The 56,726-nt window shown below is 73.1% G+C and carries 49 protein-coding genes, 2 rRNA genes, 1 pseudogene and 2 riboswitches (1 of these 54 running past the window's edge); of the genes and pseudogenes, 30 read left to right on the forward strand and 22 right to left on the reverse strand.

The annotated features are described in order from the left end of the window. From ACFV1W_RS06585 to ACFV1W_RS06645, 13 genes are all read left to right on the forward strand, one after another. Positions 1-93 (forward strand): 23S ribosomal RNA (locus ACFV1W_RS06585); the annotation flags it as partial. 71 nt (positions 94-164) lie between these two features. Further along, positions 165-281, forward strand: a 5S ribosomal RNA gene (gene rrf / locus ACFV1W_RS06590). A gap of 98 nt (positions 282-379) precedes the next feature. Further along, positions 380-1,000 (forward strand): CDP-alcohol phosphatidyltransferase family protein, encoded by a 621-nt coding sequence (locus ACFV1W_RS06595; RefSeq protein ID WP_380413717.1) that lies wholly within the window; start codon positions 380-382, stop codon positions 998-1,000. Positions 1,001-1,124: 124 nt separating this feature from the next. Beyond that, a complete protein-coding gene (locus tag ACFV1W_RS06600) occupies positions 1,125-3,620 on the forward strand; it encodes a sugar phosphate nucleotidyltransferase (RefSeq protein WP_380413718.1) in 2,496 nt (831 codons plus the stop codon). Between the two features lie 189 nt (positions 3,621-3,809). Further along, entirely contained in the window at positions 3,810-4,871 is a 1,062-nt protein-coding gene (locus tag ACFV1W_RS06605; RefSeq protein WP_380413719.1) for a DUF881 domain-containing protein, read from the forward strand. Next, complete coding sequence (locus ACFV1W_RS06610) at positions 4,868-5,200, forward strand: small basic family protein (RefSeq protein WP_030062488.1); 333 nt, start codon at positions 4,868-4,870, stop codon at positions 5,198-5,200. Before ACFV1W_RS06605 ends, ACFV1W_RS06610 begins: the two co-directional genes overlap by 4 nt. Beyond that, entirely contained in the window at positions 5,184-6,287 is a 1,104-nt protein-coding gene (locus ACFV1W_RS06615) for a DUF881 domain-containing protein (RefSeq protein ID WP_380413721.1), read from the forward strand. Before ACFV1W_RS06610 ends, ACFV1W_RS06615 begins: the two co-directional genes overlap by 17 nt. A 226-nt stretch (positions 6,288-6,513) precedes the next feature. After that, positions 6,514-7,395: an FHA domain-containing protein gene (locus ACFV1W_RS06620; RefSeq protein ID WP_380413722.1), complete on the forward strand. Its 882-nt coding sequence runs from the start codon at positions 6,514-6,516 to the stop codon at positions 7,393-7,395. Positions 7,396-7,574: 179 nt separating this feature from the next. Further along, positions 7,575-8,273, forward strand: a complete 699-nt coding sequence (locus ACFV1W_RS06625) for a MerR family transcriptional regulator (protein WP_380413962.1) — start codon at positions 7,575-7,577, stop codon at positions 8,271-8,273. 122 nt (positions 8,274-8,395) lie between these two features. Beyond that, on the forward strand, positions 8,396-8,872 hold the full coding sequence (locus ACFV1W_RS06630) for a bifunctional nuclease family protein (protein ID WP_030062493.1): 477 nt from the start codon (positions 8,396-8,398) through the stop codon (positions 8,870-8,872). 224 nt (positions 8,873-9,096) lie between these two features. Beyond that, the gene (locus ACFV1W_RS06635) at positions 9,097-9,741 is read left to right on the forward strand and encodes a MerR family transcriptional regulator (RefSeq protein WP_380413724.1); all 645 of its coding nucleotides are present in this window, start codon (positions 9,097-9,099) and stop codon (positions 9,739-9,741) included. Between the two features lie 97 nt (positions 9,742-9,838). After that, positions 9,839-10,561 (forward strand): vancomycin high temperature exclusion protein, encoded by a 723-nt coding sequence (locus ACFV1W_RS06640; RefSeq protein WP_380413726.1) that lies wholly within the window; start codon positions 9,839-9,841, stop codon positions 10,559-10,561. A gap of 58 nt (positions 10,562-10,619) precedes the next feature. Next, complete coding sequence (locus tag ACFV1W_RS06645) at positions 10,620-12,008, forward strand: DNA polymerase IV (protein ID WP_380413728.1); 1,389 nt, start codon at positions 10,620-10,622, stop codon at positions 12,006-12,008. Positions 12,009-12,154: 146 nt separating this feature from the next. Here the strand turns inward: ACFV1W_RS06645 and ACFV1W_RS06650 are convergent, their stop codons facing one another. From ACFV1W_RS06650 to ACFV1W_RS06660, 3 genes and pseudogenes are all read right to left on the reverse strand, one after another. Beyond that, on the reverse strand, positions 12,155-13,645 hold the full coding sequence (locus ACFV1W_RS06650; RefSeq protein ID WP_380413730.1) for an MFS transporter: 1,491 nt from the start codon (positions 13,643-13,645) through the stop codon (positions 12,155-12,157). Between the two features lie 194 nt (positions 13,646-13,839). Further along, positions 13,840-14,547, reverse strand: coding sequence for a YsnF/AvaK domain-containing protein (locus ACFV1W_RS06655; protein ID WP_380413964.1), 708 nt, complete (start codon positions 14,545-14,547; stop codon positions 13,840-13,842). A gap of 171 nt (positions 14,548-14,718) precedes the next feature. Beyond that, positions 14,719-15,093 (reverse strand): annotated as a pseudogene (locus ACFV1W_RS06660) (PRC-barrel domain-containing protein); the annotation flags it as partial. Between the two features lie 223 nt (positions 15,094-15,316). Next, positions 15,317-15,420: riboswitch (glycine riboswitch) on the forward strand. A gap of 236 nt (positions 15,421-15,656) precedes the next feature. On the opposite strand from ACFV1W_RS06660, the gene gcvP reads away from it, so the two are divergent. Beyond that, positions 15,657-18,557 (forward strand): aminomethyl-transferring glycine dehydrogenase, encoded by a 2,901-nt coding sequence (gcvP, locus tag ACFV1W_RS06665; protein WP_380413731.1) that lies wholly within the window; start codon positions 15,657-15,659, stop codon positions 18,555-18,557. 168 nt (positions 18,558-18,725) lie between these two features. Here gcvP and ACFV1W_RS06670 read toward each other — a convergent pair whose 3' ends face one another. Next, positions 18,726-18,917: a DUF5999 family protein gene (locus ACFV1W_RS06670; protein WP_030288352.1), complete on the reverse strand. Its 192-nt coding sequence runs from the start codon at positions 18,915-18,917 to the stop codon at positions 18,726-18,728. A 423-nt stretch (positions 18,918-19,340) separates the two neighbouring features. After that, complete coding sequence (locus ACFV1W_RS06675; protein WP_380413732.1) at positions 19,341-19,919, reverse strand: hypothetical protein; 579 nt, start codon at positions 19,917-19,919, stop codon at positions 19,341-19,343. Positions 19,920-20,296: 377 nt separating this feature from the next. Here ACFV1W_RS06675 and ACFV1W_RS06680 point away from each other — a divergent pair, with 377 nt between their 5' ends. After that, entirely contained in the window at positions 20,297-21,802 is a 1,506-nt protein-coding gene (locus ACFV1W_RS06680) for a glutamate--cysteine ligase (RefSeq protein WP_380413734.1), read from the forward strand. 80 nt (positions 21,803-21,882) lie between these two features. Continuing rightward, a complete protein-coding gene (locus tag ACFV1W_RS06685) occupies positions 21,883-22,671 on the forward strand; it encodes a CPBP family intramembrane glutamic endopeptidase (RefSeq protein ID WP_380413735.1) in 789 nt (262 codons plus the stop codon). Here ACFV1W_RS06685 and ACFV1W_RS06690 read toward each other — a convergent pair. The 6 genes from ACFV1W_RS06690 to ACFV1W_RS06715 all read right to left on the reverse strand — a co-directional run bounded on the left by ACFV1W_RS06690 (position 22,649) and on the right by ACFV1W_RS06715 (position 28,308). Further along, the gene (locus tag ACFV1W_RS06690; RefSeq protein WP_380413736.1) at positions 22,649-23,185 is read right to left on the reverse strand and encodes an HAD domain-containing protein; all 537 of its coding nucleotides are present in this window, start codon (positions 23,183-23,185) and stop codon (positions 22,649-22,651) included. The two genes, ACFV1W_RS06685 and ACFV1W_RS06690, sit on opposite strands and share 23 nt — an antisense overlap. 99 nt (positions 23,186-23,284) lie before the next feature. After that, complete coding sequence (locus ACFV1W_RS06695; protein WP_380413738.1) at positions 23,285-24,559, reverse strand: MFS transporter; 1,275 nt, start codon at positions 24,557-24,559, stop codon at positions 23,285-23,287. 70 nt (positions 24,560-24,629) lie between these two features. Then, positions 24,630-25,331: a dienelactone hydrolase family protein gene (locus tag ACFV1W_RS06700; RefSeq protein ID WP_380413740.1), complete on the reverse strand. Its 702-nt coding sequence runs from the start codon at positions 25,329-25,331 to the stop codon at positions 24,630-24,632. 55 nt (positions 25,332-25,386) lie between these two features. Then, the gene (locus ACFV1W_RS06705) at positions 25,387-26,799 is read right to left on the reverse strand and encodes a sugar porter family MFS transporter (protein ID WP_380413742.1); all 1,413 of its coding nucleotides are present in this window, start codon (positions 26,797-26,799) and stop codon (positions 25,387-25,389) included. A 115-nt stretch (positions 26,800-26,914) separates the two neighbouring features. After that, complete coding sequence (locus ACFV1W_RS06710) at positions 26,915-27,619, reverse strand: FMN-binding negative transcriptional regulator (protein WP_380413744.1); 705 nt, start codon at positions 27,617-27,619, stop codon at positions 26,915-26,917. 14 nt (positions 27,620-27,633) lie between these two features. Further along, on the reverse strand, positions 27,634-28,308 hold the full coding sequence (locus ACFV1W_RS06715) for a pyridoxamine 5'-phosphate oxidase family protein (protein WP_380413746.1): 675 nt from the start codon (positions 28,306-28,308) through the stop codon (positions 27,634-27,636). 34 nt (positions 28,309-28,342) lie between these two features. On the opposite strand from ACFV1W_RS06715, the gene ACFV1W_RS06720 reads away from it, so the two are divergent. Continuing rightward, on the forward strand, positions 28,343-29,677 hold the full coding sequence (locus tag ACFV1W_RS06720) for an aminotransferase class I/II-fold pyridoxal phosphate-dependent enzyme (RefSeq protein WP_380413748.1): 1,335 nt from the start codon (positions 28,343-28,345) through the stop codon (positions 29,675-29,677). A gap of 179 nt (positions 29,678-29,856) precedes the next feature. On the opposite strand, the gene ACFV1W_RS06725 is transcribed toward ACFV1W_RS06720, so the two are convergent. Beyond that, the gene (locus ACFV1W_RS06725; protein ID WP_380413750.1) at positions 29,857-31,215 is read right to left on the reverse strand and encodes an NAD(P)/FAD-dependent oxidoreductase; all 1,359 of its coding nucleotides are present in this window, start codon (positions 31,213-31,215) and stop codon (positions 29,857-29,859) included. A 239-nt stretch (positions 31,216-31,454) separates the two neighbouring features. On the opposite strand from ACFV1W_RS06725, the gene ACFV1W_RS06730 reads away from it, so the two are divergent. The 3 genes from ACFV1W_RS06730 to ACFV1W_RS06740 all read left to right on the forward strand — a co-directional run bounded on the left by ACFV1W_RS06730 (position 31,455) and on the right by ACFV1W_RS06740 (position 33,221). Continuing rightward, positions 31,455-32,210, forward strand: a complete 756-nt coding sequence (locus ACFV1W_RS06730) for a HipA family kinase (RefSeq protein WP_380413751.1) — start codon at positions 31,455-31,457, stop codon at positions 32,208-32,210. Next, on the forward strand, positions 32,207-32,635 hold the full coding sequence (locus tag ACFV1W_RS06735) for a DUF3037 domain-containing protein (protein WP_380413753.1): 429 nt from the start codon (positions 32,207-32,209) through the stop codon (positions 32,633-32,635). The genes ACFV1W_RS06730 and ACFV1W_RS06735 overlap by 4 nt, the downstream gene beginning before the upstream one ends. A 127-nt stretch (positions 32,636-32,762) precedes the next feature. Next, positions 32,763-33,221: a MarR family winged helix-turn-helix transcriptional regulator gene (locus ACFV1W_RS06740; protein WP_030288381.1), complete on the forward strand. Its 459-nt coding sequence runs from the start codon at positions 32,763-32,765 to the stop codon at positions 33,219-33,221. 21 nt (positions 33,222-33,242) lie between these two features. Here the strand turns inward: ACFV1W_RS06740 and ACFV1W_RS06745 are convergent, their stop codons facing one another. Then, positions 33,243-35,426 (reverse strand): HelD family protein, encoded by a 2,184-nt coding sequence (locus tag ACFV1W_RS06745; protein WP_380413755.1) that lies wholly within the window; start codon positions 35,424-35,426, stop codon positions 33,243-33,245. 109 nt (positions 35,427-35,535) lie between these two features. On the opposite strand from ACFV1W_RS06745, the gene purB reads away from it, so the two are divergent. Next, complete coding sequence (gene purB, locus ACFV1W_RS06750; RefSeq protein WP_380413757.1) at positions 35,536-36,975, forward strand: adenylosuccinate lyase; 1,440 nt, start codon at positions 35,536-35,538, stop codon at positions 36,973-36,975. A gap of 26 nt (positions 36,976-37,001) precedes the next feature. Here purB and ACFV1W_RS06755 read toward each other — a convergent pair whose 3' ends face one another. Beyond that, a complete protein-coding gene (locus ACFV1W_RS06755; protein WP_380413966.1) occupies positions 37,002-38,456 on the reverse strand; it encodes an MFS transporter in 1,455 nt (484 codons plus the stop codon). A gap of 401 nt (positions 38,457-38,857) precedes the next feature. Continuing rightward, positions 38,858-39,033: riboswitch (cyclic di-AMP (ydaO/yuaA leader) on the forward strand. A gap of 3 nt (positions 39,034-39,036) precedes the next feature. Here ACFV1W_RS06755 and ACFV1W_RS06760 point away from each other — a divergent pair. Next, complete coding sequence (locus tag ACFV1W_RS06760; RefSeq protein WP_380413758.1) at positions 39,037-39,624, forward strand: M23 family metallopeptidase; 588 nt, start codon at positions 39,037-39,039, stop codon at positions 39,622-39,624. Positions 39,625-39,992: 368 nt separating this feature from the next. Here ACFV1W_RS06760 and ACFV1W_RS06765 read toward each other — a convergent pair whose 3' ends face one another. From ACFV1W_RS06765 to ACFV1W_RS06780, 4 genes are all read right to left on the reverse strand, one after another. Continuing rightward, positions 39,993-40,712 (reverse strand): DUF2470 domain-containing protein, encoded by a 720-nt coding sequence (locus tag ACFV1W_RS06765; protein ID WP_380413760.1) that lies wholly within the window; start codon positions 40,710-40,712, stop codon positions 39,993-39,995. A gap of 116 nt (positions 40,713-40,828) precedes the next feature. Beyond that, complete coding sequence (locus ACFV1W_RS06770; protein WP_380413762.1) at positions 40,829-41,248, reverse strand: RidA family protein; 420 nt, start codon at positions 41,246-41,248, stop codon at positions 40,829-40,831. 29 nt (positions 41,249-41,277) lie between these two features. Next, a complete protein-coding gene (locus tag ACFV1W_RS06775; RefSeq protein WP_380413764.1) occupies positions 41,278-42,027 on the reverse strand; it encodes an IclR family transcriptional regulator in 750 nt (249 codons plus the stop codon). A gap of 37 nt (positions 42,028-42,064) precedes the next feature. Further along, a complete protein-coding gene (locus tag ACFV1W_RS06780; protein WP_380413766.1) occupies positions 42,065-43,201 on the reverse strand; it encodes a sugar kinase in 1,137 nt (378 codons plus the stop codon). A 116-nt stretch (positions 43,202-43,317) separates the two neighbouring features. Here ACFV1W_RS06780 and ACFV1W_RS06785 point away from each other — a divergent pair, with 116 nt between their 5' ends. The 5 genes from ACFV1W_RS06785 (at position 43,318) to ACFV1W_RS06805 (ending at position 49,928) form a co-directional block, all read left to right on the forward strand. Further along, positions 43,318-44,658 carry an amino acid deaminase gene (locus ACFV1W_RS06785; protein ID WP_380413768.1) on the forward strand — a complete coding sequence of 447 codons (1,341 nt, stop codon included), beginning with the start codon at positions 43,318-43,320 and terminating at the stop codon, positions 44,656-44,658. After that, positions 44,658-46,310, forward strand: a complete 1,653-nt coding sequence (locus ACFV1W_RS06790) for an amidohydrolase family protein (RefSeq protein WP_380413770.1) — start codon at positions 44,658-44,660, stop codon at positions 46,308-46,310. Before ACFV1W_RS06785 ends, ACFV1W_RS06790 begins: the two co-directional genes overlap by 1 nt. Further along, complete coding sequence (locus ACFV1W_RS06795) at positions 46,307-46,930, forward strand: bifunctional 4-hydroxy-2-oxoglutarate aldolase/2-dehydro-3-deoxy-phosphogluconate aldolase (protein ID WP_380413772.1); 624 nt, start codon at positions 46,307-46,309, stop codon at positions 46,928-46,930. The genes ACFV1W_RS06790 and ACFV1W_RS06795 overlap by 4 nt, the downstream gene beginning before the upstream one ends. Positions 46,931-47,116: 186 nt before the next feature. After that, complete coding sequence (locus ACFV1W_RS06800) at positions 47,117-48,721, forward strand: alpha-amylase family glycosyl hydrolase (protein WP_380413774.1); 1,605 nt, start codon at positions 47,117-47,119, stop codon at positions 48,719-48,721. A 130-nt stretch (positions 48,722-48,851) separates the two neighbouring features. After that, positions 48,852-49,928, forward strand: a complete 1,077-nt coding sequence (locus ACFV1W_RS06805) for a hypothetical protein (protein WP_380413775.1) — start codon at positions 48,852-48,854, stop codon at positions 49,926-49,928. A gap of 151 nt (positions 49,929-50,079) precedes the next feature. On the opposite strand, the gene ACFV1W_RS06810 is transcribed toward ACFV1W_RS06805, so the two are convergent. Both ACFV1W_RS06810 and ACFV1W_RS06815 read right to left on the reverse strand, forming a co-directional pair. Next, a complete protein-coding gene (locus ACFV1W_RS06810) occupies positions 50,080-50,841 on the reverse strand; it encodes a (2Fe-2S)-binding protein (RefSeq protein ID WP_380413777.1) in 762 nt (253 codons plus the stop codon). A gap of 171 nt (positions 50,842-51,012) precedes the next feature. Then, positions 51,013-51,495, reverse strand: coding sequence for a hypothetical protein (locus ACFV1W_RS06815; protein WP_380413778.1), 483 nt, complete (start codon positions 51,493-51,495; stop codon positions 51,013-51,015). 284 nt (positions 51,496-51,779) lie between these two features. Here ACFV1W_RS06815 and ACFV1W_RS06820 point away from each other — a divergent pair, with 284 nt between their 5' ends. After that, positions 51,780-52,964, forward strand: coding sequence for a sensor histidine kinase (locus ACFV1W_RS06820; RefSeq protein WP_380413780.1), 1,185 nt, complete (start codon positions 51,780-51,782; stop codon positions 52,962-52,964). 98 nt (positions 52,965-53,062) lie between these two features. Next, positions 53,063-53,545: a hypothetical protein gene (locus ACFV1W_RS06825; RefSeq protein ID WP_380413782.1), complete on the forward strand. Its 483-nt coding sequence runs from the start codon at positions 53,063-53,065 to the stop codon at positions 53,543-53,545. A gap of 3 nt (positions 53,546-53,548) precedes the next feature. Here ACFV1W_RS06825 and ACFV1W_RS06830 read toward each other — a convergent pair whose 3' ends face one another. Further along, on the reverse strand, positions 53,549-54,103 hold the full coding sequence (locus ACFV1W_RS06830) for a fibronectin type III domain-containing protein (RefSeq protein WP_380413784.1): 555 nt from the start codon (positions 54,101-54,103) through the stop codon (positions 53,549-53,551). 120 nt (positions 54,104-54,223) lie between these two features. On the opposite strand from ACFV1W_RS06830, the gene ACFV1W_RS06835 reads away from it, so the two are divergent. After that, positions 54,224-54,865 (forward strand): response regulator, encoded by a 642-nt coding sequence (locus ACFV1W_RS06835; protein ID WP_380413786.1) that lies wholly within the window; start codon positions 54,224-54,226, stop codon positions 54,863-54,865. A 404-nt stretch (positions 54,866-55,269) separates the two neighbouring features. Here the strand turns inward: ACFV1W_RS06835 and ACFV1W_RS06840 are convergent, their stop codons facing one another. Then, positions 55,270-56,726, reverse strand: partial view of a peptide-N4-asparagine amidase gene (locus ACFV1W_RS06840; protein WP_380413788.1) — the 3' portion only. It continues 223 nt past the right edge of the window; 1,457 of the gene's 1,680 nt are visible here — the last part of the coding sequence; its start codon lies beyond the right edge, outside the window — the gene reads right to left on this strand; it ends in the stop codon at positions 55,270-55,272.

The following is a 56,726-nucleotide window of genomic DNA, read 5'->3' on the forward strand; positions in this document are numbered from 1 at the left end:
GGCTCCCAGTAGACGACTGGGTTGATAGGCCGGATATGGAAGCCCTGTGAGGGGTGGAGTTGACCGGTACTAATAGGCCGAGGGCTTGTCCTCAGTTGCTCGCGTCCACTGTGTTGTTCTGAAACAACGACTGCCTTGTCGGCGGGTCGACAGTTTCATAGTGTTTCGGTGGTCATAGCGTGAGGGAAACGCCCGGTTACATTCCGAACCCGGAAGCTAAGCCTCACAGCGCCGATGGTACTGCAGGGGGGACCCTGTGGGAGAGTAGGACGCCGCCGAACAATTCTTCGAGAGAAGCCCCCGCCGGGTGAACCGGACGGGGGCTTCTCTGTTGTAGGGTCAACGTGCATTGTCGTGACACAGGACAGGAGGGCCCCGGGTGGAGGTCCAGGAGACGCGGGTCCAGACCGATCGCGTCCTCACCATCCCCAACCTGCTGAGCATGGGCCGGCTGGTCGGCGTTCCGCTCTTTCTCTGGCTCATCCTGTGGCCCGCGTTCGGCGGGCCCAAGAACGACGGCTGGGCGCTGCTGATCCTCGCGCTCAGCGGGGTCAGTGACTACCTGGACGGAAAGCTCGCCAGGCGGTGGGGGCAGATCAGCCGGGTGGGGCAGTTGCTGGACCCGCTGGCCGACCGGCTCTATGTGCTGTCCACGCTGGTCGGATTGACGTGGCGTGAGTTCCTGCCGTGGTGGGTGACGGCGATTCTGCTGGCTCGCGAGGTCTTTATCGCGTCCCTGCTGCCGATGCTGAACCGGCACGGTTACGGGCCGCTGCAGACGAGTTTCCTCGGGAAGGCGGCGACCTTCAATCTGATGTACGCGTTTCCGCTTCTGTTGCTCGGCGGTATCGACAGCTGGATCGCGCGGCCGGCCGAGGTGGTGAGCTGGGCCTTCATCTGGTGGGGTACCACGCTGTACTGGTGGTCGGCCATCCTTTACGCGGTTCAGGCACGGCAGATCGTCAAGGGCGCAGCCGCGGGCTCGACGTCCACGCTCTGAGACGCGATCTGAGAGAAGTCCCACGCTGCCCCGGTGCGTCGGACGAGACCTTCCGGGTAGAGAACCCTCTGGAACGGTTTGATGGACCTGTAGGTCCACCACCGCGAAGGAGGACGCACCCGTAATGAAAGCCGTAGTCATGGCAGGGGGCGAGGGCACCCGACTCCGCCCGATGACCTCCAGCATGCCGAAGCCGCTGCTTCCGGTCGCCAATATGCCGATCATGGAGCACGTGCTTCGGCTGCTGAAGCGACACGGCCTCTCCGACACCGTCGTCACCGTCCAGTTCCTGGCGTCACTCGTCAAGAACTACTTCGGTGACGGTGAGGAACTGGGCATGCACCTGACCTATGCCCATGAAGAGACGCCACTAGGCACTGCGGGGAGTGTCAAGAACGCCGAGGACGCGCTCAAGGACGATTCCTTCCTGGTGATCTCCGGTGACGCGCTGACGGATTTCGATCTCTCTGAATTGATCGACTTTCACCGTAGTAAGAACGCACTGGTCACGGTCTGTCTCACCAGGGTGCCTAATCCCCTGGAGTTCGGTATCACGATCACTGACGAGGAAGGGCGCGTCGAGCGCTTCCTGGAGAAGCCGACCTGGGGGCAGGTCTTCTCCGACACCGTGAACACCGGTATCTACGTGATGGAGCCCGAGGTCTTCGACTACGTCGCGGCGGGTGAGTCCGTCGACTGGTCGAGCGACGTCTTCCCCCAGCTCCTGAAGGAGGGCAAGCGGGTCTACGGCTACGTTGCCGAGGGCTACTGGGAGGACGTGGGCACCCACGAGAGCTACGGCAAGGCCCAGGCGGACGTCCTCGAGGGCAAGGTCGACGTCGAGCTGGAGGGCTTCGAGATCTCGCCGGGCGTCTGGGTCGCCGAGGGCGCGGAGGTGGATCCGGAGGCGGTGCTGCGCGGGCCGCTGTACATCGGGGACTACGCCAAGGTCGAGGCCGGCGTGGAGATCCGCGAGCACACCGTGCTGGGCAGCAACGTGGTGGTCAAGCGCGGTGCGTTCCTGCACAAGGCGGTGGTGCACGACAACGTCTACGTCGGGCCGCAGAGCAATCTGCGCGGCTGCGTGGTGGGCAAGAACACCGACGTGATGCGGGCCGCGCGGATCGAGGACGGAGCGGTGATCGGGGACGAGTGCCTGGTCGGCGAGGAGTCGATCATCGGGGCCAACGTCCGGGTCTACCCGTTCAAGACCATCGAGGCCGGCGCGGTGGTCAACACCTCGGTGATCTGGGAGTCGCGCGGCCAGGAGCACCTCTTCGGCGTCCGCGGGGTCTCCGGCGTCCTGAACGTCGAGATCACCCCGGAGCTGGCCGTCCGGCTGGCCGGCGCGTACGCCACGACGTTGAAGAAGGGCGCCACCGTCACCATTGCGCGTGACCACTCGCGTGGTGCGCGTGCGCTCAAACGGGCGATGATTTCGGCGCTGCAGACCTCCGCGATCGACGTCCGCGACCTGGAGAACGTGCCGATGCCGGTGGCCCGGCAGCACACCGCGCGGGGGAGCGCGGGCGGGATCTTCCTGCGGACCACGCCGGGGGTGCCCGACTCGCTGGACATCCTCTTCTTCGACGAGCGCGGAGCGGACCTCTCCCAGGCCGGGCAGCGCAAGCTCGACCGGGTCTACGCGCGCCAGGAGTACCGACGGGCCTTCCCGGGCGAGATCGGGGACCTCACCTTCCCCTCCAGCGTGTTCGACTCCTACGCGGGCAACCTGCTGCGGGCGGTGGACACCACCGGGGTCAGGGAGGCCGGGCTGAAGGTGGTGGTCGACACCGCGCACGGCAGCGCCGGACTGGTCCTGCCGAGCATCCTCGGCCGACTCGGCGTGGAGGCGCTCACCGTCTCCACCGGGCTGGACGAGGCGCGGCCGACCGAGGACGCGGAGACCCGGCGGGCCGGGCTGGCCAGGCTCGGCGAGCTGGTGGCCTCCTCGCGGGCGGCCTTCGGCGTGCGGTTCGACCCGGTCGGCGAGCGGGTCGCGTTCGTGGACGAGCTCGGCCGGGTGATCGACGACGACCGGGCGCTGCTGGTGCTGCTGGACCTGGTCGCTGCCGAGCGGCGCAGCGGTCAGGTGGCGCTGCCGGTGACCACGACCCGGATCGCCGAGCAGGTAGCCGCCTACCACGGCACTCAGGTTATCTGGACCACGACGACGCCGGACGACCTCGCGAAGGCGGCCTCCGCCGAGGGCACGGTGTTCGGCGGGGACGGGCGCGGCGGCTTCGTGGTGCCCGAGTTCAGCGGGGTGCTTGACGGCGCCGCGGCCTTCGTCCGCCTGGTCGGCCTGGTGGCCCGGACCCAGCTCACGCTGAGCCAGATCGACGCGCGGATCCCGCAGGCGCACATCCGGCGCCGGGACATCGCGACACCCTGGGCGGCGAAGGGCATGGTGATGCGCTCGGTGGTGGAGGCGGCCGGCAGCCGACGGCTGGACACCACGGACGGCGTGCGGGTGGTCGAGGCGGACGGGCGCTGGACGCTGGTGCTGCCGGACCCGGCCGAGGCGGTCACCCACCTGTGGGCCGAGGGTCCGGACGACGAGGCGACCGACGCGCTGCTGGACGAGTGGGCGGCCGTGGTCGAGGGCGCGGGGCGGTGACGGCCTGAGCGGACGGGTCTTCTGATCAGAGGAATCCCGAACGGCGGGGCGTGCGGCTTGGCCCGCGCGCCCCGTTGTCCGTTTTCGCATCATTCGGAAGGGTCCATCACCTTCCGTCGATGTGTGCGGCGTGTGTGCAGCTCAGGGGCCGTGCGCGGGCCCCTCGGCCGTCATGGGACGATGGTCCGCATGCCAGCGACGCCGACGCCGAGTGCCCCGAACGGACGGTACAACCGCCCGGACGCCTCGATGTCCCTGCTGACCAACGTGATGGACCACAGCCTGGACGAGGGTTACGCCGAGGCGGCCGCGGCCCGGGGCGGTGAGCACGACAGCCGGATACCCCGGACCCTGCGGGGTCTGCTGACGCTGGGCGCCGGACTGGCGCTGGTCGGTGCGGTGGTGACGGTCGGCGCGGTGAACGCGCACAAGGCGGAGCCGACGCTGGCCAAGGAGCGGGACGCGTTGATCCACCGGATCAACGACAGCAACGGATCGGCGGACCACCTCCAGAAGGAGGTCCAGGACCTGCGGCGCAAGGTCGACGACACCCAGCAGCAGGCGTTGCCCTCGGGCGATGGCGGGGCGGCCGGTCTGACCGATCAGGTGGGGCTGGGAGAGGTCACCGGGCCCGGGGTGAAGCTGGTCCTGGAGGACGCCGCAGGCACGGGGAGCGGGGGCAACGTCGACCCGCGGGCCGGGCAGGGCTTCTCCAACAGCGGCCGGCTGCGCGACCGCGACCTGCAGCTGGTGGTGAACGGACTGTGGGGATCCGGCGCGGAGGCCGTCTCGATCAACGGGCAGCGGCTGACCGCCCTGTCGGCGATCCGGGCCGCGGGCGAGGCGGTGCTGGTGGACAACCGGCCACTGGTGCCGCCGTACAACATCCAGGCGATCGGGGACGGGCCGAAGCTCCTCACCGCCTTCGAGAAGGACATGGCCGGGCAGTACCTGCGGTTGCTGGAGGAGAAGTACGGCATCAAGTCGACGCTCTCCGCGCAGAAGAGCCTGACGCTGCCGGCGGCGGTGGGCGTGACGCTGCGGACCGCCCAGCCCGTCACACCGGAGCCCTCGCCCACGCCGACGCCCTCGGCGACCTCGTCGGCCGGCTCCACGCCCGGGCCGGGAACCTCGGAGAGCCCGGAAGCGTCCGTCTCACCATCCGCGACCCGCAGTGCACCGACCGCGAAGCGGCGTCCGACCGGCGGATCCGCCAAGACCACCACAGGGACAGGAGCAGCTAGACCGTGATTGCCGTACTGGGTCTCGTGATCGGGGTGGTCGTCGGCCTCTTCGTCCAACCCGAGGTGCCCGACGCCGTCGTGCCCTACCTGCCGATCGCGGTGGTGGCGGCGCTGGACGCGGTGTTCGGCGGCGTCCGGGCGATGCTGGACGGGATCTTCAACGACAAGGTCTTCATCGTCTCGTTCCTGTCGAACGTGGTGGTCGCGGCCCTGATCGTCTTCCTGGGTGACCAGTTGGGCGTCGGCTCGCAGCTGTCCACCGGTGTGGTCGTCGTCCTCGGCATCCGCATCTTCTCCAACGCTGCCGCGATCAGGCGCCATGTCTTCCGGGCCTGAGCCGGGCCGCGAGACGGCGGCGACGGAGGAGAAGAAGGCGGAGGCGCCGGCGGTCGAGGAGTCCGTCGGGGAGCCCGTTGAGGAGCCGGCCGGGAAGGCGCCCGAGGAGTCCGTTCCGGAGGGGTCGGAGGCGGCGGCTGAGCCGGCCGAGGCGGCGGCCGTGGCCGAGGCTGAGCGTGCGCAGTCTGACGCTACGGCTGAGCTTGAGGGCGGGGCGGAGGAGTCGCAGCCGTCGGTACGGCTGGTGAAGGAGCCAGAGCCAGAGCCAGAGCCAGAGGTCGAGGCGGTCGAGGCGGTCGAGGCCGAGGCGGAAGCCGTCGAACCGTCGGAGGCCGCCGAGGCGCCGCCGGCCGTGGACCGTAACGCCGGACGGCGTCGGCTGCAGGCCGCGCTGTGGCCGCCGCGGCTGTCGCGCGGGCAGCTGGTGGTGGCGCTGCTGCTGTTCTCGCTCGGCCTGGGGCTGGCGATCCAGGTGCGCTCGACCAACGACCACCACAACCAGCTGCGCGGGGCCCGGCAGGAGGACCTGGTCCGGATCCTCGACGAACTGGACAGCCGTCAGCAGCGTCTCCAGCAGGAGAAGGCGGAGCTGGAGCAGTCCCTGGCCAAGTTGGAGAACAGCTCCAACCAGGCCAAGGAGGCCCAGGAGCAGACCAGGAAGAAGATGACGGAACTGGGTGTGCTGGCCGGTACGGTCAAAGCCACAGGTCCGGGCATCGTGCTCACGGTCGACGATCCCCAAGGGCTGGTGAAGGCAGATATGCTGCTGGACACCCTGCAGGAACTTCGAGCGGCGGGGGCGGAGGCGATTCAGATCAACGATGTGCGCGTGGTGGTCAACACCTACTTCACCGACCTGTCGGGTGGTGGGGTGCAGATCGACGGGAAGAAGGTCTCGCAGCCCTATCGGTTCACCGTCGTGGGGAACCCGCAGGACCTGACGCCCGCGCTGAACATCCCGGGAGGCGTCGTCCGGACCCTTGAGAGCCACCAGGCTCGGGCGACGATCACCCAGCAGCAGAAGGTGGTCGTCGACGCCCTCGTCGACCAGAAGACGCCGCAGTACGCCAAGCCGGCTTCGAAGTGACGGGGCGCTCGACGAACGGCCCGTCAAGGGCGGGCGGCACCCGGTGCGGGGCGCCGCCGTCGCGTGGGAGAGACTGGTTCGCACCAGTACGCTCCGTAGCACCAACCGCAGCAACAACCGTCGGAGTACCACTCCAGCAGGCCCGGGCCGCGACCGGGCCCGCAGCCTGTCCGAGGTTCTCACCCTGCCCCGCGGGCGGGTCTGTCACACGCAAGGGGATTCGCCCGTGAGTTTCTTCTCGAAGTTGTTCGGCCGCAACAAGGGCCGTGACGCCGCCGCCGTCGAGGCGCCGACCGCGCGGCACCGCCGGGCGGAGGACGAGCCCGCGGTGCCGGGCATGCGTTCCGCTCCCGAGGCCGGGACGTACGCCGGACAGCAGCTGTACCGGGACGGCGCCGCCGCCCAGTACGCGGGGAATCCGGCGAGCTACGGCGCGTCGGTTGACCCTTCAGGCGACCCGCGCATAGGTTTCCCGTCAGCACCCTCAAGCTCTGGTGGAGGGTTTGCACCGGACCCGTACGCCGGGCACAACCCGTCGGGTGTGCCGCGCCAGGAGGCTGTGAACATGGCTGGCCCCACTCCGTGCCCCAGGTGCGGCAACCAGAACCCGGCCGCGGCCCGCTTCTGTTCCAACTGCGGCACCGCGCTGCGCGGCGGCCTGCTGCCCGAGGGGGCGGCGGAGACCACGTCGACCATCTCGATCTCCGGCCTGGAGTCCTACGACCCCTCCGCCACGACCGGCACCGGTACCACGCCGGCGCTGTCGGCCGAGGTGCTGTCGGCGATCGACGCGCTGCCGCCGGGTTCGGCCCTGCTGATCGTCCAGCGCGGCCCGAACTCGGGCAGCCGGTTCCTGCTGGACTCGGACATCACCACGGCGGGGCGTCACCCGCAGGGTGACATCTTCCTGGACGACGTCACGGTCTCCCGGCGCCATGTGGAGTTCCGCCGCACCCCGGCCGGCTTCAGCGTCGCCGACGTGGGCAGCCTGAACGGCACCTACGTCAACCGGGAGCGGATCGACGAGGTGCCACTGAACAACGGCGACGAGGTGCAGATCGGGAAGTACCGGCTGGTGTTCTTCGCCGGCCACCACCGGGGGTACTGAAACCAACGTCGGCAGGAGCCCGAGTGAATACGAATACTCCTTCCTCTTCTCTCGGGGCGGCCAACCCTGCGTCGTCGTCCGGTCCGCAGGCGGACCGGGGCGGGCGCGGGGTGGTCGCGGGCCCCAGGCAGCCGGTCCGGCCGGACCGGCCCGCCGGGCGGCGGCGCGGTGGTGACGAGCTGCTGAGCATCGGTGCGGTGCTGGCCTTCCTGCGGGACGACTTCCCCGAGGTGACCATCTCCAAGATCCGCTTCCTGGAGGCGGAGGGGCTGGTCGAGCCGCAGCGCACCCCGTCGGGCTACCGGAAGTTCAGCCCCTCCGACGTCGAGCGGCTGGCCTATGTGCTGCGGATGCAGCGGGACCACTACCTGCCGCTGCGGGTGATCCGCGAGCACCTGGACGCGATCGAGCGCGGCGAGGCCCCGCCCGCGCTGCCGTCCGCGGCCGACAGCCGGCCCGGTCCGGTGGAGGAGGCCGACCGCGAACTGGTGGCCTCGGCCGAGGTCTCCTCCGGGGTCCGGCTGGGGCGCGCCGAGCTGCTGGCGGCGGCCGAGGCCGGCGAGCACGAGCTGGCCGAGTGGGAGTCGTACGGGCTGGTCGCGCCGGGCCCGGACGGCGGGTACGACGGGGAGGCGCTGCAGGTGGCCCGGCTGGTCGCCGAGCTCGGCCGGTACGGACTGGAGCCGCGGCACCTGAGGGCCATGAAGGCGGCCGCGGACCGCGAGATCGCGCTGGTGGAGCAGGTGGTGGCGCCGTTGCGGCGCCACCGGAACCCGCAGACCCGGGCGCACGCGGAGGCCACCGCGCGGGAGCTGGCCACGCTGTCCGTGCGGCTGCACGCGGCCATGGTCCAGGCCGGTCTGCGCGCCCGCGGTTAGGGCGAGCCCCCGGGCCCGGCAGTGGGCCCGGAAGCGTCGTCGGCGTCACCGGTGCACCGCGCTGACCAGCGGCGTCGGCCCTGCGCTTTCATATCCGGGACCGGAGCCATAGGGTTGCCTGTGTGAATGAGCTCGACGTCGTGGGTGTCCGAGTGGAGATGCCTTCCAACCAGCCGATCGTGCTGCTTAGGGAGGTCGGGGGAGATCGGTACCTGCCGATCTGGATCGGCCCCGGCGAGGCGACCGCGATCGCCTTCGCCCAGCAGGGCATGACTCCGGTGCGCCCGCTGACGCACGACCTGTTCAAGGACGTCCTGGAAGCGCTCGGCCAGCAGCTCACCGAGGTCCGGATCACCGACCTGCGGGAGGGCGTGTTCTACGCCGAGCTGGTGTTCGCGGGCGGGGTCGAGGTGAGTGCCCGGCCGTCCGACGCCATAGCGCTGGCCCTGCGCACCGGCACGCCGATCTACGGGAGCGAGGAGGTGCTCGCCGAGGCGGGCATCGCGATCCCGGACGAGCAGGAGGACGAGGTCGAGAAGTTCCGCGAGTTCCTCGACCAGGTGTCGCCCGAGGACTTCGGCGGTGGCGGTCCGCAGTAGTGCGGACGGTTCGGGTCGGCTCTTGAGCGTGCCGTTTTGCCAAAATCCGTCCATCTACCCACACTAGGGGCACGAAAAACCACTCTCCTGAGTGATGTGGTTTGTCTGGCCCGGCGTGGCGATCGTTGACGGGTCATAGGGGACTGCCTACCGTCAGGAGTGGCTGTCCGGGTGGCCGATGCCCGCAGTCGGGTTGCCCGCAGCACGAGCGGACGGAGGTAGGCATGAGAAGCACCGGCGATGACGCGGCCGTGGGAGGCCTGTGCGCCGTGCACATGCCGCGCACCGCTCGTACCGTGTCGGACCTGCCCAGGATGAGCAGGTTCCCGGCCGTGCAGCCGGGCCAGCCCGCGATCGAGCGACTGGCCCCGACGTCCGAACTGCTCGGCTTCCGCGGTCCGACGGCCTGTGCGGCGGCCGGCATCACCTACCGCCAGTTGGACTACTGGGCCCGCACCGGACTCCTGGAGCCCAGCGTCCGGACCGCGTACCCGGCGACCAGTCAGCGGCTCTACAGCTTCCGTGACGTGCTGCTGCTCAAGATCGTGAAGCGGCTGCTCGACGTGGGCGTTTCGCTGCAGAACATCCGGGTGGCCGTCGCCCATCTGCAGTCCGCCGAGCAGGCCGACCTGACCGGGCTGACGCTGATGTGTGACGGGGCGACGGTGTACGAGTGCACCACGCCGCAGCAGGTGGTCGATCTGCTGAAGGGCGGTCAGGGGGTCTTCGGCATCGCGGTGGGAGCGGTCTGGCAGGAGCTGGAGCTGACCCTCGGTCGGCTGCACGCGGAGCGGACCGACACCGGCGAGACGCTGGTGGGCGACGATCCGGCGGACGAGCTGGCGCAGCGGCGCAACCGGGCGGTCTGACGCGCGATCGTGTCGACGGGGCCGTGGCCCGGAGCGGGGAACCGTTCCGGGCCACGGCCTCGTCGTGTTGCTGGTGGAGCGACCGAGGGAGGGGCACGTGGAGGCCGGTACCGGGATATCGGGGTTGCTGCGGCGTCGGGCCGGAGGGCTGCGGGCGCGGCTGCGGGAGCGCCGGACACAGCGCAGGGCCTTCCAGGTGACGACGCTGCTGTGCGCGCTGGCGCTGGCGCCGAGCGCCTGGCTGTGGTTCGCGGCGGGGGACCGGGTGGGCACGGTGGAGGGCGCGCCGTCGGCGCCGGTGGCGGTGGTCTTCGGTGCCGGGCTGGACCAGGGCAAGCCGTCGCCGTACCTGGAGCACCGACTGGTGGCGGCGCTGGACCTGTACCGGGAGGGCAAGGTGAAGGCCGTCCTGGTCACCGGGGACAACGGGCGGGTCGAGTACGACGAGCCGGACGCGATGTACCGGTACCTCACCGAGCACGGCGTCCCGGGGGACCGGGTGGTCCGGGACTACGCGGGCTTCGACACCTGGAACTCCTGCACCCGGGCGCACCGGATCTTCGGGGTGGACCGCGCGGTGCTGGTCAGCCAGGACTTCCACGTCCGGCGGGCGCTGGCGCTGTGCGAGGCGGCGGGCATCCGCTCCTACGCCGTCGGCGTGCCGGAGCCGCACGACACCACCTGGCTGTACGGCGGGCTGCGGGAGGTCGCCGGAGCGGGGAAGGCGGCCGTGAACGTCTGGCTGCGGCCGGACCCGGTGTTCCTCGGCCCCAGGGAGGACGGCATCACGAAGGCGCTGGCGGAGGCCGGGAAGCAGTAGGGCGCGGGGGTCGGCCGGGTTCGTACGCACTGTCGGACCCGTGCGCGATGATCGGCGGGTGCGATCTCTGCCGAGCATCATCCACCTCGACATGGACGCCTTCTTCGCGGCGGTGGAGCAGGCGGCCAAGCCCAGCCTGCGCGGGAAGCCGGTGATCGTCGGCGGGCTCGGCGGGCGCGGGGTGGTCTCGACGGCCTCGTACGAGGCGCGGAGGTTCGGGGTGCACTCGGCCATGCCGATGGCGCAGGCGCGCCGGCTGTGCCCGAACGCGGCCTTCCTGAGCGGGCGCTTCGAGGCGTACCGGCAGAACAGCGAGATCGTGATGGGGTTGCTGCGCGAGCTGTCGCCGCTGGTGCAGCCGCTGAGCCTGGACGAGGCCTTCGTCGACCTGGAGGCCGGTCCGTACGGGCCGGTGCTGGTGGAGGCGGACCACGAGACCGGGGAGCGGCTGGTCCTCGCCCTGGCGGAGGACCTGCGGGCGGACATCCAGAGGCTCACCGGGCTGACCGGTTCGGTCGGGGCGGCGGGTTCCAAGCTGATGGCGAAGATCGCCTCGGAGCAGGCCAAGCCGGACGGGCTGGTGCTGATCGAGCCGGGGCAGGAGCGGGCGGTGCTGGGCCCGATGCCGGTCCGGGCGCTGCCGGGGATCGGGCCGGCCACCGAGCAGGTGCTGCGGCGGGCCGGGCTGAGCACGGTGGCCGACCTGGCGGAGGCGGGGGAGGCGGAGCTGGTCCAGTTGCTCGGACGGGCGCACGGCGCCGGGATCTTCCAGATGTCGATAGGGCTGGACGAGCGGCCGGTGGTGGCTGACCAGGACGCCAAGTCGGTCTCGGTGGAGGACACCTATGAGGTGGACCTGGCTGACCGGGACCGGGTGCTGCGCGAGGTGGAGGCGCTGGCCGGCCGGTGCGTTCGGCGGCTGCGGTCGGCCGGGCGCTCGGGGCGGACGGTGGTGCTCAAGGTCCGGCGGTTCGACTTCTCGACGCTGACCCGCTCGGAGACCCTGGGCGGGCCGACCGATGACGAGGCGGTGATCACCTCGACGGCGCGGCGCCTCGCCGAGCAGGTGGACATCACCGGCGGGGTCCGGCTGCTCGGGGTGGGCGTGGCCCAGCTGGCCGACTACACCCAGGAGGACCTGTTCGCGCAGGCACTGCGGGAGGAGGCGGCGGAGCACGCTGCGGAGGCGGCCGAGGTGGTGGAGGCCGAGGAGGAGCCGGAGGAGGCGGTGGTGCGGCGCTGGATGCCCGGACAGGACGTCCACCACGCCGAGTTCGGGCCGGGTTGGGTGCAGGGCAGCGGGGTCGGGCGGGTGACCGTGCGGTTCGAGACGCCGTGGAGCGGGCCGGGGCGGGTGCGGACCTTCGCGGTGGACGATCCGGCGCTGGAGCCGGCCCGGCCGCTGCCGCTGCGGCAGGTCGAGGGGCCCCGCGCCGAGGGGGAGTGAGGGGGAGACGCGGAACGGCCCCACCCGGTGGAAGTACGGGTGGGGCCGCATACCGTGCCGGACTCCGGACGGTCGTGATGCCCTCGCGACCGAGCGGAGGCCGGGCCCGCGCGTCCTGTCCCTGAGCGCGCGGGCCGGACGCCTCGTCAGGCGTCGGTCTTGGCCAGCTCGGGGCTGGAGTCCTGCCGGGCCGAGCCGTCGGCGACGGCCGTGGCCGGCTTGGCGGTGCGGATCAGGAAGGGGACGGCGCCGGCGATGATGCAGACGACGGCCGTGGTCCAGAACGCGTGCTTGTAGGCGTCCAGGGTGGGCAGCAGCACCTGGATCTTGATCGGGAGCTTCATGGTGTCGCCGGTCAGGATGGCGGTCATCACGGCGGTGCCTATCGCGCCGCCGACGGTGCGCAGCACGGAGTTCATGCCGTTGGCGATGCCGCTCTGCTCGACCGGGACGGCGCCGTTGATGAAGGCCGGCATCGCGGCGAAGGCGAGGCCGATGCCGAGGCCGAAGATGGCGGAGGCGGTGTAGATGTCGCCCTCGTGGCTGTGCCGCAGAGCCAGGTAGGCCATCGCGACCGCGCCCAGGACGCCACCGAGGACCAGGGGCAGGCGCGGGCCGCGGCGGGCGATCAGCAGGGCGCCGACCGGGGCGGCCACCATCGAGCCGATGGCGGACGGCAGCAGCATCACGCCGGCGTGCAGGACGGTCGCGGTGAAGCCGTAGTGGGCCAGCTTCTCCGGGGTCTGGGAGAAGTTGCTGATGACCATGAACGAGCCGTACATGCCGAAGCCGATGAGCAGGCCGGCCAGGTTGGTGAAGGCGACGGCCGGGCGGGACATCATCTTCAGGTCGACCAGCGGGTGCGAGACCTTGGTCTCGATGACGCCCCAGACCAGGGCCACCACGGCGGCGACGGCGAACAGGCCGAGGGTCTTGGTGGAGGTCCAGCCCCAGTGGTTGCCCTGGCTGACCGCGACCAGGAGGGCGGAGAGCCAGGCGGCCAGGGCGAGGGCACCGAGCGGGTCGGCGCCGCCCTCCTTGTCGGTCACCGGGTCGGTCGGGACGCGGAAGGCGACCAGGGCGACCGCGATCAGGCCGAAGATCAGACCCATCCAGAAGATGGACTTGTAGTTCCAGTGCTCCAGCAGCAGGCCGGTGGCGACCAGGCCGAGGCCGGAGCCGACGCCCATCGAGGCGCTGATGGCGGCGACGCCGCCGGTCACCTTCTGCTTGGGCAGCTCGTCGCGGACGATGCTGATCGCCAGCGGCATCACGCCACCGCCGGCGCCCTGGAGGACGCGGGCGACGACCAGCCAGGTGAAGGAGTGGGTGCTGACCGCCAGGGCCGAACCGGCGACCAGACCGGCCAGCGAGATCAGCAGCATGGGCTTGCGGCCCCGGAGGTCGCCGAAGCGGCCCAGCAGGGGAGTCAGCACGGCGGCGGACAGCAGGTTGGCGGTCATCAGCCAGGTGATGTTGGAGCCGGAGACGTCCAGTTCCTTGGCCAGCGACGGCAGGATCGGGACCACCGCGGTCTGCACCACGCTGAACGACAGCATCGCCAGGATGAGGGCCGGCAGGACCCGGGCGTTGCTCTGCTTCTCGGCCGCGGTGGTGGGCTTGGGTGCCTCACTCACGGTTGCTTCCTCCCGTACATAGTGAATGATCTGAAGTAACTCTGCCGGTAGATACTTCAGAGTGTCAAATATCGAGCGGTTAAGGTTTGGCAAAGGTGAACGTTCGCCTGCGGTGGAGCGGCCCGGTCGTGGGTGCGCGAGGGCCCCGGACCGGGGTCCGGGGCCCATCGGCAGTGCTGGTCGGGGCGGTGCGATCAGACCAGGGGACGCAGGGCGGCGGGGCGGGTGCCGTCGGAGGCCGGGGGCGTCGAGCCGTTCGTCGGGGTCGGTGCGGCGACGGCCGCGGCGGTGGTGTCGTGGATTTCGACGTTCTCGCGGCGGAGCTCATCCCGGATCACCTCCTCCTCGGTGTAGCGCTCGACCACCAGGCGGACCCGCTCGATCGGGGCGAGGTACTTGCGGACCACCGGCCGTTCCTCACGGAGGGTGACCTCTTCCACCGCCTCGGCGACCTCCCTCTCGGTGAGCGAGGCGCGCTCGGCCTCGCTGACCGGCATCCGCTCCACCCGGACCCGCTCGCGGACCACCGGGACGCGGCGCTCGACCCGCTCGCTGGTCACGTACTTGCGCAGCTTCGCAGTGCCCAGGACGTGCCACTCGGTGGTGATGTCCAGCCGCTCCTCGCGGCAGGTGATCTCCACGGGGGCGCTGTGGGCCGGGGCGGAGGTGTCGGCCGCGACGGGGGCGCTGTGGGCCGGGGCGGAGGGGTCGCCCCGGCCGGGGGCGCTGTGGGCCGGGGCGGAGGGGTCGCCCCGGCCGGGGGCGGCCGCGACCTGGGGGGCCGCGGCCGGGGCGGGGTGCGGCTCCGGCTCGACGGCGTGGGCGGGGGCCGACCCGGGGGTGCTGGGGGATCGCACGTGAGCCTCCGAGGCGGTGCTGGTGGCGGTGGTCGTGGCGGTCATCGTGGTGTCGGGGTCGGGAGAGCGGTAGGCGCGCGGTTCGGCGGCCGGGGCGGCCGAGGTGGTGCCGAAGCCGAGGTCGGGCCGGGCGGCCGAGGTGGTGCCGAAGCCGAGGCCGGGCCGGGCGGCCGAGGTGGTGCCGAAGCCGAGGTCGGGCCGGGCGGCCGAGGTGGTGCCGAAATCGAGGTCGGGCCGGGCGGCGCTGTCGGGCTCGTCGGCGGTCGGGCGGCCGTCCATCGGGGTGTCGAGGCCGTAGTAGCGGTAGAGCTGGAGCTCCTGGGCGGGCGACAGGTGCTGGCCGACGCCGAAGTCCGGCGAGTCTTTGACCAGCGACTTGTCGTACGGCACCAGGAGCTCGTCGCCGGAGAACTCGCTCGTGGTGAGCGGGACGAAGGCGTCCCGGCCGAAGATGCCGGTGCGGACGGCCGCCCACTCGGGCTGCCCGGTGGCGTCGTCCAGGTACACCTCGTCGATCGTGCCGATCTTGTCTCCGTTGCGGTCGACCGCCTTGTGGCCGATGAGGTCGCGGGGGTCGATGTCGGTCTGCACGCTTTCCTCCAGTGCGCTGCGCCTGCGGAACTCCCGCAGATCGGCGGCCGGGGCACCCGTCCCGTCCGCCACTTCACACGAAAAGCCATGAATCGGACCCCCGCGACCGGGGTGCGGCCGGACGGGTCGGCGCTGGGCCGTCCGGGGGACGCGCGTAGACCCGAAGTGACCCGACGCACCCGTGATCGGAAGGCTTCCCGCTGGTACCCTGGGCGGCGACCGCCGAGCCCGCTCGGGAGAGTCCCCGACAGCGAAAACCGCTGGTCGAGGCGCCGAAGGAGCAACTCCTCCCCGGAATCTCTCAGGCATCCGTACCGTGCGGGATAGGTCACTCTGGAAAGCAGGGCAGGACCGCCGGCGCGGGAGCCGGCGTCACCACCCTCACCGACGGTGCAAGCCGACGGAGCGCCACAGCGCGACGTGCGGGCGAAGCTCTCAGGTCCCGATGACAGAGGGGGAGGCCTTTCGGGTCCGTCCGCCCAGGCCGGTCCGCTGTCCGCAGCGGCGTTGGCCGGCCGGCGTGCGCACCCCCGCCGGTCCGTGACCAGGAGGCCTCGACCACCATGAACGCCCAGCCGAACGCGGGACGCCCCACCGGCGCCTCGACCCTCACCGAGCTTGAGCTGGCCAGCCCCTTCGAGAACCGCCACATCGGCCCCGATGCCGCCGCCCAGGAGAAGATGCTGGCGTCCGTCGGCTACGGCTCGCTGGACGAGCTCGCCGCCACGGCCGTTCCCGAGGCCATCCGCTCCATCACCGCCCTGGACCTGCCCGCCGGCCGCAGCGAGGCCCAGGTCCTCGCCGAGCTGCGCGAGCTGGCGAGCCGCAACCAGGTCCTCCAGCCGATGATCGGCCTGGGCTACTACGGCACCTTCACCCCGCCGGTGATCCTGCGCAACGTCATGGAGAACCCGGCCTGGTACACCGCCTACACCCCGTACCAGCCGGAGATCTCGCAGGGTCGCCTGGAGGCACTGCTCAACTTCCAGACCCTGGTCTCCGACCTGACCGGTCTGCCCACCTCCGGCTCCTCGCTGCTGGACGAGGGCACCGCGGCCGCCGAGGCCATGGCGCTGGCCCGCCGCGTCACCAAGGTCAAGGGCGGCGTCTTCCTGGTCGACGCCGAGACCCTGCCGCAGACCATCGCGGTGATCAACACCCGCGCCGTGCCGACCGGTGTCGAGGTCGTCGTCGCCGACCTGTCCGAGGGCATCCCGGCCGAGATCGCCGGGCGCGGCGTCTTCGGCGTGCTGCTGCAGTACCCGGGCGCCACCGGTGTGGTCCGCGACCTCGCCCCGGTGATCGAGCAGGCGCACGGCCTGGGCGCGATCGTCGCCGTCGCCGCCGACCTGCTGGCGCTCACCCTGCTCAAGTCCCCGGGCTCGCTGGGCGCCGACATCGCCTGCGGCACCTCGCAGCGCTTCGGGGTGCCGATGGGCTTCGGCGGCCCGCACGCCGGCTACCTGTCGGTGCGCGCCGAGTTCGCCCGCTCGCTGCCCGGCCGCCTGGTCGGCGTCTCCGTCGACGCCGACGGCAACCGCGCCTACCGCCTGGCGCTGCAGACCCGCGAGCAGCACATCCGTCGAGAGAAGGCCACCAGCAACATCTGCACCGCCCAGGTGCTGCTCGCCGTGATGGCGTCGATGTACGCCGTCTACCACGGTCCGGACGGCCTGGCCGACATCGCCCGCCGCACCCACCGCTACGCCGCCGCCCTCGCCGAGGGCCTGCGGGCCGGCGGCGTCGAGCTGCTGCACGGCGAGTTCTTCGACACCGTCACCGCCGTCGTCCCGGGCCGCGCCGCCGAGATCGCCGCCGCCGCCCGTGCCAACGGCATCAACGTGTACCAGGACGGCGAGGACCGGATCTCGGTCTCCACCGACGAGACCACCACCCGCGAGCACCTGGCCGGTGTCTGGGCCGCCTTCGGCGTCCCCGCCGTCGAGGTGGCCGAGGCCGCCGAGACGCTGCCGGCCGCGCTGCTGCGCGAGGACGAATACCTGACCCACCCGGTCTTCCACAGCCACCGCTCGGAGACCGCCATGCTGCGCTACCTGCGCCGCCTGTCGGACCGGGACTACGCGCTGGACCGCGGCATGATCCCGCTGGGCTCGTGCACCATGAAGCTCAACGCCACCACCGAGATGGAGGCGGTGACCTGGCCGGAGTTCGGCCAGCTGCACCCCTTCGCGCCGGTCGACCAGGCCGCGGGCTTCCTGACCCTGATCCGCCACCTGGAGCAGCAGCTGGTCGAGGTCACCGGCTACGACGCCGTCTCGATCCAGCCGAACGCGGGTTCCCAGGGCGAGCTGGCCGGCCTGCTGGCCGTCCGCGCCTACCACCACGCCAACGGCGACGCCCAGCGCGACGTCTGCCTGATCCCGTCCTCGGCGCACGGCACCAACGCCGCCTCCGCGGTGATGGCCGGCATGCGCGTGGTCGTGGTGAAGACCCTGGTCGACGGCGACGTGGACGTCGAGGACCTGAAGGCCAAGATCGAGCAGCACCGCGACAACCTCTCGGTGCTGATGGTCACCTACCCGTCGACCCACGGTGTGTACGAGACCCAGATCACCGACATCTGTGCCCTGGTGCACGAGGCCGGCGGCCAGGTCTACGTGGACGGCGCCAACCTGAACGCCCTGGTCGGTCTGGCCAAGCCGGGCAAGTTCGGCGCGGACGTCTCGCACCTGAACCTGCACAAGACCTTCTGCATCCCGCACGGCGGCGGCGGCCCGGGCGTCGGCCCGGTCGCGGTGCGCGCCCACCTGGCGCCGTACCTGCCGAACCACCCGCTGCAGGAGGAGGCCGGCCCGGCCACCGGTGTCGGCCCGATCTCGGCCGCGCCGTGGGGCTCGGCGGCGATCCTGCCGATCTCCTGGGCGTACGTCCGGCTGATGGGCGGCGAGGGCCTCAAGCGCGCGACCCAGGTCGCGGTGCTGAACGCCAACTACATCGCCAAGCGCCTGGCCCCGCACTTCCCGGTGCTCTACACCGGCCCGGGCGGGCTGGTCGCGCACGAGTGCATCATCGACCTGCGCCCGCTGACCAAGGAGACGGGCGTGACGGTGGACGACATCGCCAAGCGCCTGATCGACTACGGCTTCCACGCGCCGACGATGTCCTTCCCGGTGGCCGGCACGCTGATGATCGAGCCGACCGAGTCCGAGGACCTGCACGAGATCGACCGGTTCTGCGACGCGATGATCGAGATCCGCGGCGAGATCGACAAGGTCGGCTCGGGCGAGTGGGCCGCCGACGACAACCCGCTGCGCAACGCCCCGCACACCGCCGCCGCCCTGGCCGGCGACTGGGCGCACGGCTACTCGCGGCAGGAGGCGGTCTTCCCGGCGGGCGTCAACCCGGCGGACAAGTACTGGCCGCCGGTGAGCCGGATCGACGGCGCGTACGGCGACCGCAACCTGGTCTGCTCGTGCCCGCCGCTGGACGAGTACGGCGTCTGATCCCGGTCGGACGGACACGGGGCAGGGCTCCGGCGGAACGTTTCCGCTGGGGCCCTGCCCTTTTGCGTCGCCCCCTGCGCGGAGCCGCGTGCGGTCGAATCGGCGGCTGCCCCGCCGGGCGGTCCCGGGCCGTACGGTTCCGGCCGTACGGGGTCGGGCCGCGTGGGCTCAGGCCGCGTGGGCGACGGGGCGGCGCGGGGCGATCACCCGGCCGTCCGGCAGCAGCTCTCCGGTGTCCTCGAACAGGACGACGCCGTTGCAGAGCAGGCTCCAGCCCTGCTCCGGGTGGCAGGCCACCGGCACGGCCGCTTCGCGGTCCTCGGACTCGGCCGTCGGGCATTCAGGACGGTGCTGGCACATACGCGTACCCTCGCTTCGCTCTGCGATCCTCCCCGTGGTGCGGTCACCGGAGGTCGAGCCGTCCGGAGCCGCCGCGGTGGTCGGATCCTGTCCGCGCGCCGACCAGGTGTGGACCGGCGCTCAAGTGGGTAGGACAGGTGGTCCTTCCACGCTGGTTCCCAGTGTCGGCATCCGAGGACGTGCGCGCAGGGATTTCGTGACATGCGCCACAACTCCCGGGCAGAGATCACCCGTTCAGGTGGCGTCCCGGGGAAGGGACGCGCCGCTGGGTCAGCCGGCGCATGGCCCGGTAGGGCCATGGCGGGCAGCCCGACCGGGTGGTAGCCGTTCGGGTGTGGCCGTCCCCGGGCGTCGGAGCGCACGGCGAAGGGCCGCCGGGCGAGGTGGCCCGGCGGCGGTGTGGTGCTTCGGCTCCCGGCCGGGTCAGGAGGAGCCGAGCAGCAGCGGCGGCGGTCCGGCGAGCGGGGCGCGGACGAGCAGCGGGAGCAGCTCGGCGGCCGGGTAGGCGCGGTGCGCGGTGACGCCGAGCGGGGCCGGGGCCAGCGGGATCAACAGGTCGGCGGACGGGCCGGCGTCGGGGCTGTGCAGCCAGAGCGCCGTGGCGTACTGGCCCGGGAAGGTGAGCAGCCGGGGTTGGCGGCGGGAGCGGGAACCCTGGGCGAGCTGCCAGGCCTCGCGCAGCGCCCGGACGGTGGAGGAGAGGTACGGGCCGGCGGTGAAGTGGGAGAAGGTGTGTCCCTCCGCGCTCTGCACCACCTCGGCGGCGGCGGCCACTTCGGGACCGTCCTTGATCAGGAAGCGCCAGCCGGTCCGGCGGGCGGCGGGCAGTTCCGGATGGGGGCCGTCCAGGACGTGCACCGCGAGCGGGTGCGCGGGGAGCAGTGGACCGGTCGGATGGCGGAGCGCTGCGGCGGCGGGCTGGCGCAGCGCGGTCTCCGAGTCGAGTGCGCCCAGGACCGCGCGCAGGGCACTCGGAGGGGGCTGGGGGGTCTGCAGGGTCATGGCGGGGTCCGCCTCTCCAAGCGAGATCGGCGTGCGAGTGCGGCATACCGGCGCGGCGCGGTGCGTCTTCGCTGACGGGGGCCGGCCTTGTCCGGTTGTGCAGGATCGCGGCGCCGGCGCGGCCGCCGCCCACGACGAGGGCCTCGGGGCGGGGAACGGACCGGCCGGAGCGCAGTGCGAACTCAGCGAACTCATCGAACAAATGCGCAGGGTGATCTGTTTATCACAGGCCGTGGCGCCGGGCAAGTCTACAGATGGCCTGAATTTCCGTCAGATGCCTTGCATTGCAAGCCAGTACAAGCATTCGGGTATCGATCTTCGAGGTGGGCATGATGCTGGCACGGTCGACCGGCCGGGTGTCTCAGGAGGAGGGGACCGTGGGCGAGAAGGTCGTGGCGACTCGGGCGGACCTGGCGGACCGGCAGCAGTACCGGCTCAAGCTCCAGGCCTGTCTGGACGCGCTCGGGCGGATGCTGCGCGAGGACCGCTTCGACCGCCCGCGGGCGGTGATGGGCCTGGAGATCGAGCTCAACCTGGCCGACGAGCAGGGCCTGCCGGTGATGCGCAACGCCCAGGTGCTGAGCGCGATCGGCTCCAGCGACTTCCAGACCGAGCTGGGCCGGTTCAACATCGAGGTCAACATCGTGCCGCACCGGCTGTGCGGGCACGTGTTCGAGGAACTGCGCGAGGAGATCGACACCGGGCTGCGCTACGCCGACCGGCAGGCGGCCGAGGCCGGCGCCCGGATCGTCATGGTGGGCATCCTGCCGACCCTGGAGAACGACCACACCGGGCTCGACGCGATGAGCCACAACCAGCGCTACAGCCTGCTCAGCGACCAGATCCTGGCCGCCCGGGGGGAGGACATCGCCCTGGACATCGAGGGCGTCGAACACCTCCAGCTGGAGTCCGTCACCATGGTGGCCGAGGCCGCCGCGACCTCGCTGCAGCTGCACCTCCAGGTGACGCCTGAGCGGTTCTCCTCGGTGTGGAACGCCGCCCAGGCGATCTGCGGTCCGCAGCTGGCGCTCGGCGCGAACTCCCCGTTCCTGTTCGGGCGGGAGCTGTGGCGGGAGACCCGCCCGGTGCTGTTCCAGCAGGCCTGTGACACCCGTTCGGCGGAGCTCAAGGCCCAGGGCGTGCGCCCGATCACCTGGTTCGGGGAGCGCTGGGTGGACTCGGCGTACGACCTGTTCGAGGAGAACCTGCGCTACTTCCCCGCGCTGCTGCCGATCTGCGACGACGAGGACCCGCTCAAGGTGCTGGCCTCCGGCGGCGCGCCCAGGCTCGCCGAGATGCGGCTGCACAACGGCACCATCTACCGCTGGAACCGGCCGGTGTACGACGTCGCCGGCGGGGTCGCGCACCTGCGGGTGGAGAACCGGGCGCTGCCGGCCGGTCCGACGGTGGCCGACACCCTGGCCAACGCCGCCTTCTACTACGGGCTGGTGCGGGTACTAGCCGAGCAGCCCCGGCCGGTCTGGACCCGGCTGCCGTTCGAGCGGGCGGACGAGAACTTCCGGCAGGGCGCCCGGTACGGCATCGACGCGGTGTTCCAGTGGCCGCGCCCAGGCCGCGCGGGCCGCGGCGGCGGGCTGCAGACGGTGTCGGCGGTCGACCTGGTCCTCGACGAGCTGCTGCCGATGGCCCACCAGGGGCTGGACGAGTGGGGCGTGGAGCCCGCCGACCGGGACCGCTACCTGGGGATCATCGAGCAGCGCTGCCTGCGCCGCACCAACGGCGCCGCCTGGCAGAGCGCGACCTTCCACCGGCTGCGCGAGCAGTACGGCATGGACCGCCCGGCCGCGCTCGCCGCGATGACCAGGCGCTACGCCGAGCACATGCGCGGCGGTGAGCCGGTGCACACCTGGCCGGTCGGCTGACGGCTCCGCCCGCTGTGTCAGGATGATCGCTCCGGTCGTCGGCCGACCGCCGGAGCGATCGTCCGTTCGATGGAGCACCCGTGACAACCAGCCCGACCGTGCCGGAGACCGCGGAACCCACCCGACGGCTGCTCGGCGCGGAACTGCTGATCGTCCTCGGCCTGTCCCTCGGGGCCAGCGGGATCAGCGCGCTGATCAGCTTCGCGGGCTCGCTCACCGAACCGCTCCAGCTCGGCCAGCAGGTCGCCACGCTGAACGGCTCGCGGGCGCCCGGGCGCCCCTGGCTGGACCTGGTGTGGCAGCTGTACTACATCGGGCGCGGGCTGATGCCGGTGGTGCTGGTCGGCTACCTGCTGGTGCGCGAGGGCGCCGCGCTGCGGGTGCTGGGCTTCGACCTGGGGGAGAAGCTGCGCGACCTCGGCCGGGGTGCGGGCGTCGCGGCGGCGATCGGCGGCTCCGGGCTGGCGCTGTACCTGGCCTCGCAGGCGGCGGGGTACAACCTGACGGTGGCGCCCTCGGGGCTGCCGGACGTGTGGTGGCGGGTGCCGGTGCTGGTGCTGTCGGCCTGCCAGAACGCCATCCTGGAGGAGGTCGTCGTCCTCGGCTACCTGCTGCGCCGGCTGGGGCAGCAGGGGTGGTCCTGGCCGGCCGCCGTGGCGGCCAGCTCGGTGCTGCGCGGCTCGTACCACCTGTACCAGGGGGTCGGCGGGCTGGTCGGCAACATGGTGATGGGGGCGGTGTTCTGCCTGCTGTACCGGCGCTGGGGCCGGGTGATGCCGCTGGTGGCGGCACACGCGCTGATCGACACGGTGGCCTTCGTCGGGTACGCGCTGCTGGCCGGGCACGTCAGCTGGCTGCCGACCCCCTGACCTGCGCCCTCGGCGGCGCGTGGCCGCGCGGCGGGCGGGCCAGCAGGCGCTCGACGTGCCGGCGTTCCAGGCCCTGGCCGGGGTCGATCGGCAGCAGCAGCCGGTCCCGGCGCCAGAGGGAGCGGCGGACCAGCCGGGAAGGGATGACGTCGTCCACCCAGGCGAAGGGCCGGCCCTGGGCGTAGCGCAGCAGCGGGGCCCACTTGGCGGCGGAGAACAGCTCCATCAGCGGGACGCGCGGGTCGCCCGGCTGGGGCACGTACCCGCTGAAGCGGACGAAGGGGAGCGGGTCCAGGCCCATCGCCGGGGCGATGTGGGTGTTGGCGTGCTCCTCCCAGGTGGTGGCCCAGACCAGTTCGTACGTCCCGGCGAGTTCGCGCAGCCATGCGCCGTGCTTGGCGGCGAGCAGGACGGCGTAGCCGAGCAGGGTGTGGGAGTCGAACCCGGCGTCCGGATGAGGACAGACGGGGTTGAGCACCCCGTCGACGTCCAGGAACAGCAGTGGCTTCGGCACCGGTGGGCCCCCAGGTGGACAGTGTTTCCTGTCTGTTCGGACGAACCATGCGCACCGGTGGTTGCTCGACGACGGGCGCACGCGGGGCGCACAGGGCGCTCACGGCGCGGGCGCGGTCTCGACGGCGGGCACCGGTGCGTCCGGGGTGCTTCGCCGCGGGTCGCGACGGGTGAGCCGGCGGACCTGAGGGTCGACCAGCACGACGGCGCTGAGCAGCAGGCACAGCACGGCGCAGGCCCAGAGCGCGCCGGACAGGCCGAGCGCGACCGCCGCCGGACCGGCCAGCGCGGTGCCGACCGGGGCCAGCGAGTAGGAGCCGAGCTCGTCATAGGCGGTGACCCGGGAGAACATCTCCTCCGGTACCTCCTGCTGGAGCGCGACCATCCAGTTGACGGCGAAGACGGTGACACCGACCCCGGAGAGGAACATCGCGGTGATCAGCAGCGGCAGCGGGGCTTCGAGGGCCAGGGCCAGGGCGGGGACACCGAACAGGAACACCCCCCAGTTGCCGACCAGCAGGATCCGGCGGGGGCGCCAGCGCGCCATCAGCAGACCGGTGACCACCAGCCCGACCCCGTAGGCGGACATCGCCAGGCCCCAGGCGCCCGCGCCGCCGAGCCGCTGGTCGGCCACGGCGGGCCCGTACACCGACTCGACCGCGTTGATGCAGGCGACCAGGACGGCGAACTGCGCCACGACCACCCAGAGCCAGCGGCGGGAGGAGAACTCCCGCCAGCCCTCGCGCAGGTCGCGCAGCATGCTGCCGCCGGAGGGGGCGGGGGCGGTCTCGGGCTCCAGGAAGAAGCGCAGGGCGGCGGCGACCAGGAAGCACAGGGCGTCCAGGGCGAGCACCCAGCCGGGGCCGAAGGCGGCGGTGAGCCCGCCGCCGAGGGCGGCGCCGCCGATCTGGGAGGCGTTCTGGCCCATCCGGAAGACCGAGAAGGCCCGGTTGGCGTGCTCCTGGGGGACGGCCTGCATGATCATGCCGCCGGCGGCCGGGGCGTAGAGGGCGTACCCGGCGCCGCCCGCGGCGGAGAGCACCAGCAGCTGCCACAGCCGGACGTTCCCGGCCAGGACCAGGACGGCCAGGACGGCCTGGGCGGCGGCGCTGAACAGGTTCGCGGCGACCATGATGCGGTGGCGCGGCAGCCGGTCGGCGAGGGTGCCGCCGACCACCAGGAGCAGGACGGTGGGCAGCAGCCGGGCGGCGGTGACGTAGCCGACCTCGGCGGTGGTGCCGCCGTTGCCGAGCACGGCGAAGGCGGTGGCGATGGGGGCGCCGGCGTTGCCGAGGCCGCTGACCACGGTGGCGGCGGTCTGGATGCGGAAGTTGCGGCTCGCCCAGGCGAGACGGCGGGGCTGTGGGGTCGGCACCCAGTGACTATCGCGGGAGTCCGTAGGGGTGTCATCTGGATTTCGGGCCCGGTTCCGGGCGGGCGGGGCGTCAGCCCAGGTGGCCCCGGAGGAAGGTGAGGGTGCGCTGCCAGGCGATCCGGGACTGGAGCGGGTCGTAGGTGCCGAGCAGGTTCTCGTCGTTCATGAAGGCGTGCCCGGCCGGGTAGAAGTGGATCTCCGGGCGGACGTCGGTGGCCTCGCCGATACGGATCGCGGCCTCGTCCACGGCGGCCATCGGGTTGGAGCGGTCGAGTTCGCCGAAGTGGCCGAGGACGTGGGCGGTCAGACCGCGGTAGTCGAAGTCCGGATCGGGCGGGAGGCCGTAGAACGGGACCACGGCGGCGACCCGGTCGCCGGCCCGGGCGGCGAGCACCAGGGCGAAGCCGCCGCCCATGCAGAAGCCGACCGCGCCGACCGCGTCGCCGACCACGCCGTCCAGCGAGAGCAGGAAGTCGACCGCGCCGGAGAGGTCCTCGACGGCCTGCTCGACCGGGAGTTCGCGTTTGAGCCGGGCGGCCTCGGTGCGGTCGTGGGTCGTGGCGCCGCCGAACAGGTCGGGCGCGAGGACGGTGAACCCCTCGGCGGCGAAGCGGTCGGCCGTGTCCGCGATGTGCGAGGTGAGCCCCCACCACTCCTGCACCACCACCAGGCCGGGGCCGACCCCCTGCGGAGGGCGGGCCAGGTACCCGTGCGCGGTGCGGCCGTTGCTCGGGAAGCTGACGTTCTGCCGGGAGCCGCCCTGGTCAGGCATGGCTTCCTCTCGGTGGGTCGGGCCGCGTGCGGCGGGGGTGTGCGGGGGCGGTCGCTCAGCCCATCTCCTCCAGGGCGCGGCCCTTGGTCTCCCTGATGCAGAAGGCCACGAACGGGATGGAGAGCAGCGCGAAGGCCGCGTAGATGACGTACGTGGCGGAGAGGTTCCAGTCGGCGAGGTCCGGGAAGCTGACGGTGATGGCCCAGTTGGCGATCCACTGGGCCGAGGCGGCGACCGACAGCGCCAGCGCGCGGATCCGGTTGGGGAACATCTCGCCGAGCAGGACCCAGACCACCACGCCCCAGGAGAAGGCGAAGCAGAGCACGAACACGTGCGCGGCGATCAGGGCGGCGGTGGCGTGGGTGTTGTCGAGGGTGGCGGTGTCGCCGGTGCCGGTGCGGTAGGAGAACGCCCAGGCGGCGGTGCCCAGCGCGAGCGCCATGCCGGCGGAGCCCGCCAGGGCCAGCGGCTTGCGGCCGATCCGGTCCACCAGGACCATCGCGATCACCGTGCCGATCACGTTGATGATCGAGGTGGAGAGGCTGATCAGCAGCGAGTTGGACTCGTTGATGCCGACCGACTGCCACAGGAAGGAGGAGTAGTAGAAGATCACGTTGATGCCGACGAACTGCTGGAACACCGAGGCGCCGATGCCGACCCAGACGATCGGCAGCAGGCCGAAGCGGCCGCCGAGCAGGTCCTTGGGCCGGGGCTTGTGGGTGGACGCCAGCACCGCGCGGATCTCCGCCACCCGGGTGTCCAGGTCGACGTCCTCGCCCTCGACCTCGACCAGCACCTTGCGGGCCTGCGCCTCGCGGTGGTCGGCGATCAGGTAGCGCGGCGACTCCGGGATGGCCAGCGCCATCAGGCCGTACACCAGGGCCGGGATGGCCTCGACGCCGAGCATCCACTGCCAGGCCTGGATGCCGGCGAGGTGGCCGGTGGACTCACCGCCGGCGGCCTGGTTGAGCGCCCAGTTGGCGAGCTGGGAGACGGTGATGCCGAGTACGATCGCCATCTGCTGGAAGGAGGCGAGCCGGCCGCGGTAGGCGGTGGGGGCGACCTCGGCGATGTACGTTGGCGCGATCACCGAGGCGATGCCGATCGCGATGCCGCCGACCACGCGCCAGGCGGCGAGCGCCTCGATGTTCGGCGGGAACATCGAGCCGATGCCGCTGGCCGCGAACAGCACGGCGGCCAGCAGCATCGTGCGGACCCGGCCCAAGTGGTCCGCGAGCCGGCCGGCGACCACCGCGCCGACGGCCGAGCCCAGCAGCGCGATGGCCACCACGAAGGCGGTGGTGCCGTTGCCCACCGCGAAGTGCTTCTGGATGCCGGTCACCGCGCCGTTGATCACGGCGCTGTCGTATCCGAACAGGAAGCCGCCCATCGCGGCGGCCGCCGAGATGAAGATGACGTGCCCGAGGTGGGCCTCACCGGCCGCCCGTTGACTGTTGACCGTGGACACGCGACTCCCCGAGGTGGACGGGCCCGTTCTTGACGACTGGGCAGGACTCGTCTCACATTCGAGCAGCGCGGCGGCCGGCCTGCCCGCCCTGGTGGCCCGATCGGGTGAAAGGACGTCAGCCGGCGGCGCGCGGCCCGGGCGTGCGTCGGGCGCCGCCCGCGGGGGAGGCGCCCGCCGCCCCGGCGCTGCGCCGCTGGTGACGGCGCAGCAGCTGGGTGCGGGCGGCGGCGTCCTGGTCGCGTCGAGGGGACGGACCCCCGGCGCGCCCGGCGAGCCGGTCGGCGATCGCGTACTGCGCCTCGGCCGGCTTCTTGTCGTCGTACTTGAACTTGGCGCGCACCTCGCGGACCGTCAGGCGCAGCCCCCGCAGGCCGGGCAGCAGCCGGCCGAACTCGTTCGCGCCGGGGACCACCCGGAGGTCCGGGGTCTCCGGCTGGAAGTGCGCCAGCTGGCGGTTGAGGATCTCCGCCTTGCCCTCGGCGGAATCGACCACCTCGGCGGTGCAGTGGAAGTGGACGGAGGCGTAGTAACTGGTGGGCGTGCCGGGCTCACCGCGCCAGTGCCCGGGGGCGAAGGCGTAGCCGTCGGTGACCGCGAGGGTGACGTTCGGGTCGGCCCGGACGGCGGCCAGCAGCGGGTTGGGCGAGGCGAGGTGGAGCAGGATCTCGCCGCGCGCCGCGTCCAGCAGGAAGTGCGTCGGGACGAGCACCGGGCCCTCGTCGGGGCCGCCGTTGGCGGCGAGCAGGCCGAAGTCGCGGCCCTCGGCCAGCCAGGCGCGCCACTCGTCCTCGTCCCCGCGGTCCCAGGACCTGATCAGCATGAGGTCGGCCTTCCTCAGCGGGGGAAGCGGCGCATGTGCGCGGGGAGCGGGATGCTCCGGTCGTACGGCTCGGGGGTGCCGTGCACGGTGGTGACCGGGACGATGCCGGACCAGTGCGGCAGGTCGGCGTCGTCCGGGTCGTCTTCGGCGCCGTCCGAGCGGGACTTGGCCGAGACCTCGTCCAGCTCCAGCCGGATCACGGCGGTGGCGGCGAGCTCCTTGGGGTTGGCCGGGCGGATCTCGCCGGAGCGGCCGGGGACGACCTGGTCGACCAGGGCGGCCAGCGCGACGTCCAGCTCCTCGGGGTCGGTCACCTGGTAGGCGGTGCCGTGGGCGACCACCGAGCGGAAGTTCACCGAGTGGTTGAAGGCGGACTTGGTCAGCACCAGGGCGTCGACGTGGGTGACCGTGACGCAGACCTGCATGCCCTGCTCGTCGGAGGCGCCGCGCATCGGGCGGCTGCCGGTGGAGCCGTGGACGTAGAGCCGGCTGCCGACCCGGGCGAAGACCGTCGGAAGGACGACGGGGGCGCCGTCGGCGACGAAGCCGAGGTGGCAGACGTAGGCCTCGTCGAGGATGGCGTGGATCGCCTCCTTCTCCCAGGTGGCGCGGTCCTTGTAGCGGGTGGGGGTGGTGCGCGGCGTCCGGGAGTAGCTGGTGCCGCCGTTGTTCGTCGGCGTGGTCGACATGACAACCTCTATGTACTAGTGCATAATTTGATTTGTGCTAGGAGACTATCCGCTGAAAGGGCGACGCGCCAGCGAAATCGCGGCCCACATCGAACAGGGCGTGAGCAGCGGGCAGCTCGCACCCGGAACCGCGCTGCCCCCGCTGCGCGACCTCGCCGCCGAACTCGGCGTCAACCCCAACACCGTGGCCGCCGCGTACCGGCTGCTGCGTGATCGCGGCGTGATCGAGACGGCCGGCCGCAAGGGCAGCCGGATCCTCCCCAGGCCCGCGCTCACCCCACGGGACCAGATCCGCATCCCCGTCCCCGCCCTGGCCCGCGACCTGTCCACCGGCAACCCCGACCCGGCCCTGCTGCCGGACCTCGGCCCGGCCCTCGCGGCCGCCGCCGAGGCCCTGCGTGCCGAGCCCGTGCTCTACGGGCACCCGCGCATCGACCCCGGCCTGCTCGACCTCGCCCGCACCTCCTTCGAGGCCGACGGGCTGTACGGCCCGATCGCCGTCGCCTCCGGCGCGCTGGACACCATCGAGCGCGCCCTCGGCGCCTGGCTGCGCCCAGGCGACGCGGTGGCGGTCGAGGACCCGGGCTGGGGCAGCCTGCTCGACCTGCTGCCCGCGATGGGGCTGCGGCCCGAGCCGGTCCGGCTGGACGACGAGGGCCTGCTGCCGGACTCGCTGGCCGCGGCGCTGTCCGACGGCGCCCGCGCGGTGGTGGTGACCAGCAGGGCGCAGAACCCTATCGGCGCGGCGCTCACCGCCGGCCGGGCCGAGGCGCTGCGGGCCGTCCTGGCCGGGCACCCCGGCGTGCTGCTGATCGAGGACGACCACGGGCACGGCATGGTCGACCAGCCGTACCACCCGCTGGTCGGCGCCGGGCCGCGGCACTGGGCGGTGGTGCGTTCGGCCGCCAAGGCCTACGGGCCGGACCTGCGGGTCTCGGTGATGGTCGGCGACGAGGAGACCGTCGGACGGGTGGCCGGACGGCTGCGGCTGGGGGCGGGCTGGGTCAGCCACCTGCTGCAGCGCACCGTCGCCGAGCTGTGGCGCGCCGACGCGGCGCCCGCCGCGAGCGTGGCCGCCGCCTACCGGGCGCGCCGGGACGCCCTGTTGGGCGAGCTGGCGGCGCGCGGCATCGAGGCGCACGGGGAGAGCGGGCTGAACGTCTGGGTGCCGGTGCCGGACGAGACCTCCGCGCTGGCGGCGCTGGTGCAGCGCGGCTGGGTGGCGGCACCCGGGGCGCGGTACCGGATCCAGTCGCCGCCCGGGCTGCGTTTCACCACCGCGCGGCTGGAGGCCGCCGAGGCGCGGCGGCTGGCGGAGGACCTGGCGGAGGTCCTGGGCTCGGGCGGGGGAGGCTCCCGGCTGGTGTGAGCGGGGTGGTCCGGGACGGGGCGGGTGGTTCGGGGCTGCGGTTCGGTCCGAACCCGTCGGTGACGAATGCGGAGAGCCGGCGCAGACTCCTAGCGGCGGCGCGCTGACGGGTGCACATGCCGAGGCGCCCCGCCGCGGTGGGGAACCACCGGGGCGGGGCGCCGAAGCGCCGTGCGCCGTCAGCCCTTGGCCAGCAGGGACTGGGCGTGGGCGCGCACCTGGTCCCGGGTCAGGTAGGCGTCGGTGTACTCGAAGTCCTGGAGCCGGGCGGGCTGGCGGGCGAGGAAGCCGATGCGGACGAAGTCGTCGCCGGCGGTCGCGTTCATCAGCCAGTTCGCACCCACCCGGAGCTTGGCCACATTGGTGCGCATCGCCATCAGGTGGTAGCCGCGGGCCACCAACTGGGCGGGGACGCCGCGCAGTTCGACGCCGATCGGCTTGGAGACCGCGTCCTTGCCACCGAGGTCGACCACCAGGCCCAGGTCCTTGTGGTAGTACGGCTCCAGGGGCTGGTTGCGGAGCGAGGCGATCACGTTGTCGGCCACCGCGCGGCCCTGGCGGGCCGAGTGCTGGGCGGTGGGCGGGCAGACCGCGCCGTCGCCCTTGGCGAGGTCCGGGACGGCGGCCGCGTCACCGAGTGCGAACACGCCCTCGAACTGCGGCACCCGCATCTCCGCCGTCACCGCGAGCCGGCCGCGGACCGTCTCCGCGTCCAGGGTCGCGATCAGCGGGCTCGCGGCCACGCCGGCGGTCCAGATCAGGGTGCGGCAGGGCAGCACCCGGCCGTCGGTGAACTTGACCGTCTCGGCGCCGACTTCGGCCACCGAGACGCCCAGCGACACCTCGATGCCGCGCTCCCGCAGCACCTCCAGGGCGGCGGTGCCCAGTGCCTCTCCGAGCTCGGGCATCAGCTTGGGGGCGATGTCGATCAGGTGCCACTTGATCTGGCGGGCGTCCAGGCGCGGGTAGCGGCGGGCGGCGGCGGTGGTGAGGCGCTGGAGGCAGGCGGCCGTCTCGGTGCCGGCGTAGCCGCCGCCGACCACCACGAACTGCAGCCGGGACTCGCGCTCGCGCTGGTCCAGGGTGGCCGAGGCGAGGTCGAGTTGGGCGATCACGTGGTCGCGGACGTAGGCCGCCTCGGCGAGCGTCTTCATGCCGCGGGCGTAGTCGGTGAGACCGGGGATGTCGAAGGTGCGGGTGACGCTGCCGGGGGCGAGCACCAGGGCGTCGTACTTCAGGGCGATCACCTCGTCGGTGACCTTGCGGACCACGCACACCCTGGAGGTCGGGTCCACGCCGATGGCTCCGCCGGGGACGATGTGGGTGCGGCGCAGGCTCCGGCGCAGGGACACGGCCACGGACTGCGGGGTGAGGACACCGGCGGCGACGTGGGGGAGGAGGGGGAGGTAGAGCTGGTAGCTGAACGGAGTGACCAGCGTGATCTCGGCCTCCGACGGCGAGAGCTTGCGTTCGAGGCGGCGGGCGCACTCCAGGCCCGCGAAGCCGCCGCCCACGATCAGGATCCGAGGTCGTTCCATCGCTCATCCCTTGTCATGCGGGTCGTACCGGAAGGTCCCCATTACTGTCCGCCACACTCGCACGGAGCAGCGGGGACTGCCACCGGGGCGGGGCGGATGGGGGCAGGGGGAATGGCGGGGCGCAAGGGGATGGAGCGGCGGGGGTTGCCACCGGGGCGGGCGGCGGGGGCTGACAGCGGGGCGGGGCGGATGGGGGCAGAGAGGCGGAAGAAGGGGCCGGCACCGATAAGCTGTCCGGCGTGCTCCCCGAGGTGACGGCGGTCCGCTACGTGACGCCACTGCGAGAAGGCGGCTCGATGCCGGGCCTGGTCGAGGCCGACGACCGGCGGCTGTACGCGCTGAAATGGGTCGGCGCGGCGCAGGGCCGGAAGGCGCTGGTCGCGGAGGTGCTGGCCGGGGAGTTGGGGCGGCGGCTCGGGCTGCCGGTGCCGGAGCTGGTGACGATCGATCTGGACCCGGTGCTCGCGCGCAGCGAGCCGGACCACCAGATCCAGGACCAGATGCGGGCCAGCGGCGGGACCAACCTCGGGATGGCCTTCGTCAGCGGCGCGCTCAACTTCGACCCGCTGTGCTTCGAGGTGGACCCCGAACTCGCCGGGCAGGTGCTCTGGTTCGACGCGCTGATCGGCAACGTCGACCGTTCCTGGCGCAACCCCAACCTGCTGGTGGCGACCGGCGGGCTGCGGCTGATCGACCACGGCGCGAGCCTGATCTTCCACCACAACTGGGCCGGTGCGGCCGGCTGGGTGCGCCGCCCGTACGACGCGTCCGACCACGCGCTGCTGCGGGCCCAGCCGGACCTGGCGGCCGCGGACAAGGCGCTCGCGCCGGTCGCGGAGGCGGCGGTGGAGGCCGCCGTGGCGCAGATCCCCGAGGTGTGGCTGGTGGACGAGTTCGGCTTCGACTCGCCCGAGGACGTGCGTGCCGCGTACCGCGCCCAGCTGATCGAGCGACTGGCCGGTCCGCGTGACTGGCTGCCGGAGGTGCCCGCATGAACCAGCCGCTGTCGGGCGGGCCGTCGGCCGGGCTGCCGGCCGTCGTCGAGCTGCACGACTACGAGTACGCCGTGATCCGGGCGGTGCCGCGGATCGAGCGGGGCGAGTGCGTCAACGTCGGGGTGCTGCTGTACTGCCGGCAGAGTGCTCACCTGGCCGCGCGCACCCACCTGGACCAGGCCCGGCTGCTGGCGCTGGACCCGGTGGCGGACGTGCAGGGGGTGCGCCGGGCGCTGCAGGGGATCGAGGCGGTCTGCCACGGCGGGCCGCAGGCCGGTCCGGCGGCCTCGGACAGCCCCGGGCAGCGGTTCCGCTGGCTCACCGCGCCGCGCAGTGCGATGGTCCAGCCGGGGCCGGTGCACACCGGGCTGACCGCGGACGCGGATGCCGAGCTGCGACGGCTGTTCGACCAGCTGGTGCTCTGACCGTTCCCGGGCCGCGTGCCCACGGCGCCGAGGACGTGCTCCGAACGGTGGAAGTGTGAGGTGGCTCGCGGACGGTTGCCGTGGTCAAATCTTGAGTTACTGAAGCACTCGGTCGTACGCTGGCCCCATGGGTTCGACCTCGACGACGACCGTACCGACCAACGCCGAGCTGATGGAGGCGTTGGCCGCCGTCGGAGCCGCGTATTTCCAGGACTTCGCGGCGGCCGCGGCCCGGCACGGGCTGTCCTCCTCGCAGGCCAAGGCGCTGGGCGCGGTGCAGGAGCCGGTGCCGATGCGGGCGCTGGCCGGGCGGCTGGGCTGCGACGCGTCGAACGTGACCGGGATCGTGGACCGGCTGGAGTCGCTGGGCCTGGCCAACCGGGAGGCCGCCGCCGGCGACCGCCGGGTGAAGATCGTGGTGATCACGGCCGAGGGCCGGGACATCCTGAGCCGGATCCGCAGCGAGATGGCCCGCACCCACCAGGCCTTCGAGGCGATGACCGACGAGCAGCGGGTCGCCCTGCACTCGATCTGCGGGCAGGTCCTGCCGGTGCTGGCCGGCCGTACGGGCGGCGCGCAGCAGTAGCGGGCCGCCCGTACGGGGTGCTCACAGCGCTCCGGCGAGTTCCGGTGGCAGCGGCCGGTGGTGCAGCAGGGTGAGCGTGCGGGTGGCGCGGGTGAGGGCGACGTACAGGTCCCGCGGGGCCAGCGCGGCCGGCTCGACCACCACGACGTTGTCGAACTCCAGGCCCCTGGCCGCGGCGACGGTCAGAGCACCCGGGGCCGCGGCCGTACCGTTTGCTGCGATGACACCCAAGGTGCCGACGGCGGTGGGGAGTTCTGCCAGGGCCGCGGCGAAGTCGCCGTTCGGGACGGGGACGGCGCGCGGCCGTTCGGTGCCGGGGCGGACGGACTCGGGCGGCTGCCGGTCGGGGGCGGCCGTGCGCAGCACGGCGGCGGCGAGGGCCATGATCGGCCCCGGCGTCCGGTAGTTCACGGTGAGCCGCTCCTCGCGCCAGCGGCCGGACAGGTGCGGGTCCAGCATCTGGGCCCAACTGCGGGCGCCGGCGGGCGATCCGGCCTGGGCGAGGTCGCCGACGACGGTGAGCGAGTTGGTCGGTATGCGGCGCAGGACGGCTCGCCAGGCCATCGCCGAGAGCTCCTGCGCCTCGTCCACCACGACGTGGCCGTACGCCCAGGTGCGGTCGGCGCCGGCGCGTTCGGCGGTGGAGCGGTACGGGCCGTCGTCGTGGAACCGCCCGGCCAGGGCGGCGGCGTCCAGGAGGACGTCGTCGGTCTGCCCGGTGATGGTCAACACGCCCTGGGCGAAGGCGAGTTCTTCCGCCTCCTCGGCCTCGTTCGCGGACTCGGTCCGGTTGGCGGTCCCGGTTCGGTCCGTCGGGCGGAGCTCGCCGAGGAGTTCGGCGGCCTCGTCCAGCAGCGGGACGTCCTCGACCGTCCATGGCGCGCCGGGCGGGCGGAGCAGGGCGGCCGTGTGCTCGGGGGCGACCTGGGCGAGCAACTCCCCGTCGGTGAGCAGGCGTTCGAGGAGTTGCTGCGGGGTGAGGGCGGGCCAGAGCGGGTCGAGGGCGGCGCGGACCTCCGCCCGGGCCCACAGCTCGCGCGGGGCGTAGTGCGCCTCCTCCTCGTCGTACGGGCGGCCGAGGGAGAGTGCCTGGGCGATGGCCAGCGCGTCCAGCAGAGTGCGCAGGTAGTGGGCGCGGGCCCGGTTGTGCGGCGCCCGCAGGCCGCGGGCGGCGGACCGGGCCTGGGCGCAGGCACCGGCGGAGACGCGCAGCCCGTCGCCGAGGTCGATGCCCTCGGCGGGCGCCGACTGATGGGCGGCGACAGCCCGTTGGAGCACCTCGGCCATCCACGGGCCGCCCTTGGCCACGGCCGTTGCGGGCGCGTCGGTGCGGCTGGTGGTGACGTCGGGGAAGAGTTCGCCGACCGTGCGCAGCACCACCTCGGTCTCGCCGAGGGCGGGCAGCACCTCCTCGATGTAGCGCAGGAAGCCCGTGGTGGGGCCGATGACCAGCACGCCGCGGCGCTCCAGGGCGGCGCGGTGGGTGAACAGCAGGTAGGCGGCGCGGTGCAGGGCGGCGAGGGTCTTGCCCGTACCGGGGCCGCCCTGGACGACCAGCGCGCCGGGCAGCGGGGAGCGGATCACCCGGTCCTGCTCGGCCTGGATGGTGGCGACGGCGGCGCCCATCCGGCCGGTGCGCTCGCGGGCGAGGGCGGCGAGCAGGGCGGCCTCGCCGACCAGGGTGCGGTGGCCGGACTCGCCCAGTCCGGAGAGGTCGAGCGCCTCGTCGTCCAGGCGCGTGACCGTGCGGCCCTCGGTGTGCAGGTGGCGGCGGCGCACCACGGCGCCTGGACGGGCGGGGGTCGCGGTGTAGAACGGGCGGGCGGCGGGGGCGCGCCAGTCGAGCAGGAGGGGTTCGTACGCCTCGTCGGTCAGGCCGGTGCGGCCGATGTAGTGGACGGTGCCGTCGCGTTCGTCGAGGCGGCCGAAGCAGAGGCCGCGTTCCACCGCGCCGAGCCGGGCGGCGTGGCGGGCGGCCTCGCGGGCGCGGACCTCGCGCTCCAGCCGGACCTGGTGGGTGCCGCCGGCGGCCGCGCCGTGGCGGGCGCCCTCACTGGTGCGGTGGGCGCGCTCCCGGGCGGCGTCCAAGTGGGTGTAGAGCCGGTCGAGGTGGGCCTGTTCGGTGCGCAGGGCTTCGGCGAGCACCGGGTCGGCGGGTTCGGCGGGGGCGGCCGGTTCCGTGGGTTCCGCTGGAGTTCCGTTCATTCGTGTGGTATCCTTGCGGTGAGAAGATTTTAGGTTGATGTGACGCAGGCATTGAATCTGCCCAGCCTACCCCATCCGCCGACGTCCGGCGTGACCTCGGCTGTTAGGCTTGCGAAGCGTGAGCGCGAAGCCCCAGATCCCCAATGTCCTGGCCTCCCGGTACGCCTCGGCGACCCTGGCCCAGCTGTGGTCCCCCGAGCACAAGGTGGTCCTTGAGCGCCACCTGTGGCTCGCCGTCCTGAAGGCCCAGCAGGACCTCGGTGTCGAGGTGCCCGCGAACGCCGTCGCCGACTACGAGCGGGTGATCGACCAGGTCGACCTCGGCTCGATCGCCGCCCGTGAGCGGGTCACCCGCCACGACGTGAAGGCCCGGATCGAGGAGTTCAGCGAGCTCGCCGGCCACGAGCAGATCCACAAGGGCATGACCTCCCGGGATCTGACCGAGAACGTCGAGCAGCTGCAGATCCGCCAGTCCCTGGAGCACGTCCGGGACCGTACGGTCGCCGTCCTGGTGCGCCTGGCCGACCTGGCCGCCCAGCACTCCGAGCTGGTCATGGCCGGCCGCTCGCACAACGTGGCCGCGCAGGCCACCACCCTGGGCAAGCGCTTCGCGTCGATCGCCGACGAGCTGCTGGTCGCCTTCCGCCGCCTGGAGGAGCTGATCGCCCGCTACCCGCTGCGCGGGATCAAGGGCCCGGTCGGCACCGCCCAGGACATGCTGGACCTGCTCGGCGGCGACACCGACAAGCTGGCCGAGCTGGAGCGCCGGGTCGCCGCGCACCTCGGCTTCGACAACGTGCTGACCAGCGTCGGCCAGGTCTACCCCCGTTCGCTGGACTTCGAGGTGCTGACCGCCCTCGTCCAGCTGGCCGCGGCGCCGTCCAGCCTGGCCAAGACCATCCGCCTGATGGCCGGCCACGAGCTGGTGACGGAGGGCTTCAAGGAGGGCCAGGTCGGCTCCTCCGCGATGCCGCACAAGATGAACACCCGCTCCTGCGAGCGCGTCAACGGCCTGGCCGTCATCCTGCGCGGCTACGCCTCGATGACCGGCGAGCTGGCCGGCGACCAGTGGAACGAGGGCGACGTCTCCTGCTCGGTGGTGCGCCGGGTGGCGCTCCCCGACGCCTTCTTCGCCTTCGACGGCCTGCTGGAGACCTTCCTGACCGTCCTGGACGAGTTCGGCGCCTTCCCGGCCGTGGTCGAGGCCGAGCTGGACCGCTACCTGCCGTTCCTGGCCACCACCAAGGTGCTGATGGGCGCTGTGCGCGCGGGCGTCGGCCGGGAGACCGGCCACGAGGTCATCAAGGAGCACGCCGTCGCCTCCGCGCTGGCGATGCGCGCGGGTGCCCGGGAGAACGAGCTGCTGGACCGCCTCGCCGCCGACGAGCGCATCCCGCTGGACCGGGCCGCGCTGGACGCGCTGCTGGCCGACAAGCTCTCCTTCACCGGGGCGGCCGGGGCGCAGGTCGCCGAGGTCGTCCGCCAGGTGGAGGCCGTCGCGGCGGCCTACCCCGAGGCGGCCAAGTACGCGCCCGCCGACATCCTCTGACGGAGCCTCGGTCGTAGGACGGAGTCTCAGTTCTCCGACGAGGGCCCTGCCGCCGTTCCGGTGGTGGGGCCCTCGGGCGTCCGGGAGCGGCCGGGGTCGAACGGCGGGGTGGTGGTGGAGCAGGGCCAGTCGCAGTTCGGCTCGGCCACCGGCTGCTCCTCGGGCGCGAGCACGTTGCCCCGGACGGTGACCGAGGCGATCAGCCCGCCGCAGACCAGCAGGCCCGCGCAGATCAGCATCGCGGTGTGGAAGGCGGAGTCCACCGAGGAGGGCACCCGGTAGGCGTTGCCGCTCAGTCCCGCCATCGCCGGGAGGGCGGCCACCGCGAGCAGGCCGGCCGCCCGGGCGGCGGCGTTGTTGACGCCGCTGGCGATGCCCGCGTGCCGCACGTCGACGGCGGCCAGCACGGTGGCGGTCAGCGGTGCGACCAGCAGGGTCATCCCGGAGCCCATCACCACGACGGCGGGCAGCACGTCCGCCCAGTACGAGGATCCGGACCCGATGCGCAGCATCAGCAGCACCCCGGCCGCGCACAGCATCGGGCCGACGGTCAGCGGGATGCGCGGGCCGATCCGCTTGCCGAGGCGCCCGGCGCGTGCGGACAGGGTGAGCATCAGCAGGGTGATCGGCACCAGCGCGAAGCCGGAGGCCAGCGGGGAGAAGCCGGAGACGATCTGCAACTGCACCACCAGCAGGAAGAAGACCCCGCTGAACGCCGCGTAGACGCACAGGGTGACCAGGTTCACAGCGGTGAACAGGCGGGAGGAGAACAGCCCGAGCGGCAGCATCGGATCGGGCGCCCGCCGCTCGACGGCCACGAACGCGGCGGCGAGCAGCAGGCCGAGCACACCGCTGACCCAGACGCCGGGGGACAGGCCCTCTCCGGCGGCGGTGAGCGCGTAGGTGATCGCGCCGAGGGCGAGCGCGGCGAGCAGGGCGCCGGGTACGTCGAAGCGGCCGGTGGCGGACTCGTCGCGGCTCTCCGGGACGTACCGGGAGGTGACGGCGATCACCGCGGCGGCCAGCGGCAGGTTCAGCAGGAAGATCCAGCGCCAGCCGGGCCCGTCCACCAGCCAGCCGCCGAGGAAGGGGCCGACGGCGGCCGACACCCCGCCCAGGCCGGACCACAGGCCCACCGCGGCCGAGCGGTCGTCAGGGTGGAAGACCGCCTGGAGCATCGCGAGCGAGCCCGGGGTGAGCAGTGCGCCGCCGATGCCCTGGACGGCTCGGGCGGCGACCAGCACGTGGATGGTCGGGGAGGCGGCGCAGGCCGCGGAGGCGGCGGCGAACCAGACCACGCCGATCAGGAAGACCTTGCGCCGGCCGTAGCGGTCGCCGAGCGCGCCGCCGAGCAGGATCAGGCCCGCCAGGGTGAGCAGATAGGCGTTCAGGGTCCATTGCAGGGAGGCGAGGGAGGCGCCGAGGTCGGTGCCGATCCGGGGCAGGGCGACGTTCACCACGGTGCCGTCGAGCATCGCCATGCTGGAGCCGAGCACCGTCGCGAGCAGCACCCAGCGTCCCCGTGCGGTGCCCAGGCGCAGGGAGCCGGCTTCGGAGGTGGTCACGGCCCGATCCTGCGCCCCGTGGGGCGCACGTGACAAGGGTCACCGGGAGGCGTGTCGGTCGGGGACGGTGCGTGAACGGATGGTCGCGCGGGGGTGTGGTGATCGGCGCAGGGTCGCGGATCAGTGGCGCGGGGTGAATGGATTGTGCACGTACGGTGTGGCGGATCATTCGGAGGGTCACCGCGTTGCGGGCGTCGATTGCCGGTTCGAGAGATCGACATTGCGTCCCCCGAACGGATGAGTTTTAGTTCAGCGACCGCCCGGCCAGTCCGGACGGATCCGCCGGGTGGAACGCCGAGTCCTGCCGCTGCCCGGTGGTTCGAACTGAGCTCTGTACGGCAGGAGCGGGGGACCCACAGGTAAGTCGCCGGACCGGAGTTCGTGCTTTTCAGGGCGCGGACGTCCAGGACCGGCTCGGGGTGAAGCCGCGCATGCGGCCGGGCAACTCCAGCCCGAACCCGACAGCTCACCTCGCAGGCGTCGGAGAGGAAATCCCATGCCTGCACAGGCTCGTCGTTTCGCCCTGCCCCGTTTCGCCCTGCCCCGTGCCGCCCGCATCGGCATCGCCACCACCGTCGCCGGTGCCTCCTTCGTCCTGCCGCTGGTGACCACGATGAGCGGTCAGGCCGCCGCTGCCCAGGTCGTCGCGGCCGCACCGGCCGCCAAGGTCGTCAGCTCCGGCTTCGTCGCCCCGCTGGCCAAGCCGGTGCTGGGCGAGGCCTACGGCGTGGCCGGCTCGATGTGGGCCTCCGGCCACCACACCGGCCAGGACTTCGTCTGCTCCACCGGCACCCCGGTGCGCGCGATCGCCAACGGCGTCGTGGTGCAGGCCGGCAACGGCGGCGCCTACGGCAACCAGGTCGAGATCAAGCTCGCGGACGGCAAGTACGCGCAGTACGCGCACCTGTCCGTGATCGGCGTGAAGATCGGCCAGCGCGTCACCGTCGGCCAGCAGCTGGGCCTCTCCGGCGCCACCGGCAACGTGACCGGCCCGCACCTGCACTTCGAGGTCCGCACCGGTCCGAACTACGGCTCGGACATCAACCCGGTCGCCTACCTGCGGGCGCACGGCGTCGCGCTCTGACCCCACCGGGTTTCAGGAACCACCGCTGTCGCGGGGGCGAAACGGTCCTCCGGGATGGTCATGTCGGGTGACCGCTCGACCGGATGACCGCCGCGATAGTGGACATGGGCGCGGGACACGCCCACGGCCGGCCCGGCTTCACGGGACATCTTCCCCGAAGCCGGGCCGGCCCTTGCCGTTTTCGGCCCCGCGGCGTTCGGTGCTTCGAGCGTGGCGTCACCCCGGCTGTCTCCTGCGATGGGACAAGCTCGGGGCCGGTATGCGCCGGCCGGGGCGGCGGCGGTCGGGCCCCGGGGCGGTGACGGTCTTCCAAGGGCCGGCCGCCACCTGCTCGTTCGCCGTCGGCGACCGCGGCCGGAGCTGTGCGCCTAGCTCCGGTGGGCCGGCAGGCCGTGCTGGGCCGCGGTGAGGAGCTCGTGCATCCGGTGGCCGAAGTCCTCGGTGTCGCGGGCGGGTTCGGGAAAAACCAGGCGGACGTCGCGGTGGCCGTGCGAGTGGTCCAGGCGCAGCACCAGGCCGTGGCGGTCCAGGGCGAGCGGTCGCACGGCGGGGCGGTGGGTGAGCAGGGCCGGGTCGAGCAGCCCGGTGAGCAGGTCGAGGGCGTCGGCGTGGTCGTCGGCCAGATGGGTGAGCAGTGCGGCCTCGTGGCGGGCCAGCGGGTCCGGGATGGCGAGGGCGAGGTCGGCGGCCGTGAGCGCGCCGGTGCCGTACGGGGTGGCGAGCACGGCGTGGGCGACGTCGACCCCCAGGTGGACGCTCAGGCCGTCGTCGGCGAGGTGGGCCAGATGCAGCCGGCCGGCCAGGGTGAGCCGGGCGCGGACGCGGTCGCGGACGGCGACGGGGGAGACGTCGGTGACGTCGAGCACGACGGCCAGGCCGTCGGTGGCACCGGCGGCCGCCGCGGTGAGCGGCGCGTCCAGCGGGGCGCGCAGGCGCAGCCGGGAGCCGTGGACGGAGACCGGGGTGTCCAGGTCGTGGTGCTCGCCGAGGGCCCGGACGGTGAGTGAGGAGGCCGCGCTGAGCAGGTTGTGGACCCGGTCGGCGGTGGTGGGCTCGGGCACCTCGGCGTCGCCGCTCTGCTGGCTCATGGACGGACCTCCTTGTAGTTAGGTGAGCCTAACCTAATATTCGCGCGAAGGGGTGGCAAGCGGCGGGGCCCGGGCGCCGTGGCGGCGTCCGGGCCCCCGGGGGTGCCGGTGGCGGTTCAGGCGATGACGGCCTGGGCGTCGATCTCCACCAGCATGGGCTCCTGGGGGAGTTCGACGAAGACGGTGGTGCGGCAGGGCTTCACCCCGCCCGGCGCGATGTTCTCCTCGATGAACTCGGCGTAGGCCTCGTTCATCAGCGGGAAGTCGGCGCGGTCGGTGAGGTAGACGCGGAACATCACCACGTCCTCGATGCCGGCGCCGCCCGCCTTTACGACGGCCTTGACGTTCTCCAGGGTGCGGCGGGTCTGGGCCTTCACGTCGCCGTGGTGGAGGTACTCGCCGGTCGCCGGGTCCTGCGGGCCCTGGCCGGAAACCTGCAGGATCGGTCCCTTGCGGACGCCCTGGGAGAACGTCCATGCGGGGGCGGGGGCGCCGTCGGTGCGGATCTCGGTCTTGTCGGAGGACGCGGGGGGCATGGTGCTCCTTGTCGATGTGCGGCGGTACGTCAGAAGTCCTCGGGGCGCCCGCAGTCGGCCGAGGCGGCGCGGGCGGCGGCGAGCAGCTGCGGGAGGAGGTCCAGCACCTGCTCGTACGGGAGGACGACGTCGGGGACGGAGATGGAGGCGGCGGCGACGACCCGGCCGGTGGCGTCCCGGATCGGGGCGGCGACGCAGTTGATGAAGGCCTCGTGCTCGGCGTGGTCCTGCGCCCAGCCCTGGGCGGCGACCTGCTCCAGCTCGGCGAGCAGCGCCTCGGGCGTCGTGAGGGTGCGTTCGGTGTGCGGGGTGAAGTCGATCCCGGCCACCACGCGGCGGCGTTCGGGCAGCGGGAGGTCGGCCAGCAGCACCTTGGAGACGGCGGCGCTGTGCAGGGCGGCGCGCAGGCCGATCCTGGAGTACATCCTGACCGGGTGACGGGAGTCGAACTTGTCGATGTAGACCACCTCGCCGCCCTCGTAGGCCGCCAGGTGCACGGTCTGGCCGGTGGCGGAGTTCAGCTCGGCGAGGTGCGGGGCGGCGATCCGGCGGATGCCGCGCTGTTCCAGGGCGAGGCCGGAGAGGGCGAACAGGCCCGCGCCGAGGTGGTAGCGGTAGGCCGCGTCGCGGTAGACGAACCGTTCCTCCTCAAGGCTCTGGAGCAGCCGGAGCACGGTGGTCTTGTGCACGCCGAGGACCTCGGCCAGCTGGTCGAGGGAGCGCTCGCCCTCGCCGAGCTGGGCGAGGATGCGCAGGGCGCGGGTGACGGTTTGGCTCATCGGGCTCGGGCTCCGGTCGGGTGGCTGCGGTTCGTGCTCATTGTGCCCGGGCCGGATCGGCGGGCTCCCCCGGCCGGGGCCCGGCCGGTGCCGAGCCGCTAGCCCGGCCGGAGGGCAGGGCCGGGGAGGTGATGCCCCCGGCGGTGATCCGGGTGGCCGCCCAGTCGGCCGGGGAGGCGTCGAGCAGCGCGGCCACCACCGGGACGGGCGGCAGCTCGGCCTGGTCGCCGTGGGCGGTCAGCGCGCAGGCCGCGCCCAGGTGGCCGAGCCGCAGCCGTCTGCGCTGGTCCAGACCGCGGAGGGTACCGGCCAGGTAGCCGGCCGCGAAGGCGTCGCCGGCGCCGGTGGCCTCCACCACCTCGACGGCCAGGGCGGGTTCGGCGACCGCGGTGCCGTCCCGCTCCAGGGCGGTGACCACCCGGGCCGCGTCCTTGACCACCACGGTGGCGGGGGAGGGGAATCGACGGCGCAGCGCCGCGGGCTCGTCGGTGCCGAAGGCGGCCCGGGCCTCGTCGGCGCCGAGCAGCAGCAGGTCGGCGGCGTCCAGCAGCGTTGGGAGCACGGCCGGGTCACGGTCCTGCCAGAGCGCGGGCCGCCAGTTCAGGTCGAAGCTGACCAGCCGGTCCGGGCGGCGGTCGGCGAGCAGGGCGCGCAGCAGGGCCAGGCAGTCGTCGGAGAGCGCGGCGGTGATGCCGGACAGGTGCAGCAGGCGGGCGCCGGCCAGCAGGGCGGCGGTGGCCGGATCGGCGAGCAGGGCGGGGGAGAGCGCGGCGGCCGCGGAGCCGCGCCGGTGGTAGTGCAGGCGGCTGCGGCCGGGGCCGAGGTCGTGCCGGTGGCCGGTGGCGCCGCCGACCTCCTTGAGGTAGAGGCCGGTCGGGCGGTGCGGGTCGACGGTGACGCCCGAGACGTCCACGCCGCGGGAGGCGAGCTCGGCGAGCAGCCGGCGGCCGAAGCCGTCGCCACCGACCCGGCTGACCCAGGCGGTCGGCACGCCGAGCGCGGCCAGTGCCCCGGCCACGTTGGACTCCGCGCCGCCGACGGACAGCCGGAAGTTCTCCACGGCCTCCAGCGGGCCCGGGCGGTCGGGCAGCAGCACGGCCATCGACTCGCCCACGCAGACGGCCGTCGGGGGAGGCCCGGGGCGGGTCGGGCCCGGGGTTTCCTGTCGCGGCATCTGCTGGGCTCCTGGTGGCAGTCGGTTCCGTTGACCGTGATCCGGCGCCGATGCTAGAACCGTGCTGCCAACATGTGCAACTCTCGTTGCACATGTTGCAACGCGATGCACGGAGGATGACGGTGGAGCAGACCTTCTCGGGCGACCGCGCTCCGGTGGGCGGCAGTGCCTTCGCGAGCAGCGCGACCGGGGCGGGGATCGCCGAAGGGGCGGTGGCGGCCTTGGCCGACGAGACCCTCGACTGGCGGTTCAAGGCCGCCCCGCCGGAGAGCTGGGGGCACACCGTCCGCGACTGGCTCGCCACCGGGCCCACCCTCTCCTCGCTCGGCACCCCGCTGCTCACCCTCGACGGTGCCGCGCTCGACCACAACGTCCGCACCATGGCCGACTGGTGCGCCGAGGCGGGCGTCGCCCTCGCCCCGCACGGCAAGACCACCATGGCGCCCGAACTCTGGCAGGCCCAACTCGCCGCCGGCAGCCACGGCATCAGCCTCGCCAACGTGCCGCAGGTGCGGGTCGCCCGCGCCTTCGGCGTCCAGCGGATCCTGCTCGCCAACACCCTGCTCGACCCGGCCGGACTCGGGTGGCTCGCCGCCGAACTGGCCGCCGACCCGGGCTTCGCCTTCCTCTGCTGGACCGACTCCACCGAGGGCGTACGGCTGATGGACGAGGCGCTGCGCGCCGCCGGGACCGAGCGGCCGGTCGAGGTGCTGGTCGAACTCGGCGGTCCGGGCGGGCGGACCGGCGTGCGCGGAGTGGACGCGGCCGTCGAGGTCGCCGCCGCCGTGCTGCGTGCGCCCACCCTGCGGCTGGCCGGCGTCGGCGGGTACGAGGGCGCCCTCGCGCACGATGCCGCGGCCGACGGGCTGGCCGCCGTACGCGGCTACCTGAAGGCGCTCGGCGAGCTGCACGGCCGGCTCGCCGGCGGCTACCCGGGCGGCGCCCGGCCGGTGGTCTCGGCCGGTGGCAGCGCCTACTTCGACCTGGTAGTCGAGGAGTTGGCCGCCCTGCCGGAGGCGCTGGTGGTGCTGCGCTCCGGTGCGTACATCGCCCACGACGACGGCTTCTACCAGGGCATCTCGCCGCTCGGCCGGGGCGGCGACACCCCGTTCCGCGGCGCGCTGCACGGCTGGGCCCGGGTGGTCTCCCGGCCGGAGCCGCACCTGGCGCTGCTGGACGCGGGCAAGCGCGACCTGCCCTTCGACGAGGGCCTGCCCGCGCCGCAACGAGTCCGCGGCGAAGGGGAGTTGACGGGAACGGCGGTGCGGATCACCGCGCTCAACGACCAGCACGCCTTCCTCCGCGGCGCGGGCGACCTCGCGCCGATCGGCGCGGTGGTGCGGCTCGGGGTCTCGCACCCGTGCACGGCCTTCGACAAGTGGACCGCCCTTCCGGTGCTGGACTCCGCGGACGCGGCCGAGCCGGCGGTCACCGGACTGGTCAGGACGTTCTTCTGATGGCCGAGGCGGAGAGAGCCCCGGTCTCCGAGGGCAGGGCCGCGGTCTCCGAGGACACGGTCTTCAAAGGGGCGACGGTCGTCGACGGGACCGGCGCCGAGCGCTACCGCGCCGACGTACGGATCGCCGGAGGCCTGATCGCCGAGATCGGCCCGGGCCTGGACGGGCCGTCGACCGTGGACGCCGACGGGCTGGTGCTCGCTCCCGGCTTCATCGACATGCACGCCCACTCCGACCTCGCCCTGCTGCTCGAACCCGAGCAGCCGGCCAAGGTCACCCAGGGGGTCACCTGCGAGGTCCTCGGCCAGGACGGCCTGTCCTACGCCCCGGTGGACGACACCACCCTGCCCGCGCTGCGCCGCCAACTGGCGGGCTGGAACGGCGATCCGGCGGGCCTCGACTGGGACTGGCGCGACGTCGCCGGCTACCTGGACCGGATCGACCGCACCGGGCCCGCCGTCAACGCCTGCTACCTGGTCCCCCACGGCTCGCTGCGGATGCTCGCCGTGGGCTGGCAGAACCGCCCGCCGACTCCGGCCGAACTCGACCGGATGCGGCAGGAGTTGGCCAAGGGCTTGCTGGACGGCGCGGTCGGCATGTCCAGCGGCCTCAGCTACACCCCCGGGATGTACGCGGACACCGCTGAACTGGTCGAGCTGTGCACCGTGGCCGCGGCCTACGGAGGCTTTCACGCGCCGCACCAACGATCCTACGGGCGCGGCGCGTTGGAGGGTTACGCGGAGATGGTGGAGATCGCCCGGCGGTCCGGCTGTGCGCTGCACCTGACCCACGCCACGATGAACTTCGGTGTGAACCGCGGCCGGGCCGGCGAACTGCTGGAGCTGGTCGACCGGGCGCTCGCCGACGGTGTCGATCTCACCCTGGACAGCTACCCCTACCTCCCCGGATCCACCACACTGGCCGCCCTGCTGCCCAGTTGGGCCACCGAGGGCGGACCGGGCGCGACCCTGTCCCGGCTCGCCGACCCGGCCGACCGCGAGCGGATCCGGTGCGCGATGGAGGAGCGGGGCAGCGACGGCTACCACGGCGTGGTCGCGGACTGGGCGACGATCCAGATCTCCGGCGTCCGCTCGGAGCGGCTCGCCGGGGCGGTCGGCCGGACGGTCGCCGAGCTCGCCGCCGAGCAGGGGCGGAGCGGGACGGAGGCCTTCCTCGACCTGCTGCGCCAGGACGAGTTGGGCACCACGGTGCTCCAGCACGTCGGGCACGAGGAGAACGTCCGGGCGGTCATGCGCCACCCGGCGCACACCGTCGGCAGCGACGGGCTGCTGGTCGGTGCCCGGCCGCACCCGCGGGCCTGGGGCACCTTCGCCCGCTACCTCGGCCACTACTGCCGGGAGTTGGGCGTGCTCACCCTGGAGGAGACGGTCGCCCGGATGACCGGCCGGCCCGCCGCCCGGCTGGGACTGGACCGACGCGGCCGGATCGCCCCCGGCTTCCATGCGGACCTGGTGCTCCTCGACCCCGAACGGGTCCGGGACGCCGCCACCTTCGAGAAGCCCCGGCTGCCCGCCGAGGGCATCGAGTACGTCTACGTCAACGGCACCGCCGTCGTCCGGCAGGGTCGCACCACCGGCGCCCGGCCCGGGCGCGCCCTGCGCCGCACCGACCGAGGGACTCTGGCCCGATGAGCGATCTTCCCGAGCTGTGGGACGACCCGGTGATCGCGGTGGTCCGCGCACCCCGGATCCCGGACGCCGCCGCGCTGTGCGCCGCACTCGCCGATGGCGGCATCACCTTCACCGAATTCACGTACACCACGCCCGACGTGACGGACCATCTGGTCAGTGCATCCCGAGCCGGGTGGCGGGTCGGGGTCGGGACGGTGCTGACCGCCGAGCAGGCCGAGCGGGGGATCGACGCCGGGGCGTCCTTCCTGGTCACCCCCGGCTGCCGGCCCGAGGTCGCGCGGGCCGGGCGGGCCCGCGGGGTGCCGGTGGTGCTGGGGGCGCTCACCCCGACCGAGGTGGCCCGGGCGGTCGACCTGGGCGCCGCGGCCGTCAAGATCTTCCCGGCCCGGTCGTTCGGCCCCGGGTACTTCAGGGACCTGCGCGGCCCGTACCCGGACGTGCCGCTGGTGGCCTCCGGGGGGGTGAACGCGGGCAACGCGGCCGAGTTCCTGGCGCAGGGGGCGATCGCGGTGTGCGCGGGCACGGACGTGGTGCCGCCGGCGGCGGTCGAGGCGGCGGACTGGGCGGAGATCACCCGGCGGGCCAGGGAGTTCACCCGGGCGTGCGCGGCGCGGGCCTAGCGAGGGGCGACAGGGGCGGGGTGCTGGGGTGGCGGGGTGCGCGCGGGTACGGCGGTGGTTCCGTGAAGGTGCGAGGAGGGCTGTCGGGACGGCCGGGATTGGACGAGAATCGGTGGCACCCGGCTCAGCCCGGCCCCTCGGCTCTCGGCCCTCACGGCCCCCGGACCCGGTAGGAGGACCCACCCCATGACCTCGACCCGCCCCGGCCCCGACTGGCTGGCCGACGCCGTCCTCTACCAGATCTACCCGCAGACCTTCGCGGACTCCGACGGCGACGGCATCGGCGACTTCGCCGGGATCGCCGAGCACCTCGACCACCTCTCCTGGCTCGGCGTGGACACCGTCTGGCTCAACCCCTGCTTCGCCTCGCCGTTCCGCGACGCCGGATACGACGTCACCGACTACCTCATCCCAGCCCCGCGCTACGGCCGCACCGAGGACCTGGTCGCGCTGGTCGAGGCGGCCCGCCGCAAGGGCATCCGCATCCTGCTCGACCTGGTCGCCGGGCACACCTCCGACCGCCACCCCTGGTTCCAGGCGGCCGCAGAGGATCCGGCCGACCACCGCTACATCTGGTCGGACCGGCAGGTGGACGGCTTCGTCGCCTCGCCCGGCAGCCGCCCCGGCTGGTACCTGCCGAACTTCTTCGACTGTCAGCCGGCACTCAACTTCGGTTATGCGCGTGGCAGTTCCGAGGAGCCGTGGCGCCAGCCGGTGGACGCCGAGGGCCCGCGTGCCAACCGGGCGGCGCTGCGCGGGATCATGGCGCACTGGCTGGGCCTCGGCGTGGCCGGCTTCCGGGTGGACATGGCGTACTCGTTGGTCAAGGACGACCCGGGCCGGGTCGAGACCGCCAAGCTCTGGACCGAACTGCGCGACTGGCTGGACCGCTCCCACCCCCGGGCCGCGCTCCTCGCCGAGTGGGGCGAGCCGGCCGCCGCCGTTTCGGCCGGATTCCACGCGGACTTCTTCCTGCACTTCGGCGGGGACGACCACGGCCTCCCACTGCGCTCGCTGTGGAACAACGGCGGCGGCACGGTGGAGGAGTTCTGGCAGCAGGGCCCGTGCTACTTCGAGGCCGAGGGGCGCGGCACCCCGCAGACCTTCCTGGACGCCTGGCGCTCGGCCGCCGAACTCACCGAGGGCAACGGGCACATCGTCCTGCCCACCGCAAACCACGACTTCTCACGGCTCGCCGCCGGCCCGCGCTCGGGCGAGCAACTCGCCCCCGCCTTCGCCTTCCTGTTCACCTGGCCGACCCTGCCCGCGGTGTACTACGGAGACGAGATCGGCATGCGCTACCTGCCCGGGCTGCCGGACGTCGAGGGCAGCGTGCTCGGGCCGCGCTACAACCGGGCGGGCTCCCGGACCCCGATGCAGTGGACGCCGGGCCCCTCGGCCGGCTTCTCCGCCGCGGCCCCCGAGCGGTTCTACCTTCCGGTGGACCCGGACCCGCGGCGCCCGGACGTGCTCTCCCAGCGCGCGGACCCGACGTCGCTGCTGCACACCGTCCGGCGGCTGATCGCGCTGCGCCGCGCCCACCCCGGGCTGGGCTCGTCGGGCGGGGTGGAGGTGCGGCACGCCGGGTACCCGCTGGTCTACGTCCGGTCGGGGCGGTACCTGGTCGTCGTGAACCCGCGCCGGGAGCCGGGGAGGGTCCGTCTGGCGGGCGACCCGGGCGGCGTGGGGGCGGTGGGTGCGGTGCGGCCGCTGGAGGTGCAGGGCGTGCGGGTGGTGGACGGCGAACTGCGGGCGGAGGGCTTCTCGTACGGCGTGTTCGAGCTGGGCTGAGCGGCCGCTCGGCCTTCCGGTCAAGAGCAGATGGTTGTAAGCTACATCCATAGATGGTTGCATTTGCCACCCGCATTGGTTGCATTTGCCACCTTGATCGGAAGTTTCACCGGAGGACGGTACGAACGCCATGAGCACACCCCAGACCACCGCCGCGGCGCCCACGCTGGGGCACTCGCTCAAGCACCTCGCCGTCCACCTGCTCACACCGCTGCTGATGTGCCTCGGCATGGCCCTCGCCTACCAGGGCGCCTTCCACCAGCCGGAACCGCACCACCTCAAGGTCGCCGTGGTCGGCTCCGGCCCCCAGGCGCACGGCTTGGCCCAGGCGATCCAGGGCAAGGCCGGCGACTCGCTGGACGTCCGCACCGTCGACGACCGCGCCGCCGCCGAGCAGCAGCTGCGCGACCGCGATCTGGTCGGTGCCTTCGTGCCCGACGCCAGGAGCCCCGAGCTGATCGTGGCCAAGGGCAACTCGGACACCTCGGTGGTGGCCGCGAGGGCGGTGTTCACCAACGTCACCGACAAGCAGGGCGTGCCGCTGCACGTCACCGACCTCACCACCCTCGCCAAGGGCGACCCGACCGGCCAGGGCCTGTTCTTCCTGCTGGTCGCGCTGAGCATCGGCTCCTACGCCAGCGTCGCGGCGATCGGCGCCGCCGGTGCCGGACTGAGCCTGCGGATCCGGGCGCTGGTCGGCGTGGCGGTCTCGCTGGTGGTCAGCGTGATCGGGATCGTCACCGCCGGGCCGGTCTTCCACGTCGTCGACCACGACTACGCCGCGATCTGGGCGCTCGGCTGGCTCTACTCCGCGGGCATAGTCCTGATCGGCATCGGTCTGCACAGCTTCCTGAGGAAGTGGACCACGCTCGCGCTGATGGTGCTGTTCGTGATGCTCAACTTCACCTCCTCCGGCGGCATCTACCGGCCCGAGCTGCAGAACGGGTTCTTCGGGGCCCTGCACGGTTTCTGGACCGGCGCCGGCTACCTGGAGGGTGCGCGCAGCATCATGTACTTCGACGGCGGGGCCGGGCTCGGCGGTCACGTACTGACCCTGGCGGTCTGGCTGCTGCTGGGCGGGGCGGCCCTGGTGGCCGCGGCGATGTACGAGGGCCGCGGACGCCGTTCGGCAGGGGCGTCGGTGGGGACGTCGTCGGAGGTGTCGGTGGAGGCCGAGGAGGAGATGGAGGAGGCGGTCGCGGTCTGAGGACCGTACGACCGCAGGGACCTCGAAGACTTCACCCGGCGCCACGGGCATCGCGCCGGGTGGGGACCGGCGGCCCGCGCCCGGCCTTGGACACGCCGGGCGCGGGCTCCTTTGCTCTTGACCTCGCTCTTGATCCCGCTCTTGGTCCGCTCTACTGCCGCCGGGCCGGTGGCCGGGTGAAGCAGCAGTCCCCGCAGAGCCCCGCGCCCGGGCCGATCCGGTAGTAGAGGCAGCAGCTCGTCCGCCGGAAAGCCGCCCCGCGCGGGCCGGTGAGCAGCGTGCCGGAACCCGTCAGAGGCGGACGGTCCAGTAGCTGCGCGACCAGTTCCCGGGCCGGGCCCGCTGCGTGGCTGTCCAGCACCCTGAGCGTGCCGGCCAGCGCCGAGGCGGCGTTGCCGCACAGCAGTCGCGCCGAGAGCGGTACGGCGGCGCGCACCGCTGCGGCCAGTGGCTCCAACTGGCCGATCAGGACGGCCCGATGGAGCTGATCGACGAGGCTCTCGGAGGTGGGACGGGCCGGTTCGGGTGGTGTCCAGAGGTCGATCGGCCCCTGGTCCGGGATCCGTACCCAGGCGCACTCCAGCGTCGGGACCGTCCCCAGCAGGACGGCCGACCCCAGGCCCACCGACCAGAAGCGGGCGGCCAGGCCGAGGTGCAGGATCGAGGCGGCGACCCGGAGTTCGGTCGTGCCCAGGCGCTGCGCCACCATCCGGACCCGGGCCGCGAGCGGGGCGTCCGGGCCGGTGCCGTACAGCTCGGGGAGGGGGCGGAAGCCCGGCGGCGGGGTGGTGGTTGCCGAGGTGTCGAGGGCGAAGTAGGGGCCGACGGAGGCGAGCCGGGTGTAGTCGGGGTGCCTCCCCCCGGCCGGGCCCCTCCCGTGACCGATCGACGGGTGCTGGGGCGCGGGGTTCAACGGCCTTCCCCTGTGTGGTCGTTGGACCCCGCGCCGGCTTCGGTCGGCCCGGGGGCGGTCGGGCGGTCGGGGAGCATCGGGGCCTCCAGGGATCCGGGTGATCGGGCGGATGGCGGCACCCGGCCCGGCCGGGTGCCGGAAGGCCCTGGTCGGGTGGTGTTCGGGCGGTGGTCAGCCGCGCACGGTGAAGTCGCCACCGGTTGTGCGGATGAACGGTACCGTGCCCTGGCAGTCCGCGACCGGTGCGCCGAAGAAGCCCCAGACCCAGCCGATCCGGTCCCCGTGCCGACCGTGGTCCTCGACCGAGAGCGCGACCTTCTGCCCCACCACCGGTTCGCCCGGGAACCACGGCACCTCGCCCTTGGTGACCACTCCGGTGGCGATGGCCTCCCGGCCGCCGACGGCCAGGCAGGTGATGTCCCCCTCGAAGTCGGCGACCAGCCGGCCGTCGGTGTGCACGTGGCGGACGTGGAAGTGTCCGCGGGTGGTCTCCGAGGGCTTGAGGGCGTCGGCGCGGGCGTCGATCGTGAACTGCACGGGATCGCCCTCGAAGGTGCTGAAGTTGGAGTCCAGGACGGTGTCGCCGGTGCCGTGCAGGCTCACGGACGCGTTGCCCGCGGCGGTCGGCGCCCCCGGAGGGACCGGTCTGCCCATGGGGGTCGGCTTCCCTGCGGGGGTCAGCCCCTTCGTCGTGGGGGCCGGTTCCCCGGCGGTGGCCGGGGTCGAGGTGGCGACCGTCGCGGCCAGGAGACAGAGTACGGCTGCGGTGACGGCGGGGCGGCGGTTCACGGTGGTTCGCCCTCCTGTGCGGGGTTGTTCCGACGGCATCGATTCTGGCCCGGGCGGGCGGGGCGAACCTCCCGCTGGAGAGGGGAGTTGTCTCCATCGCGGGGAGGATCCCCGCCTCCCCCGGGAGAGCTGCCCGTAGGCTCGGCGGTGTGCGTACCGATCCACCGATCCGCCCCGACCGGCTCCGGCGTTGGCCCGCCGTCACCGCCGCCCTCCTGCTGCTCGCGCCCGCCGCGCTCGCGCACCCGGGAGATCGCGGGGCGGCGCTGCTGCTCGCCCTGACGGCCGTGCTCGCCGCGGTGGTGGCGCTGCTGCCGTGGCCGCTCGGCCGGATCACGCTCGCCACCGCGGCCGGCGCGGCCGCCGGAGCCTCGCTGCTGGTCGACCTGTGTTACCCGGGGCCGTACCGACTGCCCGCGTTCTGGGTGCCGTTCGAATGGCTCGCGCTGATCGGCGTGCTCTTCCGAGCCCTCCGCAGGCTGCCCGACCGCTGGGCCGGGCCGATCGGCGCACTGGTCGGCCTCGCGGCCGTGGTGCTGCCGCTGCGCTTCGCCCTCCGGATGCCCCAGGGCGGCGCGGCCGGCCTAGTGGGCGGCGTGCTGTTCTCCCTGCTGCCGGTGCTCGGGGTCGCCGGGGCGAGCCTCTACCTGCGCGTCCTGGACGCCCGCCGGGAGCGGGCCGTGGCCGGGGCCAGGCGTGAGCAGCGGCTCGAAGTCGCGCGCGGGCTGCACGACTTCGTCGCCCACGAGATCACCGGCATCGTGCTGGAGGCCCAGGCCGGCCAACTCCCGGGCCAGGAAGCGGAGGAGACCGCCGCGCTGCTGCGACGGCTGGAGGAGGCGGGGCTGCGCGCGCTCGACTCGATGGACGAGATGGTGGGCGCGCTGCGCGAGGACCAGGAGGCGGCCGGAACCACGCGGCGTCTGGGCCTGGCCGATCTGCCGGAGCTGGTGGCCCGCTTCGGCACGAAGGGTGGCCCGCGCGCCACCGTCGACCTCGCGCCGGACGCCGCCGGACTGCTCACCGCCGAGGCCCAGGCCACCGCGTACGCCGTCGTCCTGGAGGCCCTGACCAACGTCCGCCGGCACGCCCCGCGGGCCACCGGGGTGACGGTCCGGGTGGCCCCCGAACCGGACGGCCGCGCGGTACGGCTGACCGTCGGTGACACGGGTGGGCCGGCCACCCGTGGGCTCCGCCCGCGCCGCCGCCCCGGCGCGGGCGGCACCGGCCTGGCCGGCCTGGCGGCCCGCACTGCCGCGCACGGCGGCACCCTGACCTCGGGCCCGCTCGACCCGTCGGGCTGGCAGGTGTGCTGCGTCCTGCCGGGGAGGTAGCGGCGACCCGTACCCCGGGTGTTCGCGGGGATGGGCGGAGCGCTAAGTTGAACGCGTTCAATCCTGAACGCGTTCAAAGCTCTGCTCGGGGGTATCGAATGAGCGAGTCTCTGCCTGCGCAGCCCGGCTATGCGGCCGAGGCCGAGCTGTTCGACCGGTCGGATGGACCGCGCGCGGAGCCCGTGCGGGGGCGGGTCGGGCCCAGCGGACGGGTGCTCGTCGCGCTGGCCGGTGTCGCGGGGGTGCCGTGGGCCGTTGCCGGGCGGGGGGAGGCCGGCTGGTTCTGGGTCCTGTTCGGCGGGTGGCTCGGGATGACCTTGCTGCCGCTGGCCGTACCGCGCGAGCCGGGGTTCCGGCGTGCCTGTCTCGGCGTCGGCTGGCTCCAGCTCGGGATCGGGTTCGCGTGCTCGATCCCGTTCGTCCTGATCCCGCTGCCGCTGCTCGTCTTGGCCTTCCCGTCCGGCGTCATGCTGCTGCTCACGGGCCGGCGGAACCGCGGTGCGGTGGGGACGGTGGCCGCCGCGCTGCTCGCGGCGGGCCCCATCGGGCTCCTCGCCCACGGCGGGTGGACGCACATGTAGGTGTCAGGACCCGGCGGCCGGGGCGCAGGCCGGAGCCCCCGGGCCGCCTGCCTGCGCCCCCTCGCTCGTGGACGGCGGCGTAGACGTGGTCCTTGTCGGGCCGCAGGCCGGTGATCCGGGCGTGGTGCACCTGGGCCTCGGTGCCGGAGTTGGCATGGCGTCCCGGTGGGTGCGGGTCTCGGCCTGCTCGGTCCGTCCGAAGCCGCCGTGCGAGGTCCCGTACACCACGCGGGGGTTGGAGACGGAGGAGGTGGTGTGCCAGGAGACCACGACCTGGCGCGAGGCGTCCGAGCCGAACTGCAGGTGCAGTCCGCCGACCCGCGGGGCGCCTGCCCAGCCCGGCCGCTCCCACAGCAGCGGGGAGGCGGCGGCGGGGGTGGCCGCGACGCCGGAGAGGTAGACGGCGCCGCCGAGGCTCAGGCCGGTCGCCCCGGCCAGGAGCCCGCACCGGCTGACGGACGGGCGGCCGGCGGGCGGGCGGCCGGACGGGTCGGCGAGCGGGCTGCCGGACGGGCTGGCGAGGTGACTGGCGGGGGGACGTCCGCTGGAAGCGCTCATGGCGGCCAGCCTCACCGGACGGAGGTGAACCGCGCCGGACCGCCGGCGTGAACTTTCCCGCGCACCGGGTGGTGCGGAAGACTGCCGGGCGTGACGAGTGCGAACGGTGAGTGTCCGCGGGTGATCCGGGTCTTGATCGCGGACGACCAGGAGGCGGTGCGGCGCAGCGTGCGGCGGATCCTGGAGGCCCAGCCGGACATCGAGGTGGTGGGTGAGGCCGTCGACGGGCTGGCCGCGCTGGAGCTGGCGGCCGAAGTGCGACCGGACGTCGCGCTGGTGGACATCCGGATGCCGAGGATGGACGGGCTGGAGGTGACCAGGCGGCTGTCCGGCTCGGTGCGGGTGGTGGTGCTGACCACCTTCGACCTGGACGAGTACGTCTACCCGGCGCTGCAGCACGGCGCGTCCGGGTTCCTGCTGAAGCGTTCCGGCCCCTCCTTGCTGGCCGAGGCGGTGCGGGCGGCGGCGGACGGGGAGAGCCTGATCAGCCCGTCGGTCACGGTCCGGCTGCTGAGGCACGTGACGGCGCCGCGCCGGCCCGCGCGGTCGGCCGCGCCGGTGGCGGCGCTGACCGAGCGGGAGGTGGAGATCGCCGGGCACGTCGCGGCGGGCCGTACCAACGCCGACATCGCGGCCGAACTGTTCATCTCCGCGGGGACGGTGAAGACCCACGTGGCCAGCATCCAGCGCAAGCTCGGCGTGGCGAACCGGGTCGGGATCGCGGTGCACGCCTGGGAGATGGGGTACCCGGTGCCGCAGTAGCGGCCATCCGTGCGGCCACGTCCGCAGGGTCCGCCCGCGCGGTCACGTCCGCACGAGCGCGTCCACGGAGCCGAGGGGATGCTCCGTGGACGCGCGGAACCTGCGAGGCGGGGGTGGCCTCCTCCGGACATGATGTCCTCGAAGGCCGGTAGTTCGATCGTCGACCGAGGTACCAGCGGCAGACCCTGATCCGTCTCGACCTGTCGCCACTGCCTCCTGCGGTCGAACTGCCTTCAGCTACCTCGCAGGTCCATCTCCCATCATGCGCCTCCCCCGGCGTGTGCGCCAGGGTCAACGGCTCGAATTCGGGCAAATTTCGCAAGTCGGGAACCGGTGTGCCCGGGCCCCGCGGCTCGGGCCGCCGCATGCGGCGCTCGGTCGCCGTCCGGAGCCTCGGCTGCCGCTCACGGCTTCGGCCAACCGTCCACGAAGCTCAGCGTCCGGTGGTACGGCCCGTCCGGCCCGGTGCTGCGGTAGTCCTCGGTGCTGCCGCCGGTGCGGACGGTGCGGTCGCCGTCGTGGCGCCGGGCGGTGGGTCGCAGGGTGTGGTCGACGGTGGAGCGCTCGGTGACGTGGTTGCCGGTCGAGGTGGTGGCCTCGCGGTGGTAGCCGAGGTCCATCGCGGTGTTCTGGTCGGTGTTCCCGGCGGCGTCGTGGATCACCTCGTAGGTGACGTCCAGTGGTTCACCCTCGTGCACGGTGGTGGTGCGGTGCGGCCCGCCGCCCCAGGTGGCGGTGGTGCGGGTGAGGTCGGTGCCGTTGTGCAGCGTCACGTCGTTGCCGCTGTCGCGCAGCTGCTGGGCGGAGCTGAACGCGAGGTCGTCGCGGACCTCGGTGGTGATCCGGCCGTGCGAGGTCTGCACCCAGCCGCGGGCGAGGTCGTGCCTTGCGGCGGTGACGGTCCAGTCGCCGCTGCCGCCGCCGTGGTCGGTGAGCTCGGTGCCGACGGCCGCCTCGGGGGCGACCCGGTACTCGGTGAGCTGCCCGGAGGTGCGGGCGGTGCCGTGGTCGACCTCGGCGAACAGGTTGACCTGACCGGTCCAGACGTCGTTGCTCTGCGCCTCGGCCGCGTTGACCGTGATGCCGAGGCTGTGCGGGCGTCCGTCGAGCAGCAGGCCGACGTACGGGGTGAGGTCGAGCCGGTAGGCGGGCAGGTCGAAGGCGAAGACGCCCGGGACCGGCCGCCACAGCAGCGGGTCCCAGCCGCCGGTGTAGATCACCGGGTAGGGCCAGACCGCGCCGGCCACCCGGCCGTCCACGGTGAGCCGCAGCTCGCGGAACGGTCCCTTGCCGCAGGCGCCGACCGACGGGTTGGCGGTGACGAAGGCGTCCGGTGCGGAGGCGTACGCGAACTCCTCGCAGGCGCCGCCGCCGCGGGCGTAGACCTCGGCGGTCAGGCGCTCCAGGTTCTGCGGGAAGGTGAGGTCCCTGCCGGTGCTCGGAGCGGTCTGGGTGAGCGCGAACGGGCCGGTGGTGAGGATCCGGTCCGCGCCTCGGGCGGCGGGCCAGCGATCGTTGGCGGTGTAGAAGGTCAGGCTCGCCGAGATCTTGTAGACGCCGGTGTAGGTGGTGTCGGTGACGTTGGCGAGGTCGAAGGAGAAGGGCTGCGGTCCGGCCTCGAACAACGGGGCGTAGCGGGTGAGATCGCGTTCGACGTTCCACTGGATGCCGTCCTTGGACGGCTCCGGGGTGGAGGACAGCAGTACCTGGACGCCGCCGATGCGGACGCTGAAGATCCGGTCGAACTGCCGCCCGGCGACCTGCCCGTGGAGGTCCAGGACCACGGAGGACCAGGGGCCGGCGCAGTCGGCCGGCGGGGTGAGGGTGGCGGTGTACGGGGTGTCCGGCGGGCTGCCGTAGC

The organism is Kitasatospora sp. NPDC059648 (assembly GCF_042734825.1).
Taxonomy (GTDB): domain Bacteria; phylum Actinomycetota; class Actinomycetes; order Streptomycetales; family Streptomycetaceae; genus Kitasatospora.

Bases quoted from the DNA above. Each gene is read 5' to 3' on its own strand.
- gcvP (WP_380413731.1), top strand. From the start codon at position 15,657: ATGAACGCCCAGCCGAACGCGGGACGCCCCACCGGCGCCTCGACCCTC.
- ACFV1W_RS06830 (WP_380413784.1), bottom strand. From the start codon at position 54,103: ATGAGCGCTTCCAGCGGACGTCCCCCCGCCAGTCACCTCGCCAGCCCG.
- ACFV1W_RS06825 (WP_380413782.1), top strand. From the start codon at position 53,063: ATGAGCGAGTCTCTGCCTGCGCAGCCCGGCTATGCGGCCGAGGCCGAG.
- ACFV1W_RS06605 (WP_380413719.1), top strand. From the start codon at position 3,810: ATGCCAGCGACGCCGACGCCGAGTGCCCCGAACGGACGGTACAACCGC.
- ACFV1W_RS06675 (WP_380413732.1), bottom strand. From the start codon at position 19,919: ATGACCCTGCAGACCCCCCAGCCCCCTCCGAGTGCCCTGCGCGCGGTC.
- ACFV1W_RS06635 (WP_380413724.1), top strand. From the start codon at position 9,097: ATGAGAAGCACCGGCGATGACGCGGCCGTGGGAGGCCTGTGCGCCGTG.
- ACFV1W_RS06615 (WP_380413721.1), top strand. From the start codon at position 5,184: ATGTCTTCCGGGCCTGAGCCGGGCCGCGAGACGGCGGCGACGGAGGAG.
- ACFV1W_RS06755 (WP_380413966.1), bottom strand. From the start codon at position 38,456: ATGGCGATGCTCGACGGCACCGTGGTGAACGTCGCCCTGCCCCGGATC.
- ACFV1W_RS06700 (WP_380413740.1), bottom strand. From the start codon at position 25,331: ATGCCTGACCAGGGCGGCTCCCGGCAGAACGTCAGCTTCCCGAGCAAC.
- ACFV1W_RS06655 (WP_380413964.1), bottom strand. From the start codon at position 14,547: ATGACCGCCACGACCACCGCCACCAGCACCGCCTCGGAGGCTCACGTG.
- ACFV1W_RS06765 (WP_380413760.1), bottom strand. From the start codon at position 40,712: ATGAGCCAGCAGAGCGGCGACGCCGAGGTGCCCGAGCCCACCACCGCC.
- ACFV1W_RS06795 (WP_380413772.1), top strand. From the start codon at position 46,307: ATGAGCGATCTTCCCGAGCTGTGGGACGACCCGGTGATCGCGGTGGTC.
- ACFV1W_RS06760 (WP_380413758.1), top strand. From the start codon at position 39,037: ATGCCTGCACAGGCTCGTCGTTTCGCCCTGCCCCGTTTCGCCCTGCCC.
- ACFV1W_RS06735 (WP_380413753.1), top strand. From the start codon at position 32,207: ATGAACCAGCCGCTGTCGGGCGGGCCGTCGGCCGGGCTGCCGGCCGTC.
- ACFV1W_RS06775 (WP_380413764.1), bottom strand. From the start codon at position 42,027: ATGAGCCAAACCGTCACCCGCGCCCTGCGCATCCTCGCCCAGCTCGGC.
- ACFV1W_RS06805 (WP_380413775.1), top strand. From the start codon at position 48,852: ATGAGCACACCCCAGACCACCGCCGCGGCGCCCACGCTGGGGCACTCG.
- ACFV1W_RS06815 (WP_380413778.1), bottom strand. From the start codon at position 51,495: ATGGGCAGACCGGTCCCTCCGGGGGCGCCGACCGCCGCGGGCAACGCG.
- ACFV1W_RS06800 (WP_380413774.1), top strand. From the start codon at position 47,117: ATGACCTCGACCCGCCCCGGCCCCGACTGGCTGGCCGACGCCGTCCTC.
- ACFV1W_RS06745 (WP_380413755.1), bottom strand. From the start codon at position 35,426: ATGAACGGAACTCCAGCGGAACCCACGGAACCGGCCGCCCCCGCCGAA.
- ACFV1W_RS06790 (WP_380413770.1), top strand. From the start codon at position 44,658: ATGGCCGAGGCGGAGAGAGCCCCGGTCTCCGAGGGCAGGGCCGCGGTC.
- ACFV1W_RS06600 (WP_380413718.1), top strand. From the start codon at position 1,125: ATGAAAGCCGTAGTCATGGCAGGGGGCGAGGGCACCCGACTCCGCCCG.
- ACFV1W_RS06740 (WP_030288381.1), top strand. From the start codon at position 32,763: ATGGGTTCGACCTCGACGACGACCGTACCGACCAACGCCGAGCTGATG.
- ACFV1W_RS06715 (WP_380413746.1), bottom strand. From the start codon at position 28,308: ATGTCGACCACGCCGACGAACAACGGCGGCACCAGCTACTCCCGGACG.
- ACFV1W_RS06770 (WP_380413762.1), bottom strand. From the start codon at position 41,248: ATGCCCCCCGCGTCCTCCGACAAGACCGAGATCCGCACCGACGGCGCC.
- ACFV1W_RS06670 (WP_030288352.1), bottom strand. From the start codon at position 18,917: ATGTGCCAGCACCGTCCTGAATGCCCGACGGCCGAGTCCGAGGACCGC.
- ACFV1W_RS06725 (WP_380413750.1), bottom strand. From the start codon at position 31,215: ATGGAACGACCTCGGATCCTGATCGTGGGCGGCGGCTTCGCGGGCCTG.
- ACFV1W_RS06785 (WP_380413768.1), top strand. From the start codon at position 43,318: ATGACGGTGGAGCAGACCTTCTCGGGCGACCGCGCTCCGGTGGGCGGC.
- ACFV1W_RS06780 (WP_380413766.1), bottom strand. From the start codon at position 43,201: ATGCCGCGACAGGAAACCCCGGGCCCGACCCGCCCCGGGCCTCCCCCG.
- ACFV1W_RS06710 (WP_380413744.1), bottom strand. From the start codon at position 27,619: ATGCTGATCAGGTCCTGGGACCGCGGGGACGAGGACGAGTGGCGCGCC.